The sequence below is a fragment of the Blastococcus sp. Marseille-P5729 genome (assembly GCF_900292035.1).
Taxonomy (GTDB): domain Bacteria; phylum Actinomycetota; class Actinomycetes; order Mycobacteriales; family Antricoccaceae; genus Cumulibacter.
In genome coordinates, this window is sequence record NZ_OMPO01000002.1 from 171,263 (window position 1) to 228,082 (window position 56,820).

Genomic DNA, 56,820 nt, shown 5'->3' on the forward strand with positions numbered 1-56,820 from the left:
TGCGCAGCGAGCACGCTGCACGGTCGTGACCTGGCCGAGGAGGCACGGATGAAGCTGGTCACCTTTCAGGCTGCCGAGGGCGTCGCATCCGGCGTGCTGGACGCCGACTCCATCTATCCCCTGCCCGGCGGCGCGCGCCTGATCGACGTCATCGGGCGCGGCAATGCCGCCGTCCTGGAGCTGGGTAGCGCTGCGCTCGCTGACTCCTCACCGGTCGCGGCGTCGTCCGTGCGGATCCTGCCGCCGGTCGACCCGCCCCAGGTCCGCGATTCGATGTGCTTCCACGAGCACATCCGCAACGCCGGCGGTGATCTGCACGAGAGCCACCTCCAGTTCCCCACCTTCTACTTCTCCAACGCGGCCGGCGTCATCGGCCCGGCGGACGACGTGGCGATCACGCCGGGCTCGGAGCGCTTCGACTACGAGCTCGAGGTCGGTGTGGTGATCGGCGCCCCGGCCACCAACGTGGCCCCGGGGGACGCTCGGGCACACATCGCCGGCTACACGATCTACATCGACTGGAGCGCCCGCGATCTGCAGGCGAACGAGATGGCGCTGCGTCTCGGCCCGGCGAAGGGCAAGGACGGCGCGACCACCCTCGGGCCGGTCCTGGTCACTCCGGACGAGCTCGAGCCGTATGCCACGGGCAAGGGCTTCGATGCCCGCATGACCGTCTCGATCAACGGTGAGCCGTTCAGCGCCGGCAACTGGTCGACGATCAACTGGAGCTTCGACGACGTCATCGCCTACACCTCGCGCGGCACGACTCTGCGCACCGGAGACGTCATCGGCAGCGGCACGGTCGGGCTCGGCTGCCTACTGGAGCACTACCGGATCGACCGCGACGGCTTCCGGGGCTGGCTGAGGCCGGGCGATGTCGTCGGCTTCGAGGTCGAGCACATCGGAACCTTCCAGCAACGGCTCGTCGAAGGCATGCCGCGCCACCCGCTCTCCAGCGGGTACTAGCGCATCGCGGTGCGTCGGGCGCGGGTGATGACGTCCGCGGCGAGGTCGACGTCCGCGGCGGTGTTGTAGAGGTGAAAGGCCAGCCGGAGGCGGCCGGCGCGCATCGAGTAGCTCACTCCGGCGTCCGCGAGCGCTTCGGCCACGTTCTCGGGGGCATCGACGCTCACGATCGCTGATCCGCGTCCGGGAGTGCCGATGAGCTCGGAGAAGGCGTCGGCGAGCGCGACGTCGTGCCGCTGAATCTCGGGGATGCCGACCTCGAGCAGCAGGTCCAGCGCGGGGAGCTGCCCGACCCAGGACAGCCAGGCGGGTGAGAGGTCGAGGCCGCGGGCATCTCGCGCCAGCCGCAGCGGCGAGCCGTAGATGCTGTCCCATACGTCCTCGCCGCCGGCCCAGCTGGCGCTGTGCACGACCAGCCGTTCTCGCAGGCCCGGCGTGATCGTGAGGTAGGCCCCGCCGCGGGGGGCCATCAGCCACTTGTACGCCGAGCAGACGGTCACGTCGAATCGAGACACATCGATCGGAAGCCACCCAGCCGCCTGCGTGATATCGACAATGCTCAATGCTCCGTGGGAGCGACAGGCGGCGACGAGCGCGTCGACGTCGAGCACCGCGCCATCGGCGGACTGCACCGCAGAGCACACGACGGCGGTGGTGGACGCCGTCACCCGCGCCGCCAGCTCACCTATTGGCGCCTCGCGCACCCGAACGCCGCGCGTCTGCTGGGCGAGGAAGGGAAACATCACGCTCGTGAAGTCGTCGGCGGCCAGCAGCACCTCGGAGCCCTCCGGCAGGTTGGCGGCGATCAGCCCGAGCAGCTGACTGGCCTGGCTGCCCAGGGCGACCTGGTCCGCGGGGGCTCCCACGAGCCGCGCGTAGCGGGCGCGGCAGGCAGCGATGACGCCGTCGAAGTCGTTGGCGTGCAATTCGCCGTGGCACCAGGCCTCGACATTGTCCTGGACCGCCCGGACGGCTCCGATCGGCGGCAGCCCGATAGACGCGGTATTGAGGTAGATCCCGGACGGGCTGAACTGCTGCCGGGCATCGGCGATGTCCATCGAGCCAGGCTAACGCCTCACTGCCGCCGACGCCGGTACTCTCCGAGCCGCGCGCGGACTTCTGGCGCTGCCCTCTCCAACGACCCGCTGTCGAACGGCGGCTGTGGGTCGTACTCGATGAACAGCTGCGCCGCCTTCGCTGCCGTGTCGTCGTAGAGTTCAGCGACGAGCTGCAGCGCCATGTCGATGCCGGCAGAGACACCCGCGGCGGTGATGATCCGCTGGTCGGCATGCGTGACCACTCGCTGCTCGACTGGCTGTGCCCCGTACTCGCGGAGGATCTCTCGTGCCGCCCAGTGGGTCGTGGCGGTGAGCCCGTCGAGCAGGCCAGCCGCAGCCAGCACCAGGGCGCCGGTGCACACAGACGTGGTGTAACGCGAGGTGTGATGGGCCTGCGCCAGCCAGTTCAGCAGCGCCGGGTCGCGCATGGCTGCCCGGCTTCCGATCCCACCAGGCACGAGAACGACCTCTGGTGCCGGGATCTCGGCGAGCGCGACATCGGCCATCACGCCGAGCATGCCGTTGTCGGTCCGCAGCTCACCCGGCTCGCTGGCGCAGAACACCACCTCGAGATCCGGCACCCGTTGCAGTACCTCGTAGGGGCAGCGTCAACACGCGCTTGCTCCACGTACGCTGCGGGCGTCACTCCCGCCTCGACGACGAACTGCCGGCTGACCGACCGCGCACTCATCGCTGCGCGCTCCGCCAGCGCCGCCAGCCGGTGGTCTGCCTCAGGCTCGGCGTCGATCGAGTCCTGCAGAGCGCGGATGCGCGGCGACTCGGCGCGAGGCCCCAGGTCGGCGCCGCGAACTGGCTCTGGCCGCCGGGACGATGCAAGAACATCACGAGCGTCCTGGCCACCGCTACCGCGACCATCGCGTCGTGATCTGCGGCAACCATGGCGAGTGCCATGTCGATGCCTGCGGTCACGCCCGCGCTCGCACCAGTTGATCGAGCCGGCCACCGGCTTCGCTGTCGCGTGCGCCGCGCCCTCCCGCAACCACAAGAGTGTCCACCGGGTCGCGGGTGACCCGCACGGTTCCCAGGGCGAGACCGTGATCCGAGCGAACCTGCCCACCCTGTACAGACACCACGCTGACCGCGTAGCGACGTGCCCGCGACGCCTGCTCGTCGAGGACATCGTTCGCGGTGGCGAACACCTCGAAAGGTCCGACCACATCGAGCATCTGGCAGTCATCGAAGGCGACTATCTCGACAACGCGTTCCGGCATCCCTCCATGTTGCAGGCCACCGCCGCTGGCGAGCAGGACACGCTACCCACGGTTCGCGCCAGGCCGCCCGCTGCGGCACAGCTTTGGGCGCGGCCACAGCCGCGCCGCTACCTTACCCAGCGGATGGGCCAGACCGAACTTCTCACTCGCGTCGCTGGCGGACGGGTTGTCGCCGGCGACCCAGAGTCCCCCCGGCCGAGCCTCTTGCACTCGCTTGACCATCACGCGCCCCGGTCGCGCGTCGAAGTGCACGAGCGCGAGCTGGCCCCGACGGTATGCCATCGGGTCACGCCGAGCACGAACGACGAGCAGATCCCCCGCACGCAGCGTCGGGAGCATGGACGCGCCGGCGACGTCCGCGATGAACCACCCCCGCGGCGGGGCGCCGTACACCTCATCGGTCACATGGACACCCTATGCGCCGGGACTGCACAGTTGCGTGGCGATCGGCGGTAGGGTCGAGGTATCTGACAGCTCACCGGCTTCCCCAGCCGGACCAGAGGAGGAGTTACCCCATGCGTTTCTTCCGTCCCGTCGTCACCGCACACGCGCACTGTGACCTGCCGTGTGGCGTCTACGACCCTGCTCAGGCCCGCATCGAGGCCGAGTCGGTTCTGGCGATCCAGAAGAAGTACCAGGAGAACGATGATGTCGAGTTCCGCACTCGGGCGCTGATCATCAAGGAGCAGCGCGCCGAGCTGGTCAAGCACCACCTGTGGGTGCTGTGGACCGACTACTTCAAGCCCGAGCACGTCGAGAAGCACCCGGAGCTGCACGAGCTCGTCTGGAAGGCCACCAAGGCCGCGGGCGCCGGCGGCGCCAAGGGCTCGATGGATCCCACGAAGGGCCAGGAGCTGCTCGACTTGATCGACAAGATCGCCGAGATCTTCGCCGCGACGAAGAAGGGCTAAGACCCCGCTGGCCCGCGGGCCAGCAGTTGACCGGAAGGGGCGCCGGCCTCACGCGAGACCGGCGCCCCTCTCGTCGTCCGCGCCGGTCACGGCGCCGGGCATCCGCCTGGACGACCGCGAGAGCGCAGCGGCGATAGGCTGGAACGGTGAAGATCGACAAGGACGCCGCCCCGTTCACCGCCCTCGCGGCGTTGGCTCCACTCGGTGCCGCGCTCGCCGGCAGAGGGCGCCTCGCCGGTGCGCTGAGCGCGCTGCCGATGGCAGTCACCGCCTTCTTTCGGGATCCCGCCCGCTTTCCCGACCAGGGGCAGGAGGTCGACCCGAGCATCGTGCTCGCCCCTGCCGACGGCAAGGTGATGCACGCCGGGCCGGCGCAGCCGGGCGTCGCTCCCCCCGGTGATTGGCACCAGATCAGCATCTTCCTGTCGCTGCTCGACGTACACATCAACCGCGCGCCGTACGGCGGCGTCGTCACCCAGGTCACCTATCGCCCCGGCCGCTTCCTCGCAGCGTTCAAGGCCGAGAGCGCCACCGAGAACGAGTGCACCGAGATCACCGTCGAGCGAGAGGTCGACGGCGAGCACCGAGTCGTCGTGTTCCGCCAGATCGTGGGTCTGCTGGCGCGCCGCGTGGTCACTCGCGTGGCTCCCGGTGACCGGATCAGCACCGGCCAGCGCATCGGGTTGATGAAGTTCGGCTCGCGGATGGACGTCTTCCTGCCTCCGGAGGTCCCGCTCCTGGTCCGCGAGGGCGACCGGGTGATCGCCGGCGAGTCCACGCTCGCACGGTGGCCGATCACGGCAGGTGCCCGCGGCTGATGGCCTATTCCGATCCGCACGGTCCAGCAACAGGCCGCATGCGCGAGGCACTCAGGCGGCGTCGCCGCGGATTCCGGCTCGTCTCCCAGACGGGTGCGCGCGTCGTCCCGCCCGGTCGTCTCCAGGGGCCGGCGCGCTGGCAGGCGATGCTGCCGAGCCTGTTCACGCTCGCGAACATGCTGTGCGGCTTCGCCTCGGTGTTCGCCTCCTTCGACGGCCGCTATCAGGCCGCCGCGGTGCTGATCGGCGTCGCGATCGTCCTCGACATCCTGGACGGAGCGGTGGCGCGCGCCGTCGGAGCCATCACGCCGTTCGGGCTGCAGTTCGACTCGCTGGCCGACCTCATCTCGTTCGGCATTGGCCCAGCAGTGCTGCTGCACACTTGGGGATTCAACGGTCAGGGGACCCTGGCCTGGGTGGTGCCGCTGCTGTGGCTGGCCTGTGCTGCCTTCCGGCTCGCGCGCTTCAACGTGACGATCGACCCGCTCGCGGACAAACGCTATTTCATCGGCCTGGCCAGCCCCGCGGCTGCCGGCGTCGCCCTCGCGACGGTCTCCCTGTTCGCCCCGCCGTTCGACGGATGGCGGATGCTGATCCCGCTGGGCACCGGTGTCTTGGCCGCCTTGCTGATGAGCAGCTCGTACCGATTCATGAGCTTCCGGATGCTCATCTCCCCCGCCGGCGTGTGGGTGCCGGTCTCGCTCGGCATGTTCCTGCTCGCGGTCGTCGGGTTCGCGACGGTGCCGGCCATCACCGGTGCCATCATCGCCTACGGATATGTCCTCGTATGCCCGCTGGGTGCGCTCACGGCGCCGGTCCGCAGACAGCTGTTCGGCCCCGGGTCGGTGGCCCCGCCACGACGCAAGCTGCCGTCCGTGCTGTTCCCGGAAGAGGACGCCGACGACGGGTACGACGACGAGGAGGAGACGCAGTCCGCGGCGCTGATCGGGGATGACGAGCCGGCGGACGTCGACCTCCGAGCGGCCCAGGATCAGACGTCGCGGCCGTAGCCCTCGCGCACCGGTGCGGAGAACAGCAGCGCCAGGAGGCTCACGGCGAGCACCAGCATCGGTACCCCGATCGCGGTGTTTCCGAGCTTGAAGGCGATCGACCACCCCACGGGGACGAAGATCAGCTGCAGCACGATCACCGGCACCCGCGGCCACACCTCCACCTGCCACAGCGCCACCGCCATCCGCAGTAGCAGCAGTCCACCGAGCGCCGCGAAGACGGCCCCCATCAGCGAGGCGGTCTCGTCGGTGGGGCTGCCGGTCAGCGAGAGATAGCCCCACGTCACGGCGTACCCGAGCGCGATCAGCCCCTCGAGCGCCACGAGCCCCGCCGCGATCGCCAGCGGCGTGCTGCGGTGCTCCCCGGCCGCGTAGGTGTACTTGCGGGGCGCCTCGGGGGCGTGATCGTCGTCATCTACTGAATCTGCGGGCACGAGAGCCAGGGTACCCAGCGGTAGGCTTGCTCATCATGCGCGCTCTATTGGTCACCAACCCGACGGCCACGGCAACCACTCCCCGGGTTCGGGACGTGATCATCGGAGCGCTTGCCTCGCACGTTCACGTCGAGGTCGCGCACACCGACCACCGCGGGCACGCGATCGAACTCGGCGCGCGCGCCGCCGACGACCGGTACGACCTGATCATCGCCCTCGGGGGCGACGGGACCGTGAACGAGGTGGTCAACGGCCTGCTCTCCCGGGGGCCACGGCCCGGTCTCCCCGCACTCGCCGTCCTCCCCGGAGGCTCGGCCAATGTCTTCGCCCGCACGCTCGGACTCTCGAACGACCCCGTGGAGGCGACCGGCCAGCTGCTGGAGGCGCTGGAGCGGCGCCGCACCCGGATGATCGGCCTGGGGCGAATGGACAGTCGCTGGTTCGTGTTCACCGCAGGCGTCGGATTCGACGCTGCGGTGGTGCACGGCGTGGAGCTGCGCCGCGGTAACGGCCGCAAGGCCAGCCCGTTCCTGTACGCCAGCACCGCCGTCCGCGACTTCTTCGTAGGCGAACAGCGCGAGCGCACCCGGCTGAGCATCCAGGCGCCGGGGCGCGACCCGATCGACGATGCGTTCCTGTGTATCGTGACCAACACCACGCCGTGGACCTACTACAAGCAGACCGCGGTACATCTGACCCCGCAGGCGTCGTACGAGGGCGGGGTCGACCTGTTCGCCCTGGGCCGGACCAACGCCCTCACCGTGGGGCGTCTGCTGTGGCAGGTCACGCGGAAGAACCCGCGTCCTCGGTGCCGACGGCTGCGCGTCGAGCATGATCTTCAGCAGCTGCGCGTCCGCGCCGAGAGCCCGGTTCCGGTCCAGGTGGACGGCGACTATGCCGGGGACTACACCGACATCGCGATCCGCAGCGTGCCGCAGGCGCTGCGAGTGCTCTGCTGAGCCAGAGGTTCCCAGATCGCAGGGGCGAAACCCCGCAGCAGGCGTGTCAAGCGCGCCCCGAGAGGTTTTATCTCACAGCAAGGCAATGACGAAATGTGTCGATAACGACTAGCACATGCGCCACTGCCGGGCCAGAATAGTGTGTACGCATTCTGGTTGAGACACCGACCCCCCACTTCATCGCGTAGGGATTCACGGTGCACTCATAGCCGCACCACAAGGAGTGAATATGGATTGGCGTCACCGCGCTATCTGCCGCGACGAGGATCCGGAGCTGTTCTTCCCCGTTGGGAACACCGGCCCGGCGCTGCGGCAGATCGAAGACGCCAAGAGCGTATGCCGACGGTGCCCGGTCACCGAGCAGTGCCTCTCGTGGGCGTTGACCACCGGCCAGGACTCCGGCGTCTGGGGCGGTCTCAGCGAGGACGAGCGCCGCACCCTCAAGCGTCGACAGGCCCGCGCCGCTCGCTCCGCCTAGCCCATCCACCTGCGGTAGGTTGCGACTCGCTATTCCCACCTGAGGTTCACCGGCGTACGAGCGGGATTTCCACGACGGCTCGGGTCCCACGCGCTGCCTCCCCGCGCGTGATCTCGATCGAGCCACGCAGCTCGCTCTCCACGAGGGTCTGCACGATCTGCAGGCCCAGGCGGCCCGCCCCGTCCAGCGCGAACCCGTCGGGCAGGCCCACCCCGTCGTCTACGACCTCGACCCTTATCGCCCCGGGACGCCGGGCCGCCGAGACCCGAGCGATTCCCGACTCCTGCGGGCGGTAGGCGTGCTCGACGGCGTTCTGCAGCAGCTCCACCACGACCAGCACCAGCGGTGTGGCGACCTCCGCCGGCAGCATGCCGCAGCTGCTGTCGCGCTCGATCCTGATCGTCGACTCCGCTGCGGCCACCTCTGTGACCATCGGGATGAGCCGATCCACGATCTCGTCGAAGTCGACCGTTTCATCCAACGACATCGATAGCGTCTCGTGCACCAGCGCGATCGAGCTCACCCGCCGGACCGACTCGGTGAGCGCTGCGCGCACCGCTGGTTCGTCGACCCGGCGTGCCTGCAGCCGCAGCAGCGCCGCCACGGTCTGCAGATTGTTCTTGACCCGGTGATGGATCTCCCGAATGGTGGCGTCCTTGCTCAGCAGCTGGCGGTCCCGGCGCCGGACGTCGGTGACATCGCGCACCAGCACCAAGGCTCCGGCGTCGCCTGCCTCGTGCTCGAGCGGCAGCGCCCGGAAGAGCACGGTGGCCCCGTGCGCGTCGACCTCCAGCCGGGTGGGGCTGCCGCCGCCCAGAGCCGTGGTGACTCGCGCGATCAGCTCGTCGGCATAGAACCGGTCGCTGACCACCTCGCGGGTCACTGCGGCCAGATCGGCGTGCACGAGATCGCTCGCCCAGCCCATGCGGCGGTACGCCGACGTGGCGTTAGGGCTCGCGTAGCGCACGCTGCCGTCGTCCTCCAGCAGCACCAGACCGTCCCCGGCCCGCGGCCCGGTCATCAGCTCGGCACTCGCCCCCGCGGGTGGGAACAGCGCGCGCTCGACCATGCCGAGCAGTGCAGTCGCTGCCTCCGTGTAGGCCAGCTCCAGTGTGGACGGCGAGGCCGGGGGCTGGACATGCCGCCGCCGCGAGATGATCCCGATCACCGGGCCGTCGGGCGTACGGCGCACCAGAAAGCGCCCGGGAGCGGACGGATCATCGAGGATCGCGGCGTGCTCGACGTCCGCAGTGGCCTCGATCAGGTCGTGTTGGTACGCCGTCGGCCCGGTCGTAGGACGAACCTGCGCGACGCACAGCTGCCGACCGTCAGTCGTCGGCACCCACAGCAGCAGATCAGCGAAGGAAAGGTCTGCCAGCAACTGCCATTCACCGACCAGCGCCTGCAGATGCTCGGCGTCCTCGTGCGTGAGCGCCGTCCGCGCCCCGAGCAGACCGTCCAGTGGACTCACGTGGCCGCGCTACTCGATGACCGCGATGAGGTCGCCTCCCTGGATCACGTCGCCCTCGGCCACCGCGATCTCGCGGACGGTGCCGGCGGTCTCGGCGATGACGGGAATCTCCATCTTCATCGACTCGAGGGTGACCAGCTCATCGCCCTCGGCGACGGCATCGCCCGCCGTGACGAGCACCTTGAACACGCTGGCAACCATCTCCGCGCGGACCTCTTCGGCCATCGACTTCCTCACTTCGTCCCGGGACTCGACGTGCTCACTCTACTCGTGTGCGAGAATGGTTCGTCCTGCAACGATGGGAGTGCACATGAGCAAGCGAGGCCGCAAGCGTCGCAGCCGCAAGAAGAACAACGCCAACCACGGCAAGCGCCCCAACGCGTAGCCGTCGGCGGCCCGAGGCCGCGAGAGCTTCAGGGCCCGAGACCGCCGTGGTCTCGGGCCCTTCTCCGTTCGGGCGGGGCGCTACGCCCGCGGCAGCTCGAATCGGTCGGCCAGCAGTTCGAACGAACGCAACCGGTGCTCCTGCTCACCAAGAGGACTGATGACCACGAGCTCGTCCACCTGGCAATCGCTCGCCAGTTCGGTCAGCCGCTCGTGCACCGCGTCCGCGGTGCCGGCGAAGACGAGCTTCTCGTTCGAGGGCTTTCGGGCGGCGAACTGCTCGGTGCGGGTGTAATCCAGGGCCTCCTGCAGGCCCGCGCGAGCGCCCCGCTCGCCACGGCCGAGCTTGTCCTTGAACAGCATCCATGTCGCGAGCGCCGCGTCGGCCAGATCCGGCTCGTCGGTCGCGAACGCCAGTGCCGAGACGATCGAGTACGGCGCGTTCAAGTACGGCGAGGGCTCGAAGCGTTCCCGATACCCGCGCAGCAGCGGTACGGCGTACTGCGGGGTCATGTGGTGTGCGAAGACCGCGACGAGCCCGTTGACGGCCGCGAAGGTGGGCCCGAAGTCGCTCGAGCCGAGCATGAACACCTCTGGCGCGTGCTCGGGCACGGGTGCGGCGACGACCTGTCGATAAGGATGGGTCTCGGGGAAGGCATCGTGCAGGAAGGCGAGCAGCTCGGCGCACTGCTGTGGGAAGTCATCGTGGGACTGGCCGTTTCGCAGGGCGTGCGCGGTCAACCCGTCGGTGCCCGGAGCCCTCCCGAGACCGAGGTCGACCCGCCCGGGGTACATCGTCTCCAAGGTGCGGAACACCTCGGCGACCTTCAAGGGCGCCCAGTTGGGCAGCATGATTCCAGCGGCCCCGACGCGGATCTGCTCGGTCTGCTCCAGCAGCCGGGTGATCATCACCTCCTGCGAGGTGAACGCCAAGCCGAGATGGTTGTGATGCTCAGGAACCCAGTACCTGCGATAGCCCAGCCGGTCCGCGGCCCGGGCCACCTCGAGGCTCGCCTCGATAGTCTCGCGCGCGCTGGCCTGCCCGGTAATCGCGACGAAGTCGAGGATGCCGACCGGAAGGCTCACTGCTGCGAGTCCGGCGACTGCAGCTTGATGACGGTCTGCCGGGACCGGATGATGCTCACGCCGTCCGCGATGACCGTCTCGCTCATCTGCACCGTCAGCGCCCGGATGCGCTGCTGCACACCGGTTCGCAGGCTCTCGGGGGCGAGCTCGGTGCCGCAGCAGCGGCGCACGAGCGCCTTGACGTTGCGCTCGATGCTATACGCGCGGCGGCACGGTTCGCACTCCTCGGCGTGCTTGGCCAAGGCCCTGCGATGGGCGTCGTCGCAGGTCTCGTCATCGATGCGATAGGTGTCGATGAGGAAGCGCCCGCACGGCAGCTCATGCTCTCCCCCGCACGGGCACACGTCGAACTCGGCGTTCATTGCTTCACCGTTTCCTTCTCGGCCGACAGGATTCCGCGCTCTCGCGCGTAGTCGGCAAGCTGGACCTGCAGCTGCTTGCGGCCGCGATGCAGCCGCGACATCACCGTGCCGATGGGGGTGCCCATCATCTCGGCGATCTCCTTGTAGGCGAAGCCCTCGACATCGGCGAGGTAAACCGCGATGCGGAAGTCCTCGGGCAGCGCGGCCAGCGCCTCCTTGATGTCGTTGTCGGGCAGCGCATCGAGCGCCTCCATCTCCGCCGACCGGAGGCCGGTGGAGGTGTGCTGCTCCGCCGCGTACAGCTGCCAGTCCTCGATGCCCTCGCTGGAGGCCTCCTGAGGACGACGTTGCTGCTTGCGGTAGTTGTTGATGAAGTTGTTGGTCAGGATGCGGTACATCCAGGCCCGCAGGTTGGTCCCCGGCTTGAACTGGTGGAAGGACGAGAAGGCCTTCACGTAGGTGTCCTGGACCAGATCCTCGGCATCGGCAGGATTGCGCGTCATACGCAGTGCCGCTCCGTAGAGCTGGTCGAGCAGCGGCATCGCGTTGGCCTCGAACCGCGCGGCCCGCTCGTCCGGGGTCTCGGCGGCAAGATCGACGTCCGCGTCGCCTGCGTCCGAAGCCTGCCCGTCCTCGTCGACAGGGAGGTCACCGGGATCCACCGGGTCGAGATCCACTGGGGGATTCTCCTGGGTCATATGGTCCTTCTCCGCTTGTCGGTCACGTGGCGCATGCACGCTCGACAATACGCGGGGGCGTTCCATGGTGCTGGCAGTCACGCCTCTGGAACGCCGTACGCCGATCCGCTATTCCGGTGGGACTACCGCGGTCACGGCGCGGTCGTCCGAGGAGCTCAGAACAGCACCGCGTCCGGCTCGATCGGGGTGATGAGGTCGGGTCCGTTGTTGGCGACCTTGCCAACCTCCGCGCCAACAGGCCGCAGCTCCAGCGAGTCCGCGCGGGTGAGGTCTGGATGCTCCAGCAGCGCCGCGACCTCGGGCTCAGACGGGTCCAGCCACTGCGTCCAGGCATTGGGGGGCAGCAGGAACGGCATCCGGTCGTGGATCTCCTCGAGATGGCCGGCGGCGTCGGTCGTGATGATCGTGAACGTGCTCAGCACGTCCTCGCCCTCACCCCAGAGCTCCCACAGGCCGGCGAAGGCCAGTGACGAGCCGTCAGGCGAGGTCATGTAGTAGGGCTGCTTCTTGCCGTCGTCGAGCTTCTTCCACTCGTAGTAGCCGTCAGCGGGAACGATGCAGCGTCGCTTCTTCAGCGCCGTCCGAAATGCCGGCTTGCTCGCGACGGACTCGGCCCGGGCGTTGAACATGCGTCCACCGATCTTGGGATCCTTGGCCCAGAACGGAACCAGCCCCCATTTCATCTCGACCAGCTCCCGGGCCTGCCCCGATGCGGGCTCGGAGCGCTTGGCACGGACGACGGGCACGGAGCGGGTCGGCGCGACGTTGTAGTCGGGCTTGCGGTCGGCGGAGACGTGATCGGCGGCCTGGAACTCCTCGGCGATCTCCACCGGGTTCTTCTTCGACGTATAGCGTCCGCACATAGGGCCAGCCTACGTCGTGACAGACTTGGCGCATGAGTTCTCAGGCCATTCCGTGGACGCTGCCCTGGACGGGCTCGGCCGTCGAGGGGACCGTGCCGGTCGCGGGGTCGAAGTCGCTCATGGCACGCTCCCTCGTGCTGTCCGCGATCGCCGATGGGCAGTCGGCGATCGCCAACCCCCTGCGTAGCCGGGACTCGCTGTTGATGGCCGACGCTCTCGTCGGCCTCGGCGCCACCGTCGAGCCCGCCGACGACGCCTGGACGATCACCCCTGGGCAGGCGGACGGGCCGGTGAAGGTCGACTGTGGGCTGTCCGGCACGGTGATGCGGTTCGTTCCTTCGCTGGCCGCGTTGCGTGATGGCCCCACGCACTTCGACGGCGATCCCCACGCACGGACTCGCCCGATGGGGCCGCTCATCGACGGGCTGCGTCAGGCGGGAGCGACGATCGAGGACGGCGGTCGAGGGCTGCTGCCCCTCAAGGTGATCGGGAATGGGCGAGTGCGTGGTGGGGCGGCGACGGTCGACGCTTCCGGGTCGTCGCAGTTCATCTCGGGACTCCTGCTGAGCGCGGCCCGCTTCGAACAGGGCCTGCACATCACGCCGTCCGGGGCGGTTCCGAACCGGGGGCACATCCGGATGACCCTCGGCGCGCTGCGGGAGCGCGGCGTGGACGCCGAGGAGCTCCCCGACGGAGCGTGGCGGGTTCTCGCCGGACCGGTGCAGGCTCGCGACGTGACGATCGAGCCGGACGCCAGCAACTCGGCACCCTTCCTGTGCGCGGCGGCCGCGACCGGTGGGACCGTGACGATCCCGCACTGGCCGCTGGACACCGCTCAGCCGATCCGGACGCTGCTGGAGGTGCTCGAGGAGTACGGCGCCAACACCCGCTTCGACGAGAGCGGCATCACCGTCACCGGCGGCGAACGGCGCGGTATCGACGTAGACCTCGCCGACGTCGGCGACATGACCCCGGTCGTGGCCGCGATGTGCCTGGCGGCCGACTCCCCCAGCCGGATCCGCGGTGTGGCATACATTCGCGGCCACGAGACGGATCGGCTGCGGGCGTTGGCGGTCGAGCTGAGCAAGCTGGGCGCAGACGTCTCCGAGACCGAGGACGGCCTATCCATCATCCCGCATCCCTTGCACAAAGCGAATCTGGCATCGTACGCCGACCACCGAATGGTGCACGCCGCCGCCGTGGCTGGCTTGCTGGTCGAAGGCGTTCACATCGACGACGTCGCGACGACGGCCAAGGCGATGCCGCAGTTCGCCGCCCTGTGGAGTGAGCTGCTCACCGGCGACCCGACGGGTGCGCCCGAGGTATCGGAGACGGCGCGCTGAGCAGACGAAGCCTGTCGGACTACGACGAGACGGATGCCCGCGTGCGGCCGAGCCGCCGCGGATCCCGGCCTCGCACCAAGACCCGTCCCAAGCACGAGGGCGCAGAGCCGGCGTTCGTCATCGCGGTCGACCGCGGCCGCTACACCTGCCTGGTTCGTCCGGGACTCGCCGACGAACGCCGGATCCTCGCCATGCGGGCGAAGGAGCTCGGCCGCAAATCGATAGTCGTCGGTGACTCGGTGCGGGTAGTGGGGGACGTCAGCGGCCGGGAAGGGTCGCTCGCGCGCATCGTCGGCATCAACGACCGCACGAGTGAGCTGCGCCGTTCGGCCGATGACGTCGACTCCTTCGAACGGGTCATCGTCGCGAACGCAGACAACCTCGTGATCGTCTGCGCCGCAGCCAATCCGGAGCCACGCACGGGCTTCGTGGACCGGGCGCTCGTTGCGGCGTACGCCGGCGGGCTCACGCCGATCCTGCTGATGACGAAGATCGACCTGGCCGATCCGGAACCCTTTGCGCGGCAGTACCGCGGCCTCGGCGTCGAGCTGCTGCTTCGGCGACAGGACGCCGATGCCGAGCAGATCGCCGACCGGCTGCGCGGCGCAGTGTCGGTGCTGTTCGGGCATTCCGGCGTCGGCAAGTCGACGTTGGTCAACGCCCTGGTCCCGGACGCGGACCGCGCAACCGGCGACGTGGCCGGGCTCACCGGCAAGGGGCGCCACACGTCGTCCTCGGCCGTGGCGCTCGAGCTGCCCGGCGGCGGGTTCGTCATCGACACTCCTGGGGTGCGATCGCTCGGCCTCGGGCACGTCGAGCCGCAGGCGGTCGTGGCTGCCTTCCCCGATCTCGTCGAGGGCGCCGAGCACTGCCCCAGCGGATGCCAGCACCTCGCCGGGGAGCCGGACTGCGCGCTCGACCAGTGGGTGGCCGACGGGCACAGCACCCCTGAGCGGCTGGCCAGCCTACGACGGCTGCTCGCCTCGCGTCGCGGACAGCACGACGACACGGCCGACGCTGGATAGGGTGGGCGCATGAGCGCCGAGTACACAGAGGACGTGCGTCTCGCCCACGTCATCGCCGATCAGGTCGATGCCCTCACGATGGCCAGGTTCCGGTCGATGGACTTCACCGTCGAGTCCAAGCCCGACCTCACCCCGGTGACGGACGTCGACCGTGGCGCGGAGGAGCTGGTGCGTGCCCTGTTGGGCCGGCACCGCGGACGAGACGCGATCCTCGGCGAGGAGGGCGGGCAGACCGGGCACTCGTCGCGCAAGTGGGTGGTCGACCCGATCGATGGCACCAAGAACTTCGTGCGCGGCGTGCCGGTGTGGGCCACGCTGATCGCGTTGATGGACGGCGATCAGGTCGTCACCGGTGTCGTATCGGCCCCTGCGCTCCAGCGTCGCTGGTGGGCCTCCAAGGGCGGCGGCGCCTGGACCGGTAGGAGCCTCTCCCAGGGTCGCCGCATCTCGGTCTCGAAGGTCGACCGCGTTGAGGACGCGAGCCTGTCCTACTCGAGCCTCAACGGATGGGCCGATCGCGGCCAGTTCGAGCAGTTCCTTCGCCTGATGGTCAGCTGCTGGCGCACCCGCGCGTACGGCGACTTCTGGTCGTACATGCTGCTGGCCGAGGGCGCGGTCGACATAGCGGCCGAGCCGGAGCTCGAGACCTGGGACCTTGCAGCGCTGATCCCGATCGTCACCGAGGCGGGGGGACGGTTCACCGGCATCGAGGGTGGTGACCCACTCACCGAGAAATGCGCGGTGGCCAGCAACGGGCTGCTGCACGAGGAGGTGCTCGCCGCGCTGCGGCCATCATCAGGCTGCTGACCGTCGGCCTGCGCACGGGCATCGGGCCGTTCTTGGGGCCGGTGGCCGAGGACCTGGATCTGAGCCGCACCACGCTCGCGACGATCGTCGCGCTCGGGAGGCCGGTCTACGGGACGATAGGCCCAAGCCTAGAACACCTGTTCGAACCCGTGGTATCGTCGCCGCATGCTGCTGCAAGGTTCACTGCTCGACCTCGATGAGGATCTGCACTTCGGTCCGCTGTCCGGGGTTCGGCGTACCGTCCTGGCACACCAGGCCTGGGTTGACCACCTGGCGGGCTGGGCCTCTGGAACCACCGACCTGTTCGAGCAGCTGCTCGAGACCGTCGACTGGCGAGCCGACAAGCGGGTGATGTACGACCGGGTCATCGAGGTTCCGCGCCTGACCCGCTTCTACCGCGAGGGTGAGCCGCTCCCGCACCACGCGCTCGAGGAGGCCCGCGAGCTGCTGAGCGATCACTACCGGCACGAGCTGGGCGAGCGGTTCGTGTCGGCTGGCATGTGCCTATACCGGGACGCGCGCGACTCGGTCGCCTGGCACGGCGACCGGGAGGGCCGGGCGGCGACCGGTGACACCATGGTCGCCATCCTCTCCCTCGGCACCCCGCGCACTCTCGCGCTACGAGAACGCCTTGGCGGGCCCACGCGGCACCGGTTCCGTCTCGGGCACGGCGATCTGGTGGTGATGGGCGGGTCCTGCCAGCGCACCTGGGACCACGCCGTCCCCAAGGCCAGCGGCAGCCTGGGGCCACGGATCTCGGTGCAGTTCCGCACCCGCGGCGTCCGATAGCGGCCGGCTACCCGGACAGCAGCCGGCCGTACCGCGCCAGGTCGACGTTGCCGCCCGAGACGATCACGCCTACCCGTTTGCCCCGCACGTCGACCAAGCCGTCGCGCACGGCAGCCGCGGCGAGCGCACCGGTCGGCTCGACGACCACCTTGAGCGTCTCGAAGAACCAGCGCATCGCCTGCACCAGCGAGGCGTCGGGCACCGTGAGGATCTCGGCGACATACCGCCGGAGGATCGGGAAGGTGTACTGGCCGAGGAACTGGGTCTGGGCGCCGTCCGCGATCGTCTGCGGCGTGTCAATGCGCACGATCTGTCCGGCAGCCAGGCTGCGTCGCCCGTCGTCGCCCGCCTCCGGCTCGACCCCGAGCACCTGAGCCTCCGGACAGAGTGCGGCCGCGGCGACGGCCGTACCGGACAGCAGTCCGCCGCCACCCAGCGGCGCGATCACGACATCGAGCGTGCCGACCTGCTCGATGAGCTCCTTGGCCACGGTCCCCTGCCCCGCGATGACATCAGGGTGGTCGTACGGCGGGATCGTCACCCCGCCCTCACGCTCCGCGATCCCCCGGGCGATCTCGATCCGGTCCTCGCGGTATCGGTCGTACTCGACTACCCGAGCGCCGTAGCGCTCGGTTGCCGCTCTCTTGATAGGCGGTGCATCGTGGGGCATGACGATGGTGGATCGCGCCCCCTGCAGGGTCGCGGCCATCGCGACCGCCTGAGCGTGGTTACCGGAGGAATAGGCGATCACGCCGGCGGCCCGCTCCTGAGGTGTCAACGCGGCGATCGCGTTGTATGCGCCACGGAGCTTGAAGGCGCCTACACGTTGAAGGTTCTCGCATTTGAAGTGGATGCGCGCGTCCAGCGCGTCGTTCAGCTCTGCAGACGTGAGCACCGGCGTGCGGCGTACCGCCTCGTCGATCCGATACGACGCAGCGAGGACGTCGTCATACGTGATCGGCAGCTGCTGCATCTCGTCCCCTTCGTCGGATCCCTAGTATGACGGCGATCAGGCTCACTGTCGCGATCGATGCGAGGACGACCCAGAACTGCCAGGAGGTGACGTCCGCACCGTAGGCGCCCACTGCGACGTACGCTCCAGTCCCGGGGGTGCAGCCGATCGCGGTGGCCAGCGCGAAGACCGGGTACCGGATCGCCGTCACCCCAAAGGCGTAGTTCAGGAGGGTGAACGGTAGTACGGGCATGATCCGCACCGCGAGCACGGCGAGGAAGCTACGGCGCACCGCGTCGTCCACCTGCTTCATGTGCGGGCCGGCCAACGTGCGCAGAGAGCTCCCGACGACATGCCGGCCCAGGACGAACGAGAAGGTGGCGCCGAGGACCACCGCGGCCACGCAGATCGCCAGCCCGACACCGATCCCCCAGAGGGCTCCCCCGGCAACCGACAGCACGCTCTTCGGAAAGGGTGTCACAGTGAGCGCCGCGAACCCCACGACGAAGACCACGGGTGCGATCGGGCCGCGCGCCCGCACCCAGTCACGCGCCTCGGCCACGGTAGGGACGCCGATCAGCAGCAGCACGAGCCCGGCGATAGCGAAGGTGACGGCGAAGGCAGCCAGCCGGATCCAGGAGCCGCGAGGGACGTCGCGGACGCGCTCGCGAATGCCCACACCCTTAGCCGACCGCCTCGCGGGCGATGTGCTGCCCGATCTCGAGTGCGGCCGTCGCCGCCGGGGAAGGCGCGTTGAGCACGTGCAGGTTGCGGCCCTGACGCTCGATGAGGAAGTCGTCGTAGATCGCGCCGTCGCGGGTGAGCAGCTGAGCGCGCACGCCGGCTGGAGACGGCACGATGTCGCTCTCGCGCACGGCGGGAACCAGCTCGGCGAGAGACCGGGCGAATCGCTTGCGCGACAGCGAACGCCTCACCTCCATCGCGCCGACGCCGAGGTTCTTGCGCGCCATCCGCCAGAAGCCTGGGAATCGGACGGCATCCCACACCTCGCCTGGACGGACAGAGCGCCAGTCGTAGCCCTCCCTCGCGAGCGCGAGGACCGCGTTCGGTCCGGCGTGCACGCCGCCTCGAGCCATCCGCGTCAGGTGCACGCCGAGGAAGGGCAGCTCGGGGTTGGGTACCGGGTAGATCAGCCCGTTGACCAGGTACTCGCGCTCAGGCACGAGCTCGTAGTACTCGCCACGAAACGGCACGATTCGATAGGGCATGCGGTGCGCTTCGAGATCGAAACCAGCCACCAGATCGGCTTGCAGGCCCGCACAGGACACGACGACGTCCGCCTGGAAGGTGCCTGCTGTCGTCTCGAGGACGGTCTGCTCGCCCGATCGCTCGATTCCGGTCACCTCTGCCCCGAAACGGACCTCGCCCCCGCGCTCACTGATCAGATCGGCGAGGCGCTGGCACACCCCGATGAAGTCGACGATCGCGGTCGAGCCGACGTGCAGGGCGGCCACCGCGTTGACATGCGGCTCGTACTCACGTGCCTCACTCGGGGTGATGCGGCGCACCGGGACGCCGTTCTGCTGACCGCGCTCGAGCAGCCGTTCCATAGCGGGCACCTGCTCGTCGCGGGTGGCGACGATGAGCTTGCCGGTCTTCACCAGCGCTACCCCGTTGTCCTCTGCGAACCTCGTCATCGACACCGACCCGGCCCGCGACATCACTGCCTTCTTCGAACCGGGCACATAGTAGATGCCGGAGTGGATGACGCCCGAGTTACGGCCGGTCTGATGGGCTGCGACCCGGTCCTCCTTCTCGAGCACCGTCACGTGGGCGGCCGGGTCGAGCTCAGCGATCGAGCGCGCGGTCGCAAGCCCGAGGATTCCAGCGCCGATCACCACATAGCTGGCCATGATGTGCTCCTTCTCGTCGACCACCCATCCTATCGGTCGGCGTACGGGCTCAGCGTCTCGCGCGCCTGCTCGTAGCTCAGCCCGGTCATCTCCAGCAGGTCGACGACGATCGAGCGCATCTGGGCGATCAGCACGGCAGCGGAAAGCGTCTCGATCCGCATGGTGCTGGTGCGGTTGCCCAGCTCGGTGATCTCCGAACGCCAGCTCGACAGGCGACGTCCGGTGCCGGAACCGCTCATGCCGTCGATGATGTCGGCCAGCGATCGGACGCTGTCGATGATGTCCTCACTGATGGTCTCCTCGCGCCAGATGGCCGCACCGATCCGGCGGACGAGCACCCGCAGGTTGCGCACCGCCCGGTCCAGGGGTGCGGCGATCTCGGCGATCTCCTGCACAGATCTGCGTCGTCGCCGACGCAGCGGCGAGTGCCGGACGACGGCCAGCCCCTCCTTGGTGGCGTTGGAGAAGGCGTCGAGGTCCAGCTCGGACTCCCGCGCCGCCTGCAGCGCACGGGCGGCACGCTGCGGGTCGGCCTCCTGATAGGCGCGCACCGACTCGCGCAGCACCTCCGCCATCGACGTCCCGATCCTCGCTGCGATGTCTCGCGGCCGGTCGATCGGCGAGGCCGGGGTGATGGTCGCTGCGACGAGCGCGACCATGGCCCCGATCAGCGCGTCCAGCCACCGGTCGAACCCGCCCTCGGGATGCCCGATCAGCGCGACCACGATCGTGCCCTGGACGGCGGCCTGCGTCGAGATGAGCGCACCGCCGCCCAGCAGCGAGGCCAGCACCATGCCGCCGGCCGCGACGACAATGATCTGCCAGGCCCCGCTGCCGAAGAAGTGCGCGAACGCACTGCCGACGAGGACGCCGGTCGCCACGCCGACCGTCACCTCCACCACCCGGCGCCACCGCTGGCCGAAGCTCAGCCCCAGGCAGATGATCGCGGCGACCGGCGCGAGGAAAGGCATCGTGTGACCGAGCAGATGCTGGGCCAGCCACCAGGACACACCGGCGGCGGTCGAGCACTGCAGGATGAAGTAGGAGCGGGTACGCAGCCGACGCACCCGCTCCTTCGCCGACCGCCGGGATGCCTCCGCCGCCCGCGGAGCCAGGTCCGTGGACAGCTCATGGGTCAGGTCCCGGATGTACCGCGCTGCCAGCCGATGCGATTCCACACCTCCATTCTGCTCCCCCGCCTCGCCCCGAACTGGTTCACTGGGGTCATGACCCCTGGATCGATGCCTCCCGGCGCGGTGCCCGAGCGGCCCGCCTCGACAGTGATCGCTACCTACCGCAACTACCTAGACGCGCAGCGACTGGTCGACCAGCTCTCCGACAGCGGCTTCCCGGTGCAGCACGTGCGGATCGTCGGCCGCGGTCTGCACAGCGTCGAGCAGGTGCTGACCCGCATGACGACCGGCAAGGCCGCGCTCGCGGGCGCGGCCAGCGGCGCCTGGTTCGGTCTGCTGATCGGGCTGCTGCTGAGCCTGTTCGTGATCGGCTCGTGGTGGCGCCCGCTGCTGCTGGGCGTCGTCCTCGGCGCGGTCTGGGGTGCGATCCTCGGCGCAACCGGCCAGGCGGCCACCCGCGGCCAGCGCGACTTCGCGAGCGCCCGCCGTACGGAGGCCGACAGCTACGAGGTCGAGGTCGACGACACGCATGCCGAGGAGGCACTCAACTTCGCCGCGCGCCAGCGAATGATCTCCGGCCAATAGCCACCTGCGGTGGGGCTTAGCCCTTGATGTCGGGGAAGTCGTCGTCGCGCCACTCCCCTGAGGGCTTGGCGCCCTCGATGTCGCTCTCTCGCTGACGCAGCTCGACCCGCCGGATCTTCCCCGAGATCGTCTTGGGCAGCTCGTAGAACTCGATGCGGCGGACCCGCTGGAAGGCCGCCAGCCGCTCACGGGCGTGCTTGAGGATCGACCTCGCCGTGTCCGCGTCGCCCTCGTACCCGGGCGCCAGGGAAATGTAGGCCTTCGGGACGGCGAGCCGGACCGGGTCAGGTGCGGGCACGACGGCGGCCTCGGCGACCGCGGCGTGCTCGATGAGGACCGACTCGAGCTCGAACGGGCTCACCTTGTAGTCGCTGGCCTTGAACACGTCGTCGGTACGGCCGATGAAGGTGATGTAGCCCTCCTCATCCACGGTGGCCACGTCACCCGAGTGGTAGAAGCCGCCTTCCATGGCCTTGGCGTTCTTCTCCGGGTCGTCCTGGTAGCCGGTCATCAGCGACAGCGGGTGCTTCATCAGGTCGATACAGATCTCACCCTCGCCCTTGACCGGCTCGTTGGTCAGCGGGTCGACCAGGACGACCGGGACACCGGGCAGTACCTGCCCCATCGACCCTGGCTTGACCTTCGCCCCGGGCACGTTGCCGATGCTCGCAGTGGTCTCGGTCTGTCCGTAGCCGTCACGCAGGGTGATCCCCCACGCCTGCTGCACCCGCTCGATGACCTCTGGGTTCAGAGGTTCACCCGCACCGATGCACTCGCGCAAGTTCCACGGCCCGGCGCTGAGGTCGGCGTTGATCAGCATCCGCCAGACGGTCGGCGGTGCGCAGAAGGTGGTCACCTTCTCCTTCTCGATCTGCTGCATCAGGGCAGCGGCGTCGAAGCGGGTGTAGTTGTACACGAAGATGGTGGCCTCGGCGATCCACGGGGCGAAGAAGCACGACCACGCGTGCTTGCCCCAGCCGGGCGAGGAGATGTTCAGGTGGACGTCGCCGGGCTGCAGGCCGAGCCAGTAGGTGGTGCTCAGATGTCCGACGGGATAGGAGATCTGGGTGTGCTCGACCAGCTTGGGGCGGCTCGTCGTCCCACTGGTGAAGTACAGGAGCAACCGGCTGTCGCTGGCGGTCCGGGGGTGCTCGATGACGGGATCGGCGATGTCGTAGGCATCGCGCAGGTCGGCCCATCCATCCGCCGCGCCCGCGGTGATCCTGGTGTAGCTGCCGTCGAGGTGCGCGAACTTCTCGACGTCTGCGGGGTTGCAGATGACGTGCTTGGCACGTCCGCGCTGCATCCGGTCCTCGAGATCATCGGCACCTACGGCGGACGTCGTGGGCATGATGACCGCGCCGAGCTTCATCACGGCCAGCATCGACTCCCACAGCTCGACCTGGTTGCCGAGCATCAGGATCACCGAGTCGCCCTTGGCCACGCCCTGCTCGCGCAGCCAGGCTGCCACCTGGTCGGAGCGGCGCGCGATCTGGTCGAAGGAGTACTCCGCCCGCGCACCGTCCTCCTCGACCAGGATCAGCGCCGGTCGCTCGTTGCCCTTGGCGATGGCATCGAACCAGTCGATCGCCCAGCAGAACTCCGGGCCGACGTCCGGCCAGCGGAACTCACGAACCGCCTGGTCGTACTTGCCACGCCAGGCGAGAATCTGGTCGCGCGCGGAACGGTAGATGTCGGTGACCGAGGTCATGGCTCTCCTCCGGTGACGGAACTGTGAGCCACACCATACCGCCGGTCTAGCGGAGGATCCCGCCCAGACCACCCTGGGCGTTGGCGCTCGGGACCACCGATGCGGCCCACTGCGCGAACGCCGAGGGGTTGCGGCTCTGGGTGTAGATCCGGCCGGGCCCGGCGAAGTCGAAGACGAAGCCCTCACCGGACTTCATGGACTGGATGGTCCTGCCCTCGACCGCCCGGCGCATCCGGAACTGGATGTTCAGGTCGTAGGCGACGACGTGCCCGGTATCGATGACGACCTGCTCGCCGGGCTGCAGGTCGACGACGTCGATCGCGCCGAACACGCTCAGTACCGCCTGGCCCTGCCCTGAGCACTGCAGGCCGAAGCCGCCCTCGCCGCCGAACAGCGAGGCCCGCCCGCCCCACTTGGTGTCGATCTCGGTGCCGTAGGAGTTGGCCATCCAGTTGCCGCGGGCAATGTAGTACGGGCGGTTTGGCTGGACGTCGATCACCATCATGTCGCCGGGCAGGACGCCTGCGATGTCCAGCCAGCCGCCCTGCGCGGGGGCTGTGTAGGTGGTGACGAAGAACGACTCGCCGGCCAGCAGCGAGCGCTTGATACCGCTCATCACGCCGCCGGAAGACTGCGACTGCAGCTGCATTCCGGGGCTGTGCATGGCCATCGCGCCACTCTCGACGCGGACCGGTTCGTTCGGCGCGAGGTGTAGCCGCGCCATGGTGAAGGAGGGGTTGTGACGAAGCTGAACCTGCATGATGTGCTCCCTTACTGAGCGATCACGAGTACGAGGTCGCCGCCTTCGACCTGTGCGGTTCCGCTGAGGGCCACCCGCTTGACCTGGCCTGCGACGGGAGCTGTGATAGACGCTTCCATCTTCATCGCCTCGATGGTCGCGACCGTCTGTCCCAGCTCGATCTCATCACCCTCTGTAACGACGACCGACACCGCCCCTGCGAACGGCGCCGCCACCTGCCCCGGTTCGGACTTGTCGGCCTTCTCCTGGGCCGGGACGTCGCTGGCGACCTGCCGGTCTCGCACGCTGACCGGCCGAAGCTGACCATTGAGGGTGCACATCACGGTGCGCAGGCCCCGCTCGTCCGCCTGGCTGATCGACTGGACGCCCAGGTGCAGGGTCTTGCCCTCCTCGATGTCGACGGCGTACTCGCTGCCCGGGCTCATCCCGTAGAGGAAGGCGGTGGTCGGCAGCACGGAGACGTCGCCGTACTTTTCGCGGCTGTCCGCGAACTCTCGGGTCGGCGCGGGAAACAGCAGCCGGTTGAGGGTGCCTCGGCGATCGTCGTCCAGCCCGCGGCGGTCCTCGTCGGTGAGCTCGGTGTCCTCCGGCTTGCCGGAGCGACCTTCCAGGGCCTTGGTGCGGAACGGCTCGGGCCAACCACCGGGCGGGTCGCCCAGCTCGCCGTTGAGGAAGCCGATGACCGAGTCGGGCACGTCGTATCCGCCCGGGTTCTCGGCGAAGTCAGCTGGGTCGGCGCCTACGGCCACCAGGTGCAGTGCCAGGTCGCCCACGACCTTGCTCGACGGGGTCACCTTGACGACATTGCCGAGGATGCCGTTCGCAGCGGCGTACATGTCCTCGATCTGCTCGAACTTCTCGCCCAGGCCGAGCGCGATCGCCTGCTGGCGAAGGTTGGAGAGCTGACCGCCGGGGATCTCGTGATGGTAGACCCGGCCGGTCGGCGAGGGAAGCCCGGACTCGAACGGCGCGTACAGCTTGCGCACCGCCTCCCAGTAGGGCTCGAGGTCGCTGACTGCCTGCAGGTCGAGGCCCGACTCGCGCGCTGAGTGGTTCGTCGCGGCGACCAGGGCCGACAGCGAGGGCTGGCTGGTGGTGCCCGACATCGAGGCGGTCGCCGCATCGACGGCGGCCACGCCGGCGTCGATCGCGGCCAGGAGGGTCGCCAGCTGGCCACCGGCGGTGTCGTGGGTGTGCAGGTGCACCGGGACGTCGAAGCGCGCCCGCAGCGCGCTGACCAGCGTGCGGGCGGCCGGCGCGCGCAGCAGCCCGGCCATGTCCTTGATCGCCAGGACGTGGGCGCCGGCCTCGATGATCTGCTCGGCGAGCCGCAGGTAGTAGTCGAGGGTGTAGAGCCGCTCACCTGGGTCGCTCAGGTCCCCGGTGTAGCACAGCGCCACCTCGGCGATGCTCATCCCGGTCTCGTGGACGGCGTCGATGGCCGGGCGCATCTGCGAGACGTCGTTGAGCGCGTCGAAGATGCGGAACACGTCGATGCCGGTGGCTGCCGCCTCCTGCACGAACGCGTTCGTGACCTCGGTGGGGTACGGCGTGTAGCCGACGGTGTTGCGCCCGCGCAGCAGCATCTGGAGGCAGATGTTGGGCACCGCCTCGCGCAGCTTGGCGAGCCGGTCCCAGGGGTCCTCGCTCAAGAAGCGCAGCGCGACGTCGTAGGTCGCTCCGCCCCACGCCTCGAGGCTCCACAGCTGCGGGGTCATGCGGGCGGCGTGCCCGGCGACCGCGATGAGGTCGCGGGTACGCACCCGGGTGGCCAGCAGCGACTGGTGGGCGTCACGGAAGGTGGTGTCGGTGACGGCGAACCGATCCCTGCTGCGCAGGCCGGCAGCGAAGGCCTCGGGGCCAAGCTCGAGCAGCCGGTCACGGGAGCCCGGTGGCGGCGGGGAGCCGAGATCGATGGACGGCAGCTTGGCCTCCGGCTCGATCTCGATGGGCTGCTCGCCGTGCGGCTTGTTGACCGTCACGTCGGCCAGGTAGTTCAACAGTTTGGTGCCGCGGTCGGCGGACGATCGTGCGGTCAGCAGCCGAGGGTGCTGCTCGATGAAGCTGGTCGAGAGCCTGCCCTGCCGGAAGTCCGGGTCGGCCAGGACCGCCTGCAGGAACGGAATGTTGGTCGCGACGCCGCGAATCCGGAACTCGGCGACCGCGCGGGCCGCGCGGTCGACGGCGTCGGTGAAGGTGCGGCCGCGGCAGGTCAGCTTGGTCAGCATGGAGTCGAAGTGCGCGCTGACCTCGGCGCCGGTGTACGTCGTCCCGCCGTCCAGCCGGACGCCGGCGCCCCCGGGCGAGCGGTAGGTCGTGATGATGCCGGTATCGGGGCGGAACCCGTTGGCGGGGTCCTCGGTGGTGATGCGGCACTGCAGCGCTGCGCCCCGGATCCGTACGCCGTCCTGGCTCAGGCCGAGGTCGTCGAGGGTCGCGCCGGCCGCGATGCGGATCTGGGAGCGGACGAGGTCGACGTCCGTCACCTCCTCGGTGACGGTGTGCTCCACCTGGATGCGCGGGTTCATCTCGATGAACACGTAGTTGCCGTCGGGATCGACGAGGAACTCGACGGTGCCGGCGTTCTTGTACTCGATCTCCTGGGCGAAGCGGACGGCGTCCGCGCAGATCCGCTCGCGCAGCTCGGGGTCGAGGTTGGGTGCAGGGGCGATCTCGACGACCTTTTGGTGGCGGCGCTGAACAGAGCAGTCGCGCTCGAACAGATGGATGACGTTGCCGGCGCCGTCCGCGAGGATCTGCACCTCGATGTGCCGCGGGTCGACCACGGCCTGCTCGATGAAGACCGTAGGGTCGCCGAAGGCGGCCTCGGCCTCGCGCATGCAGGTCTCGATCGCCTCGCGCAGCTCGCCCTCGCGGTCGACACGGCGCATGCCGCGGCCACCGCCGCCGGCGACCGCCTTCACGAACAGCGGGAAGGGCAGCTCGTCAGCAGCCGCGAGGAGCTGCTCGACGTCCCTCGACGGCGGGATCGACTGCAGCGTCGGTACTCCGGCCTTCTTGGCCGCAGCGATCGCCCGCGCCTTGTTGCCGGTGAGGGTGAGCACTTCGGCGCTCGGGCCGATGAAGGTGATGCCGGCGTCCTCGCAGGCCTCGGCCAGCGCCGGGTTCTCGCTCAGGAACCCGTAGCCGGGATAGATCGCATCGACACCGGCACGCACCGCGGTCTGCACGATGAGCTCGGGATCGAGGTACGCACGGACGGGGCGCCCCCGCTCGCCGATCTCGTACGCCTCGTCGGCCTTGAGCCGATGCTCGGAGTTGCGGTCCTCGTAGGGGAACACCGCCACGGTGCCGGCTCCGAGCTCATAGGCGGCGCGGAAGGCGCGGATCGCGATCTCGCCGCGGTTGGCCACGAGGACCTTGGAGAACATCCGGCTGTCGTCGGTGTCCTGACCCGGCTCTGACACGTGATGGTCCATCGGTGCATCTGCCTTCGATCATGGCGCGGTGGCGCCGTTCGAGCGTTGCTGCGCGGATAGCGCGTTCGCGTGAACCTATCAGCGGCTCGGGATCCCGGTCTCGCTCATCTCAGCGCGTGGACTCCGGCGTTCTCGGCGCCGGCGGCTGAGATCGGGCCGCCACCATACGAGCCCGTCTGGCCCGGGCCGGCCCTGCTGGCGCGCTCGGTCGGCTACCAGGTCACCTCATGGCACTGGGGAGTGCGCCCGGTCTCGGTTTGCAGGGTCGTGTGCTGCACGGCGAAGCGGTCGCGGAGCACTTCCTGGGCGTTCATGAGGACCCGTTGCGAGTCGGCGGCCTCGCCGACGACCAGATGTGCGGTGGCGACGTTCATCCCCGAGGTCAGCGTCCACACGTGCAGATCGTGGACCTCGCTAACGCCGTGGATCTCCTCGAGGTGGCGGACGACGTCCGCCAGCCGTAGTTCCTTCGGTGCGTGCTGGCCCAGCACGTGCAGCACCTGCCTGCCGAGAGCCACCGCGCGGACGGCGACGAACGCGCCGATGGCAAGCGCGATCGCAGTGTCCCACGCCGCGTTGCCGGTGGCCGCCACCAGGACGCTGGCGGCGATCACTCCGACGCTTCCGGCGGCGTCGGCGACGACCTCGTAGTACGCGCCCTTGACGTTGATCGACTCGCTGGCGCCCGCACGCAGCAGGATCATCGAAACGATGTTGACAGCGAGCCCGAGCGCACCGACGGCCAGCATGGTCGAGGTCTGGACGTCGGGCGCCGAGCCGATCCGCCCGATCGCCTCGATCACGACGTACGCCGACACGCCGAGCATGATCAGCACGGTGAGGCCGGAGGCGAAGACCTCGGCGCGGTACGAGCCATAGGACCGATGCCCAGTGCGGTCGGCTCGAGTGGCGATCTGGGTGGCGACGAGGGCGGCGCCGAGCGCAACGACGTCGGCGGCCATGTGTCCGGCGTCCGAGATCAACGCCAGCGAGCCCGAGATCAGGCCGGCCGCGAGCTCGACGACGAAGAACACCCCGACCACGGCGAAGGCGATCGCCAGCCGCCACCGGTGCTTGGCCCCAGCGTGACCGACTGCTGGGTGCCCGTGCCCACTTCCCACCGCTACCCCCTACAAGGTCAAAATCATTATCGCATGCGCATGTGTGCATGTATACCGTTCGACGCGACCTCGGCTTCGGCCTACTCTGGAGTTGTGGCTTCCAATACCGACGATGGCCGGGCCGAGTTGATCCGACAGATCGAGGCGGCGACGGCGGCCGGGGCCGATACCGGCTTCCTGCGCCACCTGCTGGGCGCCGTCGCGCGAAGCAGTAGCCCCAGGCTCGAAAACGCCATGCCATCGCGACCGGAGCTCAGGCGGCAGCGACTCGATCGTCCGGTGATCATGCGGGTACGGGTCGACATCGACCACGCGCACCCACCCGTCTGGCGACGCATCGACCTTCGATCGGACCTGCACCTGGACGCCGTACACCGTGTCCTGCAGGCGGCCTTCGCGTGGGACGACTATCACTTGCACCGATTCTCGCTGGGTGGCGGCCCCTTCGACCGCGCCAGCCAGGTCTTTCTATGCCCATTCGACGTCGAGGAAGCCGACCTCGGCGACGCCGGCGACGTTCCGGCCGGCGAGGTGCGCCTCGACGAGACGATGCAACAGTCCGGCGATCGGCTGCACTACGTCTATGACTACGGCGACGGCTGGGAGCTGACCATCCGGCTGGAGGAGACCCATCCCGCCACGCCTGAAGCGCCACCCGCCGTGGCCGTTGCCGGACGGCGAGCCGCCCCACCCGAGGACTCGCGCGGTTGGTGGGAGGACGAGGATGCCCATCTGGAGATGGGCTACGACCCGGACCGGTTCGACCTCGACGAGATCAACGAGGCCCTGCAGGCACCGCACTTCACCCTCACAGGAGTCGTGGACCAGCGGCTCATCGATCTCGCGTATCGCCTGCGGAGCACGGCGGTCGGAGTGGACCTGGAGCGGCGGGTGCAGATGCTCGCCTCAGCCGAGCGCGGGATCTCGCGGAACGACAAGGCCGTGGCGCTCGCCGGCTTTCAGTGGTTCTTGGACCGCGCAGCCGGCGACGGCATCGCGCTGACCGCTGCCGGATACCTCAAGCCCGCCGACGTCGAAGCCGCCTCCGCGGTGGTCCCCTCGATGGCCTCCTGGATCGGCAAGCACAACCGGGAGATCGACAGCTACCCGCTGTTGGCGTTTCGGGAATCACTGGTCCCGTTGGGACTCTTGCGCAAGCGCAAGGGAACCTTGCAGCTCACCCGCGCCGGGGCAGCCGCACGTCGCGATCCTGACGTCCTGTGGGCGCACCTCGCCGAGCGGCTCGTGCCTCGCGAACCCGGCGGCTTCGCCACCCAGGCGACGCTGCTGGTGCTCGCCCATGCCGCAACCTCGGCCGGTGAGCCACTGGCTGTCGACGACATCATCACGGCCCTTTCCGAGCTCGGCTGGCGGTTCTCGGACGGGCGGTCAGTCGACTATCGCGCCCTAACGGGTAACAACGTGCTCGCCGCGCTGCGGAATGTGGGCCTTTCGCTGCCCGACCGGGATCACGACCTCGTCACTCCTGCGGCCGCGGCGCTCGCGCTTCGAGCTGAACCGTCACGACAATCATCATCACTATGTGTGCCGCACCTGCGGGCGCATCGAGGACGTGCCGTGCCCCGTCGGGGCACCGCCCTGCCTGGAGCCCGATCCGGCTCTCGGCTTTGCCACCGAGGCGGCAGACGTCACCTACAAGGGCCAGTGCCGGGAGTGCCGGCCCGCCCCCTGACTCAAGGACGTCGTCCGGCGTCGTTCGCACTGCATTGCCACCACCGAGGAGGAGAAATGGCCGACTACAAGTTCGATCCCACCAAGCCATCAACTACCGAGTCAGGCGCACCACGGGAGTCAGATGCGAACTCTCTGAGTCTGGGGCCCAACGGCCCGCTCATGCTCCATGACGTCGCACTGGTCGAGAAGCTCGCCCGCTTCGACCGCGAGCGAGTTCCGGAGCGTAGCCCGCACGCGAAAGGCTCGGGCGCCTTCGGCGAGTTCGAGGTGACCCAGGACGTGTCGCAGTACACGAAGGCGAAGTTCCTGCAGCCCGGCGCCACGACGCGGATGCTCGCGCGTTTCTCCACGGTGGCCGGCGAGCTGGGTTCGCCGGACACCTGGCGTGACGTGCGCGGATTCGCGCTGAAGTTCTACACCGAGGACGGCAACTTCGACCTGGTCGGCAACAACACACCGGTCTTCTTCGTGCGCGATCCCATGAAGTTTGCCGATTTCATCCGGTCCCAGAAGCGGACGCCCGATTCGGGCCTGCGCAGCAACAACATGCAGTGGGACTTCTGGTCGCTCTCGCCGGAGTCGGCGCACCAGGTCGCCTATCTCATGGGTGATCGCGGCCTGCCGAAGTCGTGGCGAAACATGAACGGCTACTCCTCCCACACCTACATGTGGGTCAACGCCGAGGGTGAGCGGTTCTGGGTGAAGTACCACTTCCACACCGACCAGGGCGTGGAGAACCTCACCAACGAGGAGGCCGGTCAGCTCGCCGGCGAGGACGCCGACTATCACCGCCGCGACCTGTTCGAGGCGATCGAACGCGGCGACTACCCCTCGTGGACCCTGCACGTGCAGGTGATGCCGTACGACGAGGCGAAGACCTACCGCTTCAACCCCTTCGATCTGACCAAGACCTGGTCCCACAAGGATTACCCGCTGATCGAGGTCGGCCGGTTCACTCTCAAGGAGAATCCGGTCAATCACTTCGCGCAGATCGAGCAGGCGGCGTTCAGCCCGTCGAACACCGTGCCGGGCACGGGGGTCTCGCCCGACAAGATGCTGCTCAGCCGCGTCTTCTCCTACCCGGACGCGCAGCGCAACCGCATCGGCACGAACTTCAACCAGCTGCCGGTGAATGCACCCACGGTGCCCGTGAACTCCTACGACAAGGAGGGGCAGATGCAGTACCACCACACCGGCAACGCGCCGGTGTACGCCCCGAACTCCTACGGACGGGCGTACCAGGACGCCCAGGGCCCGGTGGACAACGGCTGGGAAAGCGACGGCGAGCTCGTCCGCGCCGCCTACACCCTGCATGAGGAGGACGACGACTTCGGTCAGGCGCACACTCTCGTGCGCGAGGTCTTCTCCGAGGAGGAGCGCGAGCGTCTCATCGAGACGGTCGTCGGCACGCTGATCCCGGACGTCGAGGAGCCGGTGTTGTCGAACGTCTTCCAGTACTGGCGCAACATCGACCAGGAGGTCGGCGAGCGCATCGAGAAGGGCTACCACGAGAAGACGGGGCCGCAGGTTCCCGGCGCCGACCCGATCGATGGACAACCCGACTCGTCGCTACCGCAGCAGCACAGCCACGCGGGCTGAGGCTCTGGATGCTGCCTCTCGGTATCCGGCCGAGAGGCAGCATCCGTGCCCGATAAGCTCGACCGTCTCCCCCACGGTTCGTGAGCCCCGCTGCTGCGGCGCTGGGTGAGGCCGGCACCCCGTGGGTCACATCAGCTAGTCCTGGGCCTCGCCGAGGCGCGCTTCGGGCGTGAGCTCGGCGGACAGACCGCCGCCGGTCGCAGCTCGGGCGAGCGCGCGACCCAGCAATGGTGCCTGCTTGAACAGGTTGTGACCGGCCACGAAGAAGACAGAGCCTGCCTCCCACACGGCCACGCCGTCCTCGCTCCACGGTAGGTCGGTCACCCAGCAGTGAAGGAAGTCGCGCGGCTCCGGGTGGAGACCGGGCAGCGCCCGTGTGACGTAGTCGCGTGCGCGTTCGTCGAGCGATCGGATCGCTGCGGGGTCGATGAATGTTCCGTCGTCGCGGACGCCGACGGTTTCGCTGAGTCCGACGGAGTAACTGCTGTTGCCCGGTAGCGGCGTCGCGTAGACGCCGACTTCGCCGAAGACGCCGCTGCTGTCCTGCAGGCACGCGACTCGGGCCGGGGCGGCGGCTTTCACATCGAAGGTCAGCCGTACGTGCGCGGCAAGGCGAACCGGCAGCGACAGGCCGACGCTGCGTGCCAGGCGGGCGGTTTCGCGACCGGCGCACACGACCACCTTGGAGTAGACAGCCCGGTCGGTGACGCTGCGCACCTCGACCGTCCCATCGGTGCGGGGGTCGATGGAGATCACTTCCCCGGTGGTGACGGCGTCTCCGAGGGCACCCGCCAGTGCCCTGATCGCGGCGCGGGTGCGGATCGCGCCGCCCGACTCGTCGAGCACCGCTGGCCCCGAGTACCCCGCAAGCAGCGGCATTCGCTGGGCGACCTCGGCTGCGTCGATCTCGTGCGCTTGCACGCCGCCGACCTGGTCGAGCACCCGCAGCCGCTCCAGGGCGCTGTCTCCGATCGCCAGGACACCGTCTGATGAGATCAACTCGACGTCGAAGTGGTCGGCCCACTCATCCCATACGCCGCGGCTCTCGCGCGCGAACGCAACGAGTCGTGGGTCGTCGTGGGCATGCCGGAAGATCCGCGACTCGCCTGCGGACTGACCTGTCCCGGGCAGACCGGCCTCGTACAAGCGCACCGGCACGCCCTGCTCCCGCAGCGCGTACGCCGTGGACAGGCCGACGATCCCTCCCCCGATCACTGCTACCTCGGGTGATCGCGTCGTGGCGGCGCCGTCGTCAGTTCCTGTCATCGCGGTTCCTCGATCTGTTGGTGATGAGCGGTAGGCCGCAAGAGAAGGGGCCGCTGGCACGAGGTCAGCGGGCTGTGTAAGCCCGAAGTCACCGTGCGCAGCGACCCCTGCTCTCTGGGCCAATACTCCCAGTTGGCGGTGTCAGGCGGGGAGCTTGGGCAACGCGTCGAACCTGACAAGCAGTCCCTTGGTCACACTCATGACTTCTTCTCTTCCTTTGTCGGGGTGCCCGCAAGTTGGGACACGATCGCGTCGGAGAACGCCGGCAGGTCCTCCGGCGAGCGGCTGGTGATGAGATTCTTGTCGACCACCACGTCCTGGTCGACGACATCGGCGCCGGCGTTGCGCAGGTCGGTGCGAATGCTCGGGAACGACGTCAGGGTGCGACCGGCGGCCACGCCGGCCTCGATCAACGTCCACGGCCCGTGACAGATCGCCGCGACTGGCTTGCCGCTCTCGACGAAGTCGCGGACGAAGGACACGGCGTCCTTGTCGACCCGAAGCTGGTCGGGGTTCACCGTGCCGCCGGGGAGCAGCAGGGCGTCGTAGTCGCCCACCGAGGCGTCGGCGACCAGCCCGTCGACAGTGAACGTGCCCGCTTCATCCAGGTCGTTCTCACGGGCCTTGATCTCGCCGTCGTGGATCGAGAGGACCTCGGTCTGAGCGCCCGCGCGGTTCAGTGCTTCGCGGGGTTGCTCGAGCTCGACGCGTTCGACTCCGTCGGCGGCGAGGATCGCGACCCTCTTGCCCTGAAGATCTGCTGTCATATCAGTTTGCCTTCTTTCCGTTTGACATGCCGGGCTTGATGACGACCTTGGTCCAGCCCTTGGCCCTAGAGTCGAAGTTCTTGTAGGCGTCGGCAGCCTGCTCCAGCGAGATCTCGTGGGAGACGATCCAGGACGGCTTCGCCTTGTCAGCTGCGATGAGGTCGCGCAGCCGGCGGTTGTACTTCTTGACCGGGCACTGACCGTTGCCCATGGTCTGTCCCTTGAACCAGTGGGTGCCGACCCGGTCGCCTACCTTGACCTTCTCCACTCCCTTGCCGATCTCCACCACCTCTCCCATGTTTTCGTGACCGAACGTCCGGCCTAGCTCGAAAGAGGTCCGCCCCTCGTACATGTGCAGGTCCTAGCCGCAGATGTTGGTGGTCGTAATCTTGACCAGTACATCGGTGGGCCGCTCGATCTTCGCGTCTGGAACATCCGTGACGGCGACATCGCGCGGTCCCTGATAGACCACAGCCTTCATGGTGAATCTCCCATCGTTGTGTGGTGACTCGCCGAACCCTACACTCGCCGCCGACAACGAGGGGCGTAGACAAATCAGGCCTAACCCGGGGGTAACTTGAGGCCCACGCCCACCACACAGCAGCGAGCGCCAGAAGCCCGCGCCCGAACCCCGCCCAGGAGGTAACCGGGCGCACCAGGATCGTCACCTGGGACATCGCGTAGACCAAGACGGCCTGTTTCACCGTTGGAGTCTCGGGCGCTCTTCGGGGACCGCGATACTTTTTTCTTCGAGGGATCCAAGAGCAACCGACAGGAGTGGCCACGTGACCACCGATGCGACCGACGGCTTTGTGCGTGTCCGCGGCGCCAATGAGAACAACCTGCGCAACATCGACGTGGACATCCCTCGCAACGTGATGGTGGCGTTCACCGGGATCTCTGGCTCGGGGAAGTCGTCGCTGGCCTTCGGAACGCTGTACGCCGAGGCGCAGCGCCGCTACTTCGAGTCGGTCGCGCCCTACGCGCGCCGGCTGCTGCAGCAAGTCGGCGCCCCGCACGTCCAGGAGATCACCGGCCTGCCGCCTGCGGTCGCGCTCCAGCAGCGCCGGGGCGCGGCCACCTCGCGCTCGTCGGTCGGCACCATCACCACGCTGTCCAACCTGCTGCGGATCCTCTACTCGCGGGCCGGCGACTACCCGGCCGGTGCCGATCACCTCGCGGCCGAGGCATTCTCGCCCAACACCAGCGCGGGCGCGTGCCCGCGCTGCCACGGCCTGGGCGTCGTCCAAGACGTCACCGAGCAGCTACTTGTCCCGGATCCGTCTCTGAGCATCCGCGAAGGGGCGATCGCCGCCTGGCCGGGCGCGTGGCAAGGCGCCAACCTGCGCAGCATCGTGATGGGGCTCGGCATCGACGTCGACAAGCCGTGGCACAGTCTCAAAAAGCGGGACCGCGACTGGCTGCTGTTCACCGACGAGCAGCCCTCGGTGCTCATCGAGCCCGAACCAGGTCGCGTCGACCACGGCTACTACGGGAAGTTCTGGAGCGCGCGCAGCCACGTCATGCACGTGCTGGCCGACTCCACGAGCGAGCGGATGCGCGAGCGGGCCCTGCGGTTCGTGGAGGAAGCGCCCTGCCCGGACTGCCATGGCAGTGGACTGCGGCCCGAGGCCCTCGCGGTGACCTTTCTCGGGCGTTCGATCGCCGAGGTCAACGACCTGCCCTTCACCGCGCTGGTCGCTCTGCTGCGACCGGTCGCCGAGCGGCCCGAGGGTGCCGACGAGGTCGCGGTGCGGATCTGCGCTGACTTGGTCGCGCGCGTCGACGTGCTCCTCGATCTGGGCCTGGGCTACCTGAGCCTGGGACGGAGCTCGACGACGTTGTCGCCGGGAGAGGCGCAGCGCCTGCGGATCGCCACCCAGCTGCGTTCGGGTCTGTTCGGGGTGGTGTACGTCCTGGACGAGCCCTTCGCTGGCCTGCACCCGGCCGACGCGGAGCCGTTGCTGGATGTCCTGGACCGCCTCAAGGCCTCCGGCAACACGCTGTTCGTCGTCGAGCACGACCTAGACGTCGTACGACGAGCAGACTGGGTCGTCGACATCGGCCCCGGTGCGGGCGAGGCCGGAGGCCGGGTGCTTCACAGCGGTCCTGTTGCGGGCCTCGAGGACGTCACGGAGTCGGCCACCAGCGCCTACCTGTTCGGTCGCGCTGAGCGGCTCGTGCACGACGCGCGCGCCCCGCAGGGCTGGCTGCGACTGGCCGACGTACATCGCCACAACCTGCGCGGCCTGTCCGTCGACATCCCGCTCTGCGTCCTGACAGTTCTTACCGGGGTGTCCGGCTCGGGCAAGTCGACCCTGGTCACCCAGGTCCTGGCCGAGGACCCATCTGCCCTTGAGTCGTTCGACCGACTGGTGCTCGTCGACCAGCGGCCGATCGGCCGGACGCCGCGGTCCAACCTCGCGACGTACACGGGAATGTTCGATGCCGTGCGGAAGCTGTACGCCGCCACGGACGCGGCCCGGGCACGTGGCTACGGGGCCGGCCGCTTCTCCTTCAACGTCCCCGGGGGCCGCTGCGAGACCTGTCAGGGCGAGGGATTCGTCTCCGTTGAGCTGCTCTTCCTGCCTGGCACCTATGCACCCTGCCCGACGTGTCACGGCGACCGCTACAACTCCGAGACGCTCGAGGTCACCTATCGCGACAGGAACATAGCGGAGGTCCTCGCAATGTCCGTCGACGATGCCGCGACGTTCCTCGCCGACGTGCCGGCCGTCGCACGCAGCCTCCGGACGCTGCGGGAGGTGGGTTTGGGCTATCTGCGACTGGGACAGCCTGCGACCGAGCTGAGCGGCGGTGAGGCGCAACGCATCAAGCTCGCTACCGAGCTCCAGCGGGCGCACCGAGGACACGCGCTCTACCTGCTCGACGAGCCCACCTCAGGACTGCACCCCGCCGACACCGCACTCCTGCTGCGCCAGCTGCACCAGCTCGTCGACGCAGGCAACACGGTTGTTCTCGTCGAGCACGACCTCGACGCGATCGCCACAGCCGACTGGGTCATCGACCTCGGCCCGGGCGGAGGAGACGCCGGCGGTCGGATCGTCGCGACCGGGACGCCGGCCGACATCGCGCAGGCCGACGGCAGCGCGACCGCGCCGTACCTCGCGCGGCGGCTCGAGCGGACATGAGCTGGCTGCGGCCGCCGCCGGGCACGTCGTGCAGGATGACGACCTGACCGTCTACCTCGCTTGGACCTCGGAAGACCTCGGCGAACTCGCGGGTCGGCGCCGGGAACAGCAGCCGGTTGAGCGTACGCGGCCCGGAAGGCCCGGATCGCGATCTCGCCGCGGTTGGCCACCAGGACCTTGGAGAACATCTGGCGCTCCACCGCGCCGTCCTCTGCCGAATGGTGTTCCATCGGTGCATCAACGCCTTCGTTCGCGAGCGCTTGTGGCGCTCCTTCGAGCACGGGATCCGCCCGAACCTACCAACCGGCGGGTTGCGCGGCGATCTGGTCCCAGAGAGCGGACGCGACCCTCACGGCCCAATCACCAGGTGACCTCGTGGCACTGCTCGGTGCGGTCGGTCTCGATCTGCAGGGTGGCGTGCTCGATCGCGTGCCGCGACTGCAGCATCGCCTGCGCGTCGGTCAGCACCTGCTGCGCCGGTCGCTCCCCGTCGACGAGCAGGTGGGCGGTGGCCACGTTCATGCCGGAGGTGAGCGTCCACACGTGCAGGTCGTGGATCTCGGCGACTCCGGGGAGGCCTTCCAGGTCGCGCTCGATCGTCGCCAGGTCGAGGTCCTTCGGAGCATGCTGACCGAGGACGTGCAGTACCTGGTTGCCGAGCACGAGCGCGCGGACCGCCACGAACACGCCGATCGCGACCGCGACGACGGTGTCCCACACCGGATTGGCGGTCCACGTGACCAGCAGGCCGGCCAGGAGCACGCCGACACTGCCCGCGGCATCGGCGACGACCTCGTAGTACGCACCCTTGACGTTCAGCGACTCCTCGCTGCCGCCGCGCAGCAGCAGCACGCAGGCGATGTTGACCAGCAGCCCGATCCCTCCGACGACGAGCATTGCCGTCGTCTGCACCTGCGGCTGCTCGCCGATCCGCCCGATCGCCTCGATCACGACGTAGACCGCGACCCCGAGCATGATCAGCACTGTCAGGCCGGAGGCGAACACCTCGGCGCGGTACGAGCCGTACGAGCGGTGCCCGGCGGCCGGGCGGGTCGCGATCCGGGTGGCGAGCAACGCCGCCCCGAGCGCGACGACATCGGCGGCCATGTGGCCGGCGTCGGAGATCAGCGCCAGCGAGCCCGAGGCGAGGCCGGCGGCGAGCTCGATGCCGAAGAAGGCGGCGACCAAGCCGAAGGCCGCGGCCAGCCGCCACCGGTGCTTGCCGCCGGCGTGACCGGCGTGGCCGGAGTGGCCGTGATCGTGCCCCATTCCCATCGATACTCCCTCCGCGAAAAACCCACACATAAGCATATCCGCATGTATGCATGGATTCGCGCGTGACGTCGCCCGGTCGCGACAGACGGCTGAGCAAGGCGCATGAATGACCACAGGCCCGGGGATCCGAGGAACTCCGGGCCTGTGGCCTTTTCGTAGCGGGGACAGCGTAGTCTCAGGACATCCCGGACAGGTGTCTCAAGACATCCCGGACGAGGTGGCGGCGGGTCGGGGCCCGATGATCGCGGGCGTCGAAAGCTCGTCTGGTCATCACAGCTCTCACTGTTCAGGGTCGCCTGATCACGGAGGTCGTCGAGGCCTACGCCGTGTCACGCTCGTGGGTCTACGAGCTACTCGCGCGCTACCGCACCGAGGGCGAGGCCGCATTCGAGGCCCGTTCCCGACGCCCGCACCACAGCCCCACCGCGATCACCGACGAGCTCATCGCCGCGGTGCTCGCCGAACGCGACCGGCTCACCGCTGCCGGCACGACGCGGGCCCGGAGGCGATCCGCTGGCACCTGCAGCAGGCCGGCATCAACCCACCGTCACGCGCCACGATCGCGCGGATGCTGACCCGCGCCGGGCGAGTCCGCCCCGAACCCCGCAAGAAGCCCAAGACCGCCTACACGCGCTTCGCCGCCGAGCAGCCGAACGAGACCTGGCAGTCCGACTTCACCCACTATCGCCTCACCGACGACACCGAGATCATCACCTGGCTCGATGACCACTCCCGCTACGCCCTACACGTCACAGCCCACCGCGCGATCACCGGCGCCATCGTCACCAGCACCTTCACCCAGACCACCTACATACGTGGCATCCCGCCCTCGACCCTGACCGACAACGGCATGGTCTGAACCGCCCCGGGGGTTCCGGAGAGACCTCGAACCTACCGTTCAGCTCCTGGGCCGGCGTGTTCGGCGATCAAGTCGTCGCGGCCGCGATGATCGACCGCATCGTCCACCACGCCGATGTGATCGCGCTCAAAGGAGGCCTCCTACCGGGTCCGCGACAGAGGCGTGGAAACCCTCCCGAGCATCAAAGCCGAACAAGAATCCCTAGACTGAGACCGTTCACTATTGGACCGCCGAAACCGCTCAACTTTCGAGCGCCGTCGACACTGCGCACCACCGCCGTGCGTGATGTCCACGCCTAGACTTATTAGATGGCACAGGCTGAAGCCAGTTCCTGGGCATCGAGTCCAGGGAGACGTCGGAACATGCAAGCCAACCGGTCGAGGGATACCAAGCCCGAACTTGAGATTCGACGCCGACTGCACGAACTCGGTCTCCGCTACCGAGTTGCGATCGCGCCCGAACCGGGCCTACGCCGACGAGCGGACATTGTCTTCACCCGGGCGCGAGTAGCGGTGTTCATCGACGGCTGCTTCTGGCACGGGTGCCCGGAGCACGGCCGGTCGACCTTCAATCACAATGCCGAGTACTGGCCCGCGAAGATCGCCACCAATGTGGCGCGCGATGCCGACACGAACGCCAAACTAGACGCAGCCGGCTGGCACGTCCTGCGCTACTGGGAGCACGACGATGCAGCGGCGGTCGTCGAGGAGATCCGGCAGACCGTCTTGGCGCTACGCCGCCGACCCTAGGCAAGCATCGAAAAATACCCCAGCGTCGGATCAGCAAACGTTCCTACGACCAAGCCTCGATCGAGGAAGCGGTTGAACTCTTCGCAACTCGTCTCAGGCAGCAGGGCGCAGCCGTGACAAGCAGCTAGGTTGCAGGAGTCCGGCCCTTGCCCCTTCTCGCCCGCGTCCATGCAGACCGGGTCCGTAGAGCACCACCGGGCATCGGAGATGGCAGACGCGAACACTGATCGCAGGTTGTCGGGCCGGGCCATACGCACAAGGCCACCCATCGTGCCCTCAGAGTCGCCGGCGGCGGTGTAGATGAGGAGTCCCGCCATCTCTCGTCCGGGAGTGGCCGAGACGTAGAGTCGCTCGCGGAGCGAAGCAGAACTGTATCCGCAGGCGAATATCAGCTCGTTGATAAGCAGGTGTCCCAGTGTGTGCAACAGCACGAAGCGCGGAGTGAGCGAGCGGTCCTGAAGACCGCGTTGGGAGGCGACGTGCCCATAGTGGTCGGCGATTCCCTGGGCTCTGGCTTGGACCTCTGCGCGAGCTTCCCATGCTGCCAGCCCAGCCGGATCGAGCTCGAAGTAGATGCCCTCACCCTTCACGACGTAGGCGGGCAGCCAGTCCTGAACAGGCGGCAGAGGTTCCCGGCGCAGCAGCGCTTTGCCGGCGCTGAGTTTCAGGACGTCGTCCCGGACTCGGGTGAAGCCTCGCAGCGCTCGGGTCTCGCGGAGGACATCGACTGAGCGCACTCGCTCCAGGTGAGCATCGAGATCGTGGTGGATGCCGGGGTTGGTTGCAGTGAGGTAGTCGTCTTTCGGGGTCTCCCGGATGTGTTGGAACTCCGGATAGCGCCACTCGTCGTCCCCGGTAAGGAGTTCGGCGTCGGACTCCTCACCTGACGCCGGCTCTTCTTCTCCGACGCCCAGGAGGTCGCGGTAGCCCGCGATGAGCTCGTCGTCTGAGATAGGGCCGAAGAGTTCCGGCGGCACGTTCTTGAGAAGCTGGTCACGCAGCCTCTCGACCTCAAGGCTCGCCCCGAAGATGCTATGAAGAGTGCGCATCGTCGTACTCACTGCTGGGTGGCGCATCAGGTCGTGCATCTCAGCACTGACCGCGCCCTCCTTGCGGGGTAGATAGATCGAGGACTCGACCTTCGGGAAGTAGACATTGCCCGCAGCACGTAGGGCTCCACGCATCGGCTGCCCACAGGCTCCTTCGAGTTTGGCAAGCCAAGGGCGTGCCCCGGTGCAGAGGTAGGGGTCGTCGGGTGACGACAGTTGGTCGCTGAGGTTGGTGTGCTCGTCACCGTTGACGAAGCGCGCCTCGGTGATGCCGCGAAGGGACCGTTCGTTCTGGCAGCCATCGCACACGACTCGCTGGCCCTCAAGGCCGCCGCCGCCGAGAGACTTCAGGCGCAGCGTCCCGTTGCAGGGCGGCCGGTGGGCACGATGGACCCACTTGTCGAAGGGGAAGTCGTCGAGATGCCCAGCGGCGCAGACGGCCACGAAGGGCACCTGCGACATGCGGGGCTTGTACTTCCAGTCGGCGTGCTTCTTGTCCTTGCAGACCACGGCCTGCTGCATGGTGAGCGTTGAGAGTTCGAGGCGCTTGCAGAACATGCAGAAGCACCAGCGCGGGAAACGCAGCACGGGCACCGTGAGCTTGACGTTGCGGTTATCGTTGGCCTGCCCCTGGTAGCGGTAGTCCGGAGGGAGACGGAACTCCGAGACCCTCAAGCGCGCTTCGAGACGCCAATCGTGTTCCTGATACTCCTCAAGCGCCAAGCTGCTGGCGTCGTCGGGCTCGTACCAGTGATCCAACCCTGCCGTGATGACCGAGGTGCCGTTGACGAGGACGCTCATAGCACCAACGCCGAATGGGGTGACGAGCTGCGCCCGCCTCATTGCTCCGGTGCTCATAGTCCGTCCTCCACATCGGCATCAGCGTGGGCGTAGGCCAGCGAGATCGCCAGTCGGCACTCGGCGTCAACGTTGCGCATGCTCGTGGGCACGTCCCAGATCGTGGCTTTGCTGTCCAGGTCAGGAAGCGTTCCCGCAAAGCGCATGAGACCTTGCTTCGGGTCGCCCCACGGGGCGGGATTGGCCTCCCAGATAGTGCGTTCCCAGCCATCCCACTGCCGTGCACGCTTGTCTGCCATCCGCTCCAGCACCGGCACTTCGTCGGAGTCAGCGATGAGCGCACGCTCACGGAGCAACTCGATCGCCTCGTCATACTCAGCTGAAGGGAACGGGTACGGCGGGAGGTCTCCCGGGGCGGTCTGCCGGACGTAGGCCACAGCAGCGGCATGCAGCGCCCGGCGGAGCACCGGGGTAGCGAACGGCGTCACGGAGGTCGGCTCGACCTGAGCGTAGAGCTGCTGGTGATAGGTCAGGAATCGCTCGTAGTGGCTGCGGTCACGAGGCTTGGCTGCGCCATAGATGGTGATCACCAGGCCGGGACTGACGTCGGCACGGCGGCCGACACGACCGGAGACCTGGATGTACTGCGCAGTGGTCTTGGGTTGTCCGACGATGGTCATCAAGCCGAGACGGTCGATGTCTACCCCGACCTCGATGATGTTTGAGGCGAGGCAGATATCAATGGCGTCTTGGCGCTCCTGTCCCGGGACGTAGCGGGCCTGGAGCTGCTCGATGGCCTTGGGGATCTCATCGGAGCGGCGGCGGGAGGTGAGCTCCATCGTGCGGTTTGGCCAGCGCGGATCGATGCCGTCGCGGCGCACGAGCCCGGTCAAGTAGTCCGGGACGTCAGACTCCAGCAGCGAGACCGTATTGCCGAGTTCGCGCAGGGAGTTGAGGAAGTTCAGGTTGGTCCAGTAGCCGTCTCGGTCCGCCTCAGGCACCTTGGTTGCGGCCTGCAGAGTTGCGGCTGCGACACGGGTCTGGACAGTCTGCATCGATCCGAGAGAGGCGCTCATAACCCCGATGTAGCGACGCCCTGGCTCGAACGATCCATCTGCCTGCCGGGCAGGTTCAGCGAAGAATGAGCGGCCTTCTTCCAACCCGTGCGGCGGGAACAGCGCGACATCCTCTCGGCCGAACAGCCCCTTGATCTGATCCTCGTAGCGCCGGATCGTCGCAGTCGACGCGATGATCTTTGGCGGGATCGGTTCCTCCGCTCGCCGGTCGGTGCACAGCTCGTCGATGACTGGCTCGTACAAGCCGACCATCGATCCGAGTGGGCCGGAGATGAGGTGCAGCTCGTCTTGGATGATGAGGCCGGGCGGCGAAACCACACGCTCACCCTGCTCGTCGAAGCCGAACAGGTTCCGGGCTTGCGGACGCCAGGCCATCATGGCGAACTTGTCGACGGTGCCGATGACGATCGACGGACGGACTTCGTAGATGTCTTCGTCGACCACATGCACCGGTAGGCCGGAGCGACGCGAGTAGCGACAGTGTGAGTCAACGCAGCGCAGCACAACTCGGTCGCGTCCTACCTGCTCGTAGCCAATGACGTCCTGGCCACCCCGGCCCTTGGGCTTGGTGCCCATCTGTGCCCCGCACCAGGGACAGCGCAGCAGCAGGAAGAGGTTCTGCTCGTGCGGGTTGCGCCGCAGCCGACCGAGGACATCGACGGCCTTCTTCCAGCTGTTGGGAGTCGAGGAACCACCCAGCCAGATCCCGATTCCGAACGGCGAGGTTCCCAGCACATCGGCGTGGTCGTCACGGATGGCTTCAAGCACACAGACAAGCGAGGCAGCCCGCAGGAACTGTTGGGCAGTCAGGAGGCGCAGCGTGTAGCGCATCAGGGTGTCGGTGCCAGCGTCGTCGGGGTTGCGCAGGCGGCGAGCTAGCAGGCTGATCGCACAAGCCCCGAGGTATGCCTCAGTCTTACCGCCACCGGTCGGGAAGAAGATCAGGTCGACCAGCGAGCGAGTCTTCCGAGACGGATCAACCAGCTCGGGCAGGCTGGCGAGGATGAAGGCGATCTGGAAGGGACGCCATGTGCCCCTCCCCTGCGGAATGACCGGCACAGGGTGGTTCCCCTTGACCCGCAGCACATCATCCTTGCCGCGTTCGACTTCACGGAGCGGAAAGTTGGAGCGCACCTGCTGGTAGAGCATGGCCTCGTTGGCCCAACGGAACGCCTGCCGCGCTGTCTGGTCTGAGCCGACAAGGTGCCATCCCGTCTTCATGCGATCTAGGGCGGTCTCGGCCAACGCCATGTGCCGCCGAGCAGCGTCACGGAAGCGCACCGGCAGATCGTCGATCTCGGCCTTTCGTGTGTCGATCCACTCACCGTAAAGGCGCAGCACGGTCTCGACCTGCGCTTGCCCTTCAACCGTCCCGTCGGCCAGTTCCTTCATGCTGACCGTGACAGCCTGGCGCTGCCCTTCTTGGTCAAGGCGGTAGTTCCCATCGTCGTCAGTCAAGTAGATGTTCGGGGTTAGGCTGACGACTTCGTAGCCTGGCAAGGCCACGGCACGCACCAGCGGTACCGGGGCGTCGGTGCCACCTTCCCACTCGGCAGCACAACCATGCCCGATGGCGTAGGTGCGCTTGTTGCGGTAGAGCAGGTCGATCGACTGCTCTTCGTCGTCACGGTCGGGCAGCTCGACCTCTGGGTAAGGCTCGATGACCAGGCCATTTGCGGCACTGACGGTGAAACCCATCTGGAACAAGGCCGTGCTCGGTCCGGTGCCCATCACTTGATTGACGACCGCGACTGTCACCAGTCGCAGTTCCGGGTCATCGACGCCCGGAACAGGACGGCTAAACACGCGCGTCGTTGGTTCGATCCCAGGCGGGTCGCCTTCGGGCGCAGTGTCGACGATCTTGAGTCGGTTGGTCTCACTGATGAGGACACCACCGGGTACTGCGCCGGCGAGCGTGAACGGACGGCGCCGCCACCAGTCAACCGGCTTGGACACACCCGGGATGTGGACGCTGAGCTTCTCGTAGTGGGCACCAGTGACGGTGACGATGAGCGAACCGTCCGTCGGCACGCGGCACTGGAACGAGACCGCCATCGCCGAGGGCTTGAAGCTGTTGGCGTCGGTCAGGTCGAAGTCGTCAGAGTCAGCCTCGTCATGTCGCAGTCTGCCTTGAATCTCGACAGGCGGGCCTTGCGGGTCTTCTTCGTTGCGGGCGACGCCAGGGATGCTGGTGAGGTCGACATCCTCTTCCGTCGAGTCCGCAATAGACGTGCCGCCGATCGAGGCGCCGCTGTGAAGAACACCAATGCCGTAGCGGGTGAGGGGCGACCCGATAGTCAGGATCTCTTGCATCGTGGTGCTGTCGTGGAACTGGCCTCGGCTTTCCTCGGCCGCCGAGAAGGTGATCGTGCCGCTCGAACAGTCGACCGGCTTTCCGGCCGGCTCCTCCGAGCCGAGGGGGCCGAACAGTTCACGACGGAGTTCAGCTTCGACGATGGCGCGGGCTTCGAGTCCGCTCATGGAGTGCCTCCTACGGCATGACGGAGCGTGCTGGCTTCAATGAGTGCGACGAGGCGATCAGTGGCGCGTGTGAGCCCGACGTAGAGCAACGAGTCAAAGTTGTCGTTGATCTTGGTCGTGTCGAGGTCGGTCACCACAACGGCGGGGGCTTCGAGTCCCTTGAAAGCATGGATAGTGGAGTAATGCACCTGGCCAGGGCGGGCCTCCCTGCCATCGGCCTGCCTCAGGATCTGCCGAAGCCACGGATCAGTTGTGGTGGCTGCGGGGGGGGCGTCGCGGAGGGGACTCAAGACAACGATCTCGTTGAGGGCGTAGCCGTCGTCCTTGAGCCCGCGGATCGCGGTGGCGAGTAGTCCTGACTGATCTTGCCCTGCCGGGTACTGGCGAAAGACGGGATCGATGCCGTCGTCTTGGCGCCGGAACCGTCTGTAGCCAGGTTGTAGGTGGCTAAGCAGGTTCACCTGGTAGCCGATGCGCGGGAGGTTGCGGCAGTTCTGCATCAATCTGTGAGTCGACAAGTAGGGAGCGCGTGAGCGCAGCCGATCACGCCCCGTCTCGTTCTGGAAGACTGCCTGTCGCTCAAAATCACCGAAGAAGAGAAGCCGCCCTTCCTTTAACCCACCGGTGACCATGAAATCGAGGACATCGAGGTACGGGTCGATGGCGATGTCCTGGACCTCGTCGATGATGAGGAAGTCGGAGACTAACGGGCTGCCGCCCTCGATGAGGGCCTCCATCGCACGCTCGGGCAACTCCTCATTCCAGAACTCGGGTCCGGCACCCTCCGGCGCACGGTCGACCCGGGCCAAGCGCAGCAGTTCTTGATGGAAAGTGCCGACGCTGAGCCCTTCAAGATCCGCCAGATCACTGGCGAGCCGATTACCGAGGAAACGGTTGAAGCACAGTAGCCGCCCCTGCTTGCCCGTAGCGATCTCACGGCGGGCAGACTCCATCGCCAAGAAGGTCTTTCCTGATCCAGCTGGTCCCGCAAACAGAGCGGCGTGGTTGTCGGAGGCAGCGTCGAGTGCCAGGAACTGCTCCTCGATGAAGGTGGTCAACTGAGACTCGCGAGCGCGGCGGCGATTCCCGGCGACCGTGGCCAACTCAAACTTGGGACGGAGCAGGCCGGCAATGCGCGCAGCAGTTTCGCTGTCCGGTCCGACGCCGCCGTAGGAGAAGTACTTGATCTTGTCGTCGAGGTGTGTGGTGCCAGCCGCGAGAGTGCGCAGGATCGCGGCGGGCGCTGACTTCACGTCTTCGGAGTCCATGACCTGCCAGTCATGCCACTCGGGGTTCCCAGGCAACAAGGTGCGAGCGCGGACACCGGTGAACCAGACGGCCGACAACATCGGAATGGAGCGCAGGCCGACGTTCTTCTTCTCCAGGTAGGAGCGCAAGCTATGCATAGCTTCACTGGCCTGCTGGAACGGTCCGCGCGCGGTGGGAGCGTCGTTGCCGAGCCGCCAGGTACCGTCCGACCGCCGGTCGATTGATTGGTGGGACTTGACCTCGATGACAAGGATTCCGGCACCCGGGACGATGACGACGAAGTCGGCTTCGCCCTCTACCTGACGAACGTGGTCAGCGATGCCAAGAGAGTGGAGTACCAGCCACTCATCGGTCTCCTCGCCGTCGCGCAGCCTGGCATAGACGGCCTTCTCCCCTGGCGGGGCGTCGTCCGGGCAAAACGCAGGCATCATTCGAGCCACTGTCCGCTCCGATCTTCAAACGGCACTCTTGCATCGTGCCGCGGCACGATCTCGGAGTGGGGCGAAATCGCAACGACACGGGTGGCCAGAATGCCCCGGAACCCCTCGGTTCGGACGTCCAAACTGAGGTGCCCGGTGCTCTCCAACTCCGTAAGGTCGGAAGCCGAGACAGCCGTCTCGAGCTGCCTCCCGATCTCCGCGCTCGCCTGATACAGCATCTTGCGGAGGAGAGACGCGTAGCCAAAGGTCGGCTGAATCGAGATACCCAGCCACTTGAGGAGCGATTCGAAATCCTGGTCGCTGTTGGGTCGGATCAGGCTCGGGTCGGTCCAGGCTCGTGCCCGGTCCGCAGTCTCGACGCCTGTCGCACGCAGGTCCTTCACAACCTGTCGATAGCCGTATCGCTGGAGCCGCTGAGCCAGCAACTGCTTCCACTCTCCTTGGGTAGCATTGACCGCCGTGGCTCGCGGACCCAGCCTGGCCAGAGCGGCTTGGTACAGCGCACCCCGCTCAGTCACGCCCTTCCGCAGGAGTAGGTAGGTGCCCTCACAGACAGCCGCCACGTCCGTGTAGGTGACCCGCTCACCAGCTGGCTGCCGAGGATCGAGGGAACGGATGCGTTCTCCGTCATCGAGCCACATCGCCAAGTTGCCACTGAGGAGGATCTTGCGTGCGTCAACCTCTTCGTTCGTCGGCTCACGGTCCTCGGATTTCCGCGCGTCCCAGACCGGTTGGGGAAGGTAGGCGTCCTCGTCCTCTACCTCGACAGGCGCGCTCGGCTCCGGCTCGGACGTGTCACCAACTGTGTACTCCCGGGCCTCAATGCGGATCGCGCCCTCCGCGTACGGAGCGATGGCAGAGCGCGGGATGCTCCGGTCTCCAAACCACGCAGGTAGTACGAAGCTGACCGCGTCGGTCACCGGTGCGGTAATCAGGGGCGGCCGACAGAAGCGGGGCGGTCCGACGACGTACGCCTGCTCGCGGTCTGGTTGACCACGCTCAAGCTCCCCAGCGGTCATGACGGTGATGCCGTGTTTCCCCAGCCACGACGTGAGCCCGAGCTGGGCGGGCTTACTCGCGGCGATGACAACGCAGGTGTCTGCGCCGGCTTCGAGGCACGTGCGCAGGAGTTCCGTACCTACGACCGATTCCCGGTCCCGGTGGGCAAGCGCTGTAGCCGATACCACGATCTCGTCCAGTAGGTCCTGGTCGGCGACCGCACCTCGAAGACGATGAGCCTGTCGACTGACTTCACCGGCCAACTCTGTGAGTCCCTGGTTGAAGACCATGGGTTGCGGTTGTGTAATGAGGCGCCAACGCAACGCCTTGGACACCCCAGCCAGGTCGTCCAACAATCCCGGTCCGTCTTCGCGGATTGCAGCAATCAAGCGACGAACGGCCAGGTTGAAACGAGCCCCCGCGCGATCACCGACAGCGACAATCTCGACGCCATCTCGGATGAGACTGGCGGAGGCGGCATAGCGCTGACTCAGCGCGTCGATACGACTCATAGCGGCACCGTGAACGCCAGGGCTTCGACACCCGACGGCGGCGACCAGCCGAGATCATCCGAGAGCGACAGCGGCTCGCCGCGTGTATTCCTTAGTTGGGTCACAAGCTCGGCCGCCGTCTCATCCGCCACGGAGCGATCGAGCACGCAGATCACTACTGGTGCTTCGATCTCCCCGAGGTACTTGATCGCGCCGTTGCCGTCCAGAATCACGGCGTTCAAGTCCTTCGGAAGTGGCAGGTGTTCGGCAAGCCGCGCGGAGGCGAACAGGCGCGTGAACCATGTTGCCGCCTTGGTCGCCTTCGGCCTGAGCAATGACCTGATGGAGCTCGGTGGGAATACGTCTTCGTCCTTGGCCAGGTAGGCGTCGAAGTCCTGCTCCAGCCACTTCAAGGCCCCGACGATCGCGAGATCTGCGGCAGGAAGCGCAAGCCGGGCGTCCCAAGCGACGTCCAGGCGGGCCATGCGTTCCATGCTTCCGGGCTCCGGGCGAGGCTCCTTCTCCGGGCTGTCCAGTTCCACCAGGGCAGCGAGCGCTCGTATGCCATCGACTCGCCACTTCGATCCGGCAAACTGCGCCTGGGGCGGGTCTGTGGCTTCATCAAGGGACGAGAAAGCTCCCGTGATCACGTGACGGCTGTTGACGGCACGGAGCGGCTGACCTTGCTCCATCTCCCTCAGCGTGTCCAGAGGGTCAGGCAGCGCCGGCGCTTCACTTGCGAGCACCCATCCGCAACCAATCAGGGCTGCCGCGAAGTCGCGTTTCGGCACGGACAGTGCGATGACCAACTGTCGATCGCCAGCCCTTCGATGATGCCGCGCGGCCCGGGTTCCCAAGACCACCATCGGGTCGAGCCAATGCGCAGCGTGACCGGGCCGATCGGGGTACTCCGAGAGCACAAGTCGAGTCCGCCCACCGGTAGAAGCCGCCAAAGCAGGCACCTCCTCTATGTCTCGACCCCGCCTGTTAGTTACAGAGCGGACGGTAGTGAGTGCCTCCGACGGAAACGGGCGACCTGTTGCGGCTGGCCACCGGTCGCGCGGCTGCGTTGCACCCATTACTTCTCACGCGCTCAGCGCCTCCAGTGGAGCCACCGGTCGCCCTGACGACCGCATGGCAGTCTTGATTGCGGTAGCGAGAGACTTGGCCAACGGGGGCGGGACTGCATTGGAGACCTGCTCGACCTGGGCCGAGAGGGTTCCCTCCAGAACGAACTCCTCCGGGAATCCCTGAAGGAGCATCGCTTCGTAGATGCTAAGACGGCGGCGGCCCTCGGGATGTACATGGATCTCTCGATGGCCGTAGGCGACAGTAGGGCTCGGCTTGTCCCAGTCCAGTCGACGGAAACTACGGCCTGCGCGGTCGGCACCGCCAGGCTGGTGGAAACGCTTTGATACCGGGCGCATCGTCCAGTGGTTCTCATGGTGGGGAATAGCTGACTTCTCAAGATCGCGAGCGAAGAACGCTGGAGCAGGAAGATCTCCGATAACTGACCGCACCGTGAGCCCACTCGCTTCCACCTTCGCTGGTTTGAATCTCCGAGCCACTTCCTCGTTTCGGAAACCAGAGATGATGACTCGATTCCGAGTCTGGGCGACTCCGTAGTCGAGGGCCGAGTACTCGTTCACATCGGGGGTGAGACCGATCTCCTTGAACTTGGAAAGGATGCCGCGGAACGTCACCGAGTGCTTGGCATCACGGATACCTAAGACGTTCTCGAACAGAACGAACTCAACGTCGTACTTTCCCTGAAGCGCCTCGACAATCTGAAGGTAAAGTATGGGTAGCCGGTTGCGCGGGTCGTCTGCGGCCGATCCGGTATTTGCGCGGGAGAAGCCCTGACACGGCGGCCCACCAATCACCCCGATCGATTCGCCTGGCTCCAGAAGGTTCTCCAGGTGGGTAAGAACACCGTCAGGGCCGAGATCCTCTAGGTCGGCGGCAACTGACGTCGCTTCCTTGAAGTTCCGCTGGTGAGTCTGGATGGCGGCGGGCGACACGTCGACCGCGAAGGTCAGCGGGAAGCCAGCCCGCTTGAAGCCGAGGTCCAAGCCTCCTGCACCCGAGAAGAGGCTGACGATCTTGGGCAACGCCATGCTGACTCCTGTTCGACATGCGCACTCACAGGGGCAAACGAATGGCGCTTCTTCATCCACGGCCCACGGTTGCCCCGCGTCGGACACGGCTCACACCGGCAACTCTAGCGATGACCGGCGACGATTTTTGGGCGGGGGCCGAGAACCTATCGACCGAGTCCGACCTCAGGACCAAGTTGGTTTACACGAGGAGCTGGAGATGCAACCCCGCGTAGCCGCCGCAGCGCCGCTTCGGCGCGGGCGCGTCAACTCGCTGGTTGTCGCTGGCGGGCTGTCCGCCGAGGGGCTCGTGGCTGGTGATGCCGTGCCGGTCGCGGTAGGCGGCGATGGTGGTGACGTTCCTCAGCCAATGCCCGCGGTCGACTGATGGCTCACCGAGTTGCTCGACCCACCGTTCGCGGTTCTTGACGGCAGTGACGGCGAGTGCCCGGGGCGTTGTTCGATGAGCGCCTTGCGCTCGTTGATGGCCTGGCGCATGTCGGATGACATCGGTCCCATGGGTTCTGAGATGAGGCCGACGATCATCCTCGCGGAACGCCGGCCTCGGCTCCTTCCCGCTTCGGCGGTGGCCAGCCTCAACCGGTGGCGTAGGACGGCGGCGATGTCATCGGCGTCATCGAGTCAGTAGCGGGCGACTGCACTAGGCAAGGTCGCCTCGATGTTGTGGCCATTCGCTTCGGCCCGCCGGAGCTCGGCCGCAAGTGGGCCGTAGGCATCCGAGGCGAGTACATCGTCGCGTTGTTCGTCGGTGAGGCCGCAGGACATGAGCAACTGCGCCCAGCGGTCGCATTGCGCAGCGGTGGCGAGGGTCTCCATTTCGGCAGCGAGCTGGGCGATGCTGCCCCAGGCCTCCTGCTCGGCCTTGATCGTCTGCGTGGCAGACAACTCGCCGCCGCTGTTGGCGAGCACCCCGGTCAGCACCTCCTTCGGGGTCGGGGCATCTTGTGCGTCACGTGCGCCGTGGTGCTCGTCAGCCTCGTGGGTGGTCTGCTCATCACACATCACTCTCACGCTGCGCATCGAGCCAGTCGCGGACATCCGAGAGCGCGAACCGCAGATGCTTGCCGAGCTTGAAGGCTCGCGGCGCCTTGCCGGACAGCCGCCAGTCGTAGATGGTCTGCGCGGGGACCCGAGGTACTCGGCAAGTTCCTCGACCCCGATCAGGGGCTCCAGCCCCGGTTCTGTGGTGTTCATGAGAGGCAGGTGCTCAAGCCGTACCGAACAGCCGGGAAGCGACCGGATCGAACGGCGCTGCGCCTGCGCGGGGAGCGCGGCGCACCTGCTCAATGTGGTAGGTAAACGATGGGATCGCATGTCGCCCCCAAAGCGAAAGTCCAGGGCAACCATGGGCTGACCTGGACTTTCTTCGTAGCGGGGACAGGATTTGAACCTGCGACCTCTGGGTTATGAGCCCAGCGAGCTACCGAACTGCTCCACCCCGCGGTGACATGGGTCTACGTTACGCGTCTCCTCGGCGGCTCGCAACCAACGTGCCCGAGATCACCCGCCGTCGTCGGTTGGCTCGGCCGACGGCGTTGCCGCCTGCTGTTCCTTGACCGCGGCGTCCAGCGCCTTGCTGGCGTCGATGATCTGCTGTTGCGCCTGCCCCATCGTGGCGTAGTCACCGGACTGCGCGGCCGCCTCGTACGCCGAGATGGCCGCCTGCAGCGCGGTGTTGGCATCGTTGATCTTCTGCTGCGTCGACGCGTCTCCCCCGCCAGATCCGCCGGTTGTGCCGTTGGGGTCCGTGGTGCTCTCATTGATGTCCGCGGCGTCTTCGTTGGCCGTGTTGGCGGCATTGTCGCCGGCGCCCGGGCCGAACAGCTTGTCCAGGCCCTCCTTGATGGTCGGAGCCCAGGTGAGCTGCCCGCCGTACTGCAGCAGCACGAACTGCAGTGTCGGGTAGGTCGAGCGCACGTAGACCGGTTCGACGTACAGCAGGCCGCCAGCGATGGGCACGGTCAGCAGGTTGCCGAAATCGACCGAATCGGCGTTTCCCTGTCGCAGCCAGTTGAGCTTGGTCTTGATCTCCTCGTCGTTGGTGAACTGGTTCTGCACCTGACGCGGGCCGAAGGTGTTCTGCGCCGGCGGCATGGTCAGCACGGTGATCTTGCCGTAGTTCTCCGGGTCGCTCTCGGCTGCCATGTAGGCGGTGATGTTGTCCTTGTTGTTGGCCGTGAGCGGTGAGGTGATCTTGAAGGTGGACACGTCCTGGCCGGGCAGCTGTGAGCGGACGTAGAACGGTGGCTGGTCGCCGGCGCCTCCACCGGTCGGGTCGGCGGCCACCTTCCAGAAGCCGTCCTCGCCGTAGAACTTGCTCGGGTCGCTGACGTGGTACTGGGTCAGCAGCTGCCGCTGGATCTTGAACAGATCCTCCGGGTAGCGGAAGTGGTCGGCTAGGCCCTCGGGGATCTCCGACTTCGGGGTGATCGCCCCCGGGTAGGCGCTCTGCCAGGTCTTCAGCACCGGGTCGTTCTCGTCCCACTCGTAGAGGGTGACCGTGCCGTCGTAGGCATCCACGGTCGCCTTGACCGAGTTGCGGACGTAGTTGACCGTCTCGTCGGGCAGCGCGGCGGTGCCGGTGCCGGTCTGCGCGTCGGCGGTGGTGTCACGCAGGCTCATCTGGGCGGCGTACGGGTAGCCGTCGGAGGTCGTGTAGGCGTCGATGATCCAGGTGATCCGTCCGTCGATCACGGCCGGGTACGGGTCGCCGTCCGCGGTCAGGAATGGCGCGACCGCCTCGACCCGCTCGCGCGGAGTGCGGTCGTAGATGATCTTCGAGTTGCTGCCGATGCTGCTGTTGAGCAGGAAGTTGCCCTCGGCGTAGCGGATGGCGAACACGGCCTTGCGGAACAGGTTGTCGACCGGAACCCCGCCCTCACCGTCGTAGGTGGTGCGGCGCTCGCCCTGCCCCTCGCTGTCCTCCGGCCGGTCGTACTCACGATGCTTGCCGTCCTCAGTGCCCACGATCGAGTACTCGTTGTTGAGCTCGCCGAAGTAGATCCGCGGCTGCTTGACCTCGATCTCGCCACCCTCGAACCCGGAGTTGACGAAGTTCGGCATGCCCTTCTCGTCGACCTCGTTGGCCGGCGCGGCAATGAATCCGTAGCCGTGGGTGTAGTAGGTGTGCATGTTGATCCAGTTGCGCTGCGCCTCGGAGAAGCGCGAGGGATCCAGCTCGCGCACCGCGACCACGTAGTCCTTGCTCTCGCCGTCGATCGTGTACCGGTCGATATCCAGCCGGTCGGCGAACGAGTAGACGCGCACGACCTGCTCGTTCTGCTGCACGACCTCGCTGATCACGTTGGGATCAAGCAGCCGCAGGTGCGGGATGGTGCCGGCGTCCGCCCGGATCTCGCCGGGCTCGGCGGTCGACTTGGCGGGGTAGGCCTGATAGTCGACCTCATCGAGGCCGTACGCCGCGAGCGTGGCGTCCATCGCGCGCTCGATGTACTCGGCCTCCTTCACGTTCGCGTTCGGCGTGACCACGAACCGGTTGTAGATCGCCGGGTAGGCGGTCCCGATCGCGAGGCTGGCGACGATCATCAGCGCGAGCGCCATCGCCGGGATCGCGAAGTTCTTCATCAGCAAGGTGGCGAAGAACGCCAGCGCGCAGATGATCGCAACGATCGCCAGGATGGTCTTCGCCGGCAGCATCGCGTTGACGTCGGCAGCCGCCGCACCGTAGAAGTTCTTGCCCCGGGTGGAGAACATCAGGTCGTAACGATCGAACCAGTAGCCCAGCGCCTTCAGCAGCACGAACACGCCCAGCAGCACCGCGAGGTGCGCGAGCGTGGCGGTCGCGAAGCGCTGGCCCGGCGAGTTGAGCCGGATCCCGCCGTACAGGTAGTGGATCGCGGCCGCGATCACGATCGCGAACCCCACGACGGCGAACAAGTAGGTCAACGAGAACCGCAGGAAGGGCAGCTCGAAGGTGTAGAAGGACACGTCCAGGCCGAACTGCGGGTCGGTGCGGCCGAAGTCGGTGGAGTTGGCCCAGGTCAGATACGAGCGCCACTGCGACTGAGCCGCATAGCCACCGAAGAGGAAAGCCGCCAGGGTGGTGACGATCAGCAGCAGCCTGCTGCGCGGCTCGATCACCCGGCGGTATTGCTCCAGGTTCTGCTGCTCGGCGGTGAGCGGGCGGAAGGCCGGTCGCAGCCGGTAGGCCAGGTAGGCGTTGAGCCCGATCACCAGCGCCGCCACGGCACCGAAGACGAGGAAGAGGACGGCGCGGGTCCGCCACGTGGTCCAGAACACCTCGGTGTAGCCGGTCTCCTGGTACCACCAGTACCGCACGAGCAGCTGCGCGACCAGGCTCGCTGCCAGGATCAGCACGGCGAGCGCGACGCCGATGATCATCAGCACGCGCGCCCGCTTGCTCATTCCGAAGGACGCGGCCGCCGGCGGTCGAACTGCCACCCTTGCACTCTCCCCTATTAGTTCCTGCAGCGCGGCTGGCGAGCCGCGCGCTGATATCCCAACGCGCAGGTCGCGCCCACGGTTCCTGCCGTGAGAAGCCTATGAGCCCGGCGGCTGGGCGGCCACCTGGGTCAGGAGCAGGTGTCGATCGGCTCGCCGGCCCGCAGCGCCTCGATCGCCTCCACGGCGTCCTCGAGGGTGGCGACCTTGGCGATCACCGGGCCGTCGTCCGGCGGGTCGATCAACGCCTCCGCGCAGTTGTCGGCCGGCGTCAGGAACATCGCGGCCCCCACCTCGGCCGCCTTCTTGAGCTTGAAGCGCACCCCACCGATGGCGCCGACGTTGCCGTCGGGATCGATAGTGCCGGTGCCGGCGATGAACTCGTCGTCCACCAGGGGCTGCTCGCCCACCAGGTCGATGATCCCGAGGGTGAGCATGAGACCGGCGGACGGGCCACCGATGTCGTTCTGTGCGAAGCTCACGCTGAAGCCGCCGTAACCCCGGTACGTGACGGTGATGCCCAGCAGCGAGCCTGCGCGATCCTCCGGCGGACCTTGGGTCACGATCGTCGTCGTCGCCGGCTCACCGTCGTGCAGATAGTCCACGCTCACCTCCGTGCCGGGCTCGATGCCGGTCAGCACGGTGGTCAGCGTCTCGGCGTCGGGCACCGGCTGCCCGTCGACGGCCTCCAGCGCATCCCCCGGCGCGAGCGGGATGTCGTCCGGCGCGTCGACGACCACGACCTTCTTCGGGTAGTTGAGGTAGTTCATCGCAGCCTGGATCGCCGCGCTCTCGCTCTGGACGTACTCGGCGCGGTTCTGCTCGTTCGTCTCCTCGCGGGTCTGGGTGGGTGGATAGACGCTCTCGCGTGGAACGATCGCGGCATCGTCGGAGAACCATCCGGCGATCGCTTGGAAGATCGTGATCTCGTCGATGACCCCGACCGTGGTGAGGTTCAGGTTGCCCTCCCCCGGGTCGGTCTGCTTGCCCTGGATCGCGATGACCGGCTCGCCCTCGAAGTCACCGAGCGTGTTGACCGTCGGGCCCGGCACGAGTGAGACGTACGGGACGCGGATGAACGCCAGCAGCAGCGCCAACCCGCATAGCACGATCACGCCGGTGACCAAGGTCTGCAGGCGGCGAGTCATTGCCTTAGCGTAGGGCAGCGTGCGCCTCGTCGACCGGCCACCCGGCGTCCGTGATCGGGGAACAACCCGCCCGCCGGAGGACGTTGACCTACCAAGCGCCCAGCCTAGGAGGCACCCATGACGAAGCCGCCGTTCGGTTTCAACGGCCCGCAGCCCGACGACGACCCGTCCGAGGAGGGCAATCAGCCTCAGCAGCCGGCGAATCCCTTCGGCTTCCCCATGCCGGGCATGCCGGGTATGCCGGGCATGCCAGGTATGGGCGGCGGGCAGATGCCCGACATGAACCAGCTCATGCCGATGCTGCAGCAGCTGCAGCAGATGTTCATGGGCGGCACCAGCGGCCCGGTGAACTGGGACATCGCCAAGCAGACCGCGGTCCGCGCAGCGCAGCAGGGTGAGAAGCCGGCCCAGACCTCCCGCGATGGCGCCGAGCAGGCGGTGCGGATCGCCGATCTGTGGCTGGATAGCGCCAGCACCTTCCCCAGCGGGGTGGGCTCGACCGCCGTGTGGACGCGCAGCGAATGGGTGTCGCGGACCCTCGACGTATGGGCGACGCTCTGCGATCCGGTGGCCTCGAAGATGGTCGGCGCGATGACCGCGCTGGTGCCCGAGGAGGGGCTGGCCGCAGTTCCCGGCATGCCGCAGCTTCCGGGTATCGAGAAGATGCTCGAGGCGATGGGCGGGATGCTGTTCGGGGGCCAGTTCGGGCAGGCGCTTGCCTCGCTGTCCACTGAGGTCCTGACCTCCACGGACATCGGGCTGCCGCTCGGACCCGAGGGGACGGCGGTCCTGGTCGCGCAGAACGTCGACGAGCTCTCCGATTCCCTCGAGCACGATGCAGAGGAGGTACGGCTCTACCTCGCGCTGCGCGAGGCTGCCTACATCCGGCTGTTCGCGC

At 67.5% G+C, this 56,820-nt stretch carries 53 protein-coding genes, 1 tRNA gene and 3 pseudogenes (2 of these 57 only partly in view); 23 read left to right on the top strand and 34 right to left on the bottom strand.

Translation table 11 applies throughout. The annotated features are described in order from the left end of the window. Positions 1-29 carry the final stretch of a dTDP-4-dehydrorhamnose 3,5-epimerase family protein gene (locus tag DAA40_RS09360; RefSeq protein ID WP_106849486.1) on the top strand. The gene continues 589 nt to the left of window position 1, outside the view, so the window shows 29 of its 618 coding nt (coding positions 590-618); its start codon lies beyond the left edge, outside the window; the stop codon is at positions 27-29. Positions 30-48: 19 nt separating this feature from the next. Next, entirely contained in the window at positions 49-966 is a 918-nt protein-coding gene (locus DAA40_RS09365; RefSeq protein ID WP_106849487.1) for a fumarylacetoacetate hydrolase family protein, read from the top strand. Here DAA40_RS09365 and DAA40_RS09370 read toward each other — a convergent pair. From DAA40_RS09370 to DAA40_RS09390, 4 genes are all read right to left on the bottom strand, one after another. After that, entirely contained in the window at positions 963-2,024 is a 1,062-nt protein-coding gene (locus DAA40_RS09370; protein WP_106849488.1) for an aminotransferase class V-fold PLP-dependent enzyme, read from the bottom strand. The genes DAA40_RS09365 and DAA40_RS09370 overlap by 4 nt on opposite strands. Before the next feature lie 17 nt (positions 2,025-2,041). Beyond that, positions 2,042-2,614 carry a DJ-1/PfpI family protein gene (locus tag DAA40_RS09375; RefSeq protein WP_106849489.1) on the bottom strand — a complete coding sequence of 191 codons (573 nt, stop codon included), beginning with the start codon at positions 2,612-2,614 and terminating at the stop codon, positions 2,042-2,044. Between the two features lie 336 nt (positions 2,615-2,950). Then, positions 2,951-3,211, bottom strand: a complete 261-nt coding sequence (locus DAA40_RS09385; RefSeq protein WP_158716352.1) for a hypothetical protein — start codon at positions 3,209-3,211, stop codon at positions 2,951-2,953. Positions 3,212-3,298: 87 nt separating this feature from the next. Next, positions 3,299-3,661 (bottom strand): S24 family peptidase, encoded by a 363-nt coding sequence (locus DAA40_RS09390; RefSeq protein ID WP_199849679.1) that lies wholly within the window; start codon positions 3,659-3,661, stop codon positions 3,299-3,301. Between the two features lie 110 nt (positions 3,662-3,771). Here DAA40_RS09390 and sodN point away from each other — a divergent pair, with 110 nt between their 5' ends. The 3 genes from sodN to DAA40_RS09405 all read left to right on the top strand — a co-directional run bounded on the left by sodN (position 3,772) and on the right by DAA40_RS09405 (position 5,995). Then, on the top strand, positions 3,772-4,167 hold the full coding sequence (gene sodN, locus DAA40_RS09395) for a superoxide dismutase, Ni (protein ID WP_106849492.1): 396 nt from the start codon (positions 3,772-3,774) through the stop codon (positions 4,165-4,167). A 146-nt stretch (positions 4,168-4,313) separates the two neighbouring features. After that, entirely contained in the window at positions 4,314-4,985 is a 672-nt protein-coding gene (locus DAA40_RS09400) for a phosphatidylserine decarboxylase (protein WP_106849493.1), read from the top strand. A gap of 38 nt (positions 4,986-5,023) precedes the next feature. Next, positions 5,024-5,995, top strand: coding sequence for a phosphatidylcholine/phosphatidylserine synthase (locus DAA40_RS09405; protein WP_199849680.1), 972 nt, complete (start codon positions 5,024-5,026; stop codon positions 5,993-5,995). Here DAA40_RS09405 and DAA40_RS09410 read toward each other — a convergent pair. Continuing rightward, positions 5,977-6,429 (bottom strand): hypothetical protein, encoded by a 453-nt coding sequence (locus DAA40_RS09410; protein WP_106849495.1) that lies wholly within the window; start codon positions 6,427-6,429, stop codon positions 5,977-5,979. The two genes, DAA40_RS09405 and DAA40_RS09410, sit on opposite strands and share 19 nt — an antisense overlap. A 35-nt stretch (positions 6,430-6,464) precedes the next feature. Between DAA40_RS09410 and DAA40_RS09415 the strand changes: the two genes are divergently transcribed. Then, complete coding sequence (locus tag DAA40_RS09415) at positions 6,465-7,388, top strand: diacylglycerol kinase family protein (protein WP_106850097.1); 924 nt, start codon at positions 6,465-6,467, stop codon at positions 7,386-7,388. Between the two features lie 229 nt (positions 7,389-7,617). Beyond that, positions 7,618-7,866, top strand: a complete 249-nt coding sequence (locus DAA40_RS09420) for a WhiB family transcriptional regulator (protein ID WP_106849496.1) — start codon at positions 7,618-7,620, stop codon at positions 7,864-7,866. Positions 7,867-7,912: 46 nt separating this feature from the next. Here the strand turns inward: DAA40_RS09420 and DAA40_RS09425 are convergent, their stop codons facing one another. Beyond that, a complete protein-coding gene (locus DAA40_RS09425; RefSeq protein ID WP_106849497.1) occupies positions 7,913-9,337 on the bottom strand; it encodes a sensor histidine kinase in 1,425 nt (474 codons plus the stop codon). 9 nt (positions 9,338-9,346) lie between these two features. Continuing rightward, the gene (locus tag DAA40_RS09430; RefSeq protein ID WP_106849498.1) at positions 9,347-9,562 is read right to left on the bottom strand and encodes a biotin/lipoyl-binding carrier protein; all 216 of its coding nucleotides are present in this window, start codon (positions 9,560-9,562) and stop codon (positions 9,347-9,349) included. Between the two features lie 85 nt (positions 9,563-9,647). Between DAA40_RS09430 and DAA40_RS16995 the strand changes: the two genes are divergently transcribed. After that, on the top strand, positions 9,648-9,722 hold the full coding sequence (locus DAA40_RS16995) for a 50S ribosomal protein bL37 (RefSeq protein ID WP_370430647.1): 75 nt from the start codon (positions 9,648-9,650) through the stop codon (positions 9,720-9,722). Between the two features lie 80 nt (positions 9,723-9,802). Here the strand turns inward: DAA40_RS16995 and DAA40_RS09435 are convergent, their stop codons facing one another. The 4 genes from DAA40_RS09435 to DAA40_RS09450 all read right to left on the bottom strand — a co-directional run bounded on the left by DAA40_RS09435 (position 9,803) and on the right by DAA40_RS09450 (position 12,730). Continuing rightward, positions 9,803-10,807, bottom strand: a complete 1,005-nt coding sequence (locus tag DAA40_RS09435) for an LLM class flavin-dependent oxidoreductase (protein WP_106849499.1) — start codon at positions 10,805-10,807, stop codon at positions 9,803-9,805. Beyond that, a complete protein-coding gene (gene rsrA / locus DAA40_RS09440; protein ID WP_106849500.1) occupies positions 10,804-11,169 on the bottom strand; it encodes a mycothiol system anti-sigma-R factor in 366 nt (121 codons plus the stop codon). Before rsrA ends, DAA40_RS09435 begins: the two co-directional genes overlap by 4 nt. Continuing rightward, positions 11,166-11,867, bottom strand: coding sequence for a sigma-70 family RNA polymerase sigma factor (locus DAA40_RS09445; RefSeq protein ID WP_106849501.1), 702 nt, complete (start codon positions 11,865-11,867; stop codon positions 11,166-11,168). The genes rsrA and DAA40_RS09445 overlap by 4 nt, the downstream gene beginning before the upstream one ends. Before the next feature lie 155 nt (positions 11,868-12,022). Further along, positions 12,023-12,730, bottom strand: coding sequence for an SOS response-associated peptidase (locus DAA40_RS09450; protein WP_106849502.1), 708 nt, complete (start codon positions 12,728-12,730; stop codon positions 12,023-12,025). Positions 12,731-12,762: 32 nt separating this feature from the next. Here DAA40_RS09450 and aroA point away from each other — a divergent pair, with 32 nt between their 5' ends. The 4 genes from aroA (at position 12,763) to DAA40_RS09475 (ending at position 16,694) form a co-directional block, all read left to right on the top strand. Beyond that, the gene (gene aroA / locus DAA40_RS09455) at positions 12,763-14,073 is read left to right on the top strand and encodes a 3-phosphoshikimate 1-carboxyvinyltransferase (RefSeq protein WP_106849503.1); all 1,311 of its coding nucleotides are present in this window, start codon (positions 12,763-12,765) and stop codon (positions 14,071-14,073) included. Between the two features lie 41 nt (positions 14,074-14,114). After that, entirely contained in the window at positions 14,115-15,098 is a 984-nt protein-coding gene (gene rsgA, locus DAA40_RS09460) for a ribosome small subunit-dependent GTPase A (RefSeq protein ID WP_234356318.1), read from the top strand. Between the two features lie 9 nt (positions 15,099-15,107). After that, a complete protein-coding gene (gene hisN / locus DAA40_RS09465) occupies positions 15,108-15,905 on the top strand; it encodes a histidinol-phosphatase (protein WP_106849505.1) in 798 nt (265 codons plus the stop codon). Between the two features lie 165 nt (positions 15,906-16,070). Beyond that, positions 16,071-16,694, top strand: coding sequence for an alpha-ketoglutarate-dependent dioxygenase AlkB (locus tag DAA40_RS09475; protein ID WP_106849507.1), 624 nt, complete (start codon positions 16,071-16,073; stop codon positions 16,692-16,694). A 7-nt stretch (positions 16,695-16,701) separates the two neighbouring features. On the opposite strand, the gene DAA40_RS09480 is transcribed toward DAA40_RS09475, so the two are convergent. The 4 genes from DAA40_RS09480 to DAA40_RS09495 are packed head-to-tail and all read right to left on the bottom strand — an operon-like array spanning position 16,702 to position 20,698. Continuing rightward, positions 16,702-17,667 (bottom strand): threo-3-hydroxy-L-aspartate ammonia-lyase, encoded by a 966-nt coding sequence (locus DAA40_RS09480; protein WP_106849508.1) that lies wholly within the window; start codon positions 17,665-17,667, stop codon positions 16,702-16,704. Continuing rightward, a complete protein-coding gene (locus tag DAA40_RS09485; RefSeq protein WP_106849509.1) occupies positions 17,642-18,325 on the bottom strand; it encodes a TVP38/TMEM64 family protein in 684 nt (227 codons plus the stop codon). The genes DAA40_RS09480 and DAA40_RS09485 overlap by 26 nt, the downstream gene beginning before the upstream one ends. A gap of 4 nt (positions 18,326-18,329) precedes the next feature. Beyond that, entirely contained in the window at positions 18,330-19,544 is a 1,215-nt protein-coding gene (lhgO, locus tag DAA40_RS09490; RefSeq protein WP_234356319.1) for an L-2-hydroxyglutarate oxidase, read from the bottom strand. Positions 19,545-19,549: 5 nt separating this feature from the next. After that, positions 19,550-20,698: an aromatic acid exporter family protein gene (locus tag DAA40_RS09495; RefSeq protein WP_199849681.1), complete on the bottom strand. Its 1,149-nt coding sequence runs from the start codon at positions 20,696-20,698 to the stop codon at positions 19,550-19,552. 48 nt (positions 20,699-20,746) lie between these two features. Between DAA40_RS09495 and DAA40_RS09500 the strand changes: the two genes are divergently transcribed. Then, a complete protein-coding gene (locus DAA40_RS09500; RefSeq protein WP_199849682.1) occupies positions 20,747-21,238 on the top strand; it encodes a general stress protein in 492 nt (163 codons plus the stop codon). Positions 21,239-21,254: 16 nt separating this feature from the next. On the opposite strand, the gene DAA40_RS09505 is transcribed toward DAA40_RS09500, so the two are convergent. From DAA40_RS09505 to DAA40_RS09520, 4 genes are all read right to left on the bottom strand, one after another. Continuing rightward, entirely contained in the window at positions 21,255-22,949 is a 1,695-nt protein-coding gene (locus tag DAA40_RS09505) for an AMP-binding protein (RefSeq protein WP_106849511.1), read from the bottom strand. 46 nt (positions 22,950-22,995) lie between these two features. Next, positions 22,996-23,709 (bottom strand): TIGR00266 family protein, encoded by a 714-nt coding sequence (locus DAA40_RS09510; RefSeq protein WP_106849512.1) that lies wholly within the window; start codon positions 23,707-23,709, stop codon positions 22,996-22,998. Between the two features lie 11 nt (positions 23,710-23,720). Then, entirely contained in the window at positions 23,721-27,137 is a 3,417-nt protein-coding gene (locus DAA40_RS09515) for a pyruvate carboxylase (protein ID WP_234356320.1), read from the bottom strand. A gap of 224 nt (positions 27,138-27,361) precedes the next feature. Then, positions 27,362-28,270 carry a cation diffusion facilitator family transporter gene (locus tag DAA40_RS09520; RefSeq protein ID WP_106849513.1) on the bottom strand — a complete coding sequence of 303 codons (909 nt, stop codon included), beginning with the start codon at positions 28,268-28,270 and terminating at the stop codon, positions 27,362-27,364. Positions 28,271-28,555: 285 nt separating this feature from the next. Here DAA40_RS09520 and DAA40_RS17000 point away from each other — a divergent pair. The 4 genes and pseudogenes from DAA40_RS17000 to DAA40_RS17015 all read left to right on the top strand — a co-directional run. Next, positions 28,556-29,053 (top strand): annotated as a pseudogene (locus tag DAA40_RS17000) (plasmid pRiA4b ORF-3 family protein); the annotation flags it as partial. A gap of 658 nt (positions 29,054-29,711) precedes the next feature. Beyond that, positions 29,712-29,963, top strand: a complete 252-nt coding sequence (locus DAA40_RS17005) for a transcriptional repressor (protein WP_106850101.1) — start codon at positions 29,712-29,714, stop codon at positions 29,961-29,963. A gap of 104 nt (positions 29,964-30,067) precedes the next feature. Next, positions 30,068-31,180: pseudogene (locus tag DAA40_RS17010) on the top strand (catalase); the annotation flags it as partial. A gap of 42 nt (positions 31,181-31,222) precedes the next feature. Further along, positions 31,223-31,564 (top strand): catalase-related domain-containing protein, encoded by a 342-nt coding sequence (locus DAA40_RS17015; RefSeq protein WP_370430648.1) that lies wholly within the window; start codon positions 31,223-31,225, stop codon positions 31,562-31,564. Positions 31,565-31,699: 135 nt separating this feature from the next. Here the strand turns inward: DAA40_RS17015 and DAA40_RS09540 are convergent, their stop codons facing one another. From DAA40_RS09540 to DAA40_RS16665, 3 genes are all read right to left on the bottom strand, one after another. Then, a complete protein-coding gene (locus tag DAA40_RS09540) occupies positions 31,700-32,830 on the bottom strand; it encodes an FAD-binding oxidoreductase (protein WP_199849684.1) in 1,131 nt (376 codons plus the stop codon). Between the two features lie 197 nt (positions 32,831-33,027). Further along, positions 33,028-33,597, bottom strand: a complete 570-nt coding sequence (locus DAA40_RS09545) for a type 1 glutamine amidotransferase domain-containing protein (protein ID WP_106849514.1) — start codon at positions 33,595-33,597, stop codon at positions 33,028-33,030. A 1-nt stretch (position 33,598) separates the two neighbouring features. Further along, positions 33,599-33,949, bottom strand: coding sequence for an alcohol dehydrogenase catalytic domain-containing protein (locus DAA40_RS16665; RefSeq protein ID WP_255413474.1), 351 nt, complete (start codon positions 33,947-33,949; stop codon positions 33,599-33,601). Positions 33,950-34,382: 433 nt separating this feature from the next. On the opposite strand from DAA40_RS16665, the gene DAA40_RS09555 reads away from it, so the two are divergent. Further along, positions 34,383-36,749, top strand: coding sequence for an excinuclease ABC subunit UvrA (locus tag DAA40_RS09555; RefSeq protein WP_106849515.1), 2,367 nt, complete (start codon positions 34,383-34,385; stop codon positions 36,747-36,749). A 360-nt stretch (positions 36,750-37,109) separates the two neighbouring features. Here DAA40_RS09555 and DAA40_RS09560 read toward each other — a convergent pair whose 3' ends face one another. Beyond that, positions 37,110-38,024: a cation diffusion facilitator family transporter gene (locus DAA40_RS09560; RefSeq protein ID WP_234356322.1), complete on the bottom strand. Its 915-nt coding sequence runs from the start codon at positions 38,022-38,024 to the stop codon at positions 37,110-37,112. Between the two features lie 269 nt (positions 38,025-38,293). On the opposite strand from DAA40_RS09560, the gene DAA40_RS09565 reads away from it, so the two are divergent. From DAA40_RS09565 to DAA40_RS09580, 4 genes are read left to right on the top strand one after another with little or no spacing between them, the layout of a single operon-like run. Next, positions 38,294-38,599: a leucine zipper domain-containing protein gene (locus DAA40_RS09565; protein ID WP_255413594.1), complete on the top strand. Its 306-nt coding sequence runs from the start codon at positions 38,294-38,296 to the stop codon at positions 38,597-38,599. Then, complete coding sequence (locus DAA40_RS09570; protein ID WP_106849518.1) at positions 38,593-38,883, top strand: DDE-type integrase/transposase/recombinase; 291 nt, start codon at positions 38,593-38,595, stop codon at positions 38,881-38,883. Before DAA40_RS09565 ends, DAA40_RS09570 begins: the two co-directional genes overlap by 7 nt. After that, positions 38,880-39,182, top strand: coding sequence for an ATP-binding protein (locus tag DAA40_RS17020; RefSeq protein ID WP_370430649.1), 303 nt, complete (start codon positions 38,880-38,882; stop codon positions 39,180-39,182). The genes DAA40_RS09570 and DAA40_RS17020 overlap by 4 nt, the downstream gene beginning before the upstream one ends. A 9-nt stretch (positions 39,183-39,191) precedes the next feature. After that, positions 39,192-39,632 (top strand): very short patch repair endonuclease, encoded by a 441-nt coding sequence (locus tag DAA40_RS09580; RefSeq protein ID WP_106849519.1) that lies wholly within the window; start codon positions 39,192-39,194, stop codon positions 39,630-39,632. Here the strand turns inward: DAA40_RS09580 and drmB are convergent. From drmB to DAA40_RS09640, 11 genes and pseudogenes are all read right to left on the bottom strand, one after another. Beyond that, complete coding sequence (gene drmB / locus DAA40_RS09585) at positions 39,629-41,539, bottom strand: DUF1998 domain-containing protein (RefSeq protein ID WP_199849686.1); 1,911 nt, start codon at positions 41,537-41,539, stop codon at positions 39,629-39,631. The genes DAA40_RS09580 and drmB overlap by 4 nt on opposite strands. Then, positions 41,536-45,036: a helicase-related protein gene (locus DAA40_RS09590; RefSeq protein ID WP_106849520.1), complete on the bottom strand. Its 3,501-nt coding sequence runs from the start codon at positions 45,034-45,036 to the stop codon at positions 41,536-41,538. The genes drmB and DAA40_RS09590 overlap by 4 nt, the downstream gene beginning before the upstream one ends. Beyond that, entirely contained in the window at positions 45,033-46,736 is a 1,704-nt protein-coding gene (locus DAA40_RS09595; protein WP_106849521.1) for a nuclease-related domain-containing DEAD/DEAH box helicase, read from the bottom strand. Before DAA40_RS09595 ends, DAA40_RS09590 begins: the two co-directional genes overlap by 4 nt. After that, a complete protein-coding gene (locus DAA40_RS09600; RefSeq protein ID WP_199849687.1) occupies positions 46,733-48,034 on the bottom strand; it encodes a hypothetical protein in 1,302 nt (433 codons plus the stop codon). Before DAA40_RS09600 ends, DAA40_RS09595 begins: the two co-directional genes overlap by 4 nt. Positions 48,035-48,252: 218 nt before the next feature. Then, complete coding sequence (locus DAA40_RS16425) at positions 48,253-49,044, bottom strand: hypothetical protein (protein ID WP_199849688.1); 792 nt, start codon at positions 49,042-49,044, stop codon at positions 48,253-48,255. Positions 49,045-49,320: 276 nt separating this feature from the next. Continuing rightward, positions 49,321-50,352, bottom strand: coding sequence for a DNA cytosine methyltransferase (locus DAA40_RS09610; RefSeq protein ID WP_106849522.1), 1,032 nt, complete (start codon positions 50,350-50,352; stop codon positions 49,321-49,323). A gap of 621 nt (positions 50,353-50,973) precedes the next feature. Continuing rightward, entirely contained in the window at positions 50,974-51,354 is a 381-nt protein-coding gene (locus DAA40_RS09620) for a hypothetical protein (RefSeq protein ID WP_106849524.1), read from the bottom strand. Next, positions 51,347-51,472, bottom strand: a pseudogene (locus DAA40_RS17025) (helix-turn-helix transcriptional regulator); the annotation flags it as partial. The gene DAA40_RS09620 and the pseudogene DAA40_RS17025, both read right to left, overlap by 8 nt. Before the next feature lie 249 nt (positions 51,473-51,721). Then, positions 51,722-51,795: transfer RNA gene (locus tag DAA40_RS09630), tRNA-Met, on the bottom strand. Positions 51,796-51,852: 57 nt separating this feature from the next. Then, a complete protein-coding gene (locus DAA40_RS09635) occupies positions 51,853-54,774 on the bottom strand; it encodes a UPF0182 family protein (RefSeq protein WP_106849525.1) in 2,922 nt (973 codons plus the stop codon). A gap of 131 nt (positions 54,775-54,905) precedes the next feature. Beyond that, complete coding sequence (locus tag DAA40_RS09640) at positions 54,906-55,922, bottom strand: PDZ domain-containing protein (protein ID WP_106849526.1); 1,017 nt, start codon at positions 55,920-55,922, stop codon at positions 54,906-54,908. A gap of 117 nt (positions 55,923-56,039) precedes the next feature. On the opposite strand from DAA40_RS09640, the gene DAA40_RS09645 reads away from it, so the two are divergent. After that, positions 56,040-56,820 carry the 5' portion of a zinc-dependent metalloprotease gene (locus tag DAA40_RS09645; RefSeq protein ID WP_106849527.1) on the top strand. It continues 677 nt past the right edge of the window, so the window shows 781 of its 1,458 coding nt (coding positions 1-781); it begins with the start codon at positions 56,040-56,042; the stop codon falls past the right edge of the window.

Bases quoted from the DNA above. Each gene is read 5' to 3' on its own strand.
- DAA40_RS09365 (WP_106849487.1), top strand. From the start codon at position 49: ATGAAGCTGGTCACCTTTCAGGCTGCCGAGGGCGTCGCATCCGGCGTG.
- DAA40_RS09370 (WP_106849488.1), bottom strand. From the start codon at position 2,024: ATGGACATCGCCGATGCCCGGCAGCAGTTCAGCCCGTCCGGGATCTAC.
- DAA40_RS09385 (WP_158716352.1), bottom strand. From the start codon at position 3,211: ATGCTCGATGTGGTCGGACCTTTCGAGGTGTTCGCCACCGCGAACGAT.
- sodN (WP_106849492.1), top strand. From the start codon at position 3,772: ATGCGTTTCTTCCGTCCCGTCGTCACCGCACACGCGCACTGTGACCTG.
- DAA40_RS09405 (WP_199849680.1), top strand. From the start codon at position 5,024: ATGCGCGAGGCACTCAGGCGGCGTCGCCGCGGATTCCGGCTCGTCTCC.
- DAA40_RS09415 (WP_106850097.1), top strand. From the start codon at position 6,465: ATGCGCGCTCTATTGGTCACCAACCCGACGGCCACGGCAACCACTCCC.
- DAA40_RS09420 (WP_106849496.1), top strand. From the start codon at position 7,618: ATGGATTGGCGTCACCGCGCTATCTGCCGCGACGAGGATCCGGAGCTG.
- DAA40_RS09430 (WP_106849498.1), bottom strand. From the start codon at position 9,562: ATGGCCGAAGAGGTCCGCGCGGAGATGGTTGCCAGCGTGTTCAAGGTG.
- rsrA (WP_106849500.1), bottom strand. From the start codon at position 11,169: ATGAACGCCGAGTTCGACGTGTGCCCGTGCGGGGGAGAGCATGAGCTG.
- DAA40_RS09445 (WP_106849501.1), bottom strand. From the start codon at position 11,867: ATGACCCAGGAGAATCCCCCAGTGGATCTCGACCCGGTGGATCCCGGT.
- DAA40_RS09450 (WP_106849502.1), bottom strand. From the start codon at position 12,730: ATGTGCGGACGCTATACGTCGAAGAAGAACCCGGTGGAGATCGCCGAG.
- aroA (WP_106849503.1), top strand. From the start codon at position 12,763: ATGAGTTCTCAGGCCATTCCGTGGACGCTGCCCTGGACGGGCTCGGCC.
- hisN (WP_106849505.1), top strand. From the start codon at position 15,108: ATGAGCGCCGAGTACACAGAGGACGTGCGTCTCGCCCACGTCATCGCC.
- DAA40_RS09475 (WP_106849507.1), top strand. From the start codon at position 16,071: ATGCTGCTGCAAGGTTCACTGCTCGACCTCGATGAGGATCTGCACTTC.
- DAA40_RS09480 (WP_106849508.1), bottom strand. From the start codon at position 17,667: ATGCAGCAGCTGCCGATCACGTATGACGACGTCCTCGCTGCGTCGTAT.
- DAA40_RS09500 (WP_199849682.1), top strand. From the start codon at position 20,747: ATGACCCCTGGATCGATGCCTCCCGGCGCGGTGCCCGAGCGGCCCGCC.
- DAA40_RS09505 (WP_106849511.1), bottom strand. From the start codon at position 22,949: ATGACCTCGGTCACCGACATCTACCGTTCCGCGCGCGACCAGATTCTC.
- DAA40_RS09510 (WP_106849512.1), bottom strand. From the start codon at position 23,709: ATGCAGGTTCAGCTTCGTCACAACCCCTCCTTCACCATGGCGCGGCTA.
- DAA40_RS17005 (WP_106850101.1), top strand. From the start codon at position 29,712: ATGTGGGCCTTTCGCTGCCCGACCGGGATCACGACCTCGTCACTCCTG.
- DAA40_RS09540 (WP_199849684.1), bottom strand. From the start codon at position 32,830: ATGACAGGAACTGACGACGGCGCCGCCACGACGCGATCACCCGAGGTA.
- DAA40_RS09545 (WP_106849514.1), bottom strand. From the start codon at position 33,597: ATGACAGCAGATCTTCAGGGCAAGAGGGTCGCGATCCTCGCCGCCGAC.
- DAA40_RS16665 (WP_255413474.1), bottom strand. From the start codon at position 33,949: ATGTACGAGGGGCGGACCTCTTTCGAGCTAGGCCGGACGTTCGGTCAC.
- DAA40_RS09560 (WP_234356322.1), bottom strand. From the start codon at position 38,024: ATGGGAATGGGGCACGATCACGGCCACTCCGGCCACGCCGGTCACGCC.
- DAA40_RS09570 (WP_106849518.1), top strand. From the start codon at position 38,593: ATGCTGACCCGCGCCGGGCGAGTCCGCCCCGAACCCCGCAAGAAGCCC.
- DAA40_RS09580 (WP_106849519.1), top strand. From the start codon at position 39,192: ATGGCACAGGCTGAAGCCAGTTCCTGGGCATCGAGTCCAGGGAGACGT.
- drmB (WP_199849686.1), bottom strand. From the start codon at position 41,539: ATGAGCACCGGAGCAATGAGGCGGGCGCAGCTCGTCACCCCATTCGGC.
- DAA40_RS09590 (WP_106849520.1), bottom strand. From the start codon at position 45,036: ATGAGCGGACTCGAAGCCCGCGCCATCGTCGAAGCTGAACTCCGTCGT.
- DAA40_RS09595 (WP_106849521.1), bottom strand. From the start codon at position 46,736: ATGATGCCTGCGTTTTGCCCGGACGACGCCCCGCCAGGGGAGAAGGCC.
- DAA40_RS09600 (WP_199849687.1), bottom strand. From the start codon at position 48,034: ATGGTCTTCAACCAGGGACTCACAGAGTTGGCCGGTGAAGTCAGTCGA.
- DAA40_RS09610 (WP_106849522.1), bottom strand. From the start codon at position 50,352: ATGGCGTTGCCCAAGATCGTCAGCCTCTTCTCGGGTGCAGGAGGCTTG.
- DAA40_RS09620 (WP_106849524.1), bottom strand. From the start codon at position 51,354: ATGTGTGATGAGCAGACCACCCACGAGGCTGACGAGCACCACGGCGCA.
- DAA40_RS09640 (WP_106849526.1), bottom strand. From the start codon at position 55,922: ATGACTCGCCGCCTGCAGACCTTGGTCACCGGCGTGATCGTGCTATGC.